This window comes from Streptococcus suis (assembly GCF_017601095.1).
GTDB lineage: Bacteria > Bacillota > Bacilli > Lactobacillales > Streptococcaceae > Streptococcus > Streptococcus suis_Z.
On the sequence record NZ_JAGFUX010000002.1, the window covers coordinates 1 to 57671 of the forward strand.

The following is a 57671-nucleotide window of genomic DNA, read 5'->3' on the forward strand; positions in this document are numbered from 1 at the left end:
TTCCGACCACTCTCTTGATTTTCCTAGTACGGTTTTTATTTTATCCAAAGGATAGGGAGGACGGTCTGCTGGAGCGGTAATGATAGCCACTACTGGAACATCTTTTTTTACAGCTTGCTTGCCAACTGAAACTTGCACCCAATCTCCCTTATTTATGGTTTGGTCAGGACAATAGTAGGTATAGGGTTTGCCGTCAACTGAAAATTGTACCTGGCAAAACCGCAACATTTTATTCGGTTTCCATAAGAGAGCCGGCTCCAGAGGTCGTTTTTCAAAGTAATCCAGCTCGTCATCATACCACCATTCATCCGTCAACCAGAGATTACAATAGGGACAACAATAGTCATCATAGTCTGATAAATAACATGTATTTCTAACGCAAGCTGGACAAGGCTTCCCCTCCTCATTGATAAATCCATCTAATTCAACACCATTGATATAGAGACCATAGTCATCCTCCGGTTCATATACATGCGTTTCAACAGAATGCGGTACACAACTCAACCAGTCATCCAAAGGCAAAGAAAGAATACTATAAATCTTGACCTCACTCCATCTTTCTTTGAGAGATTGACCATCATAGATTTTTGCCTCAAAAAGTTCCTTGGCAGTCTTAAATCTTCCACCATCTGGTAGATCTGACAAACCTGCCCAGTAGGGGGCTTCATTCCCTGAATATCCAATATATCGAAGAGTATCCTGATTATCTGTCTCAAAACGAAAAGCAGTCTCATCAACATTCATCCCCGCCTCAAATTCTTGCAAGAAATAATCATACTGCAAACGAGTAATGGCTGGATGCCTTTCTGTAGTCGGTTTATGGGGAATTCCCAACTTAAAACTTTCTGCTGAGAAGGAAAAATAGCCATTCACAAGCTGAAATTGACAAGTAGTGCCATTATATAAAACTTCATAAATCCACCACCTGGAAAGCCCCTCCATGTCTTGCATTCTAAAATCTGACACTCCATGACACTCCAAATCCCAAACCAAGGCTGGCTCATTGGAATGACTTTCTGCTAAACAATCCTCCTCAATAGTTAAGCGTAGGCTAGCTGACTGACTATCATAGGAAAAGGAGCCAATCAAATAATCATGAAACTGTCCAACAGATAAGAAATAATCAGCCAATTTCCCAGGATCGGTAATGTAGCCTATTCTTTTTGTCCACATGATATTCTCCTCTCACAAATCACTCCTCATAATATCTCGGTAGGTCCAGCAAGGTAGCCCTGTCGAGCCAGTTAATCTTATTCTCCAATAGATAATACCAGACAATATGATCTGAGTCGACCAGTGCTTCTTCAAACTCATATCTAGCCTCTGCCCATCTTCCAAAGTCATCACCTAACAAACAAATCGCTTCTTTGACACCATGATTCCAATAAAAGCGAGAAACATAGATACAATTTTCTTCAACCGCGTACCACTCTAGGTTATGGTCCATCTGAATTGCCGCTTTAATAGCAGCAATGGGATAGGACCACTTGGTCGCAAATGTGACAACCATCAAACCATCTAAACGCATCTGGTAGGTGAAACCATAACCATAATAGATGTATTCACCAAAAAGTTCTCCATACTTGCCAATGTTTTTAACACCCATCAGTTTGTTAAAACTAATATACGGTGGACCAATCCTTTTTTCGTCTATCGGGTAGTAATCTAAAAAGTAGGTTTCAAAAAAATCTTTGGAACAAATGACCTGCTGATACACATAGTTTGCCATAAAACCCAACCTTTCCTTACTGATTTTAGTATAACATTTTATATGAAAAAAGATTGCCAATATAACAATTTTTTTCATACAGTTATTCAATCGCAACAAACAAAATCGGATCAGAAATACAAAAAATTTACCTTATTCTTGATTTTAAAGAATAAGTCAACTAAAAAAATCTCTTTTAATTTTTGTGCATACCTTGTATAAAATAGTTGCAACATCGGAAGGCAGAACCAATGAATAACAGTATTAAGCAAGTTTGTATAGAAGATTCGAATGTAGAAACTAGCATTCTCAAAGCTGAGCCAACTTTTGAATTTGACAAAGAATTAGAAAGTGCTATGGACCAATACAATGGATTATTGAAAGAATTGGTGGATAAATGATTTTTCTACCTAAGCGCATTTGACATATTCTCAGCTAATTCTTGAAATAAAGTCTATAGTGAAAAAGTGGTTTTTCTTGAGTGATAGGAAATCTGATAGTTATGCCCTCCAACGGAAACACATAAACTTAAAACAGCAGGAAATCCAACTTGTACAAGCTTTAGATAGGTACAAAACACCGAAATCCACAAAGGGTAATAAGAAGACCACTTTTGGAATTCCTACCGAACTAACTGATTTGTTGATTGCTTGGAAGAAACAACAAAAAAAGGAGATGACTCATGCAACACCTCACAAATTACGCCACACTGGAGCAACACTAGCTAAACAAGCAGGAACATCACTCGAAGCTATTTCTGAAGCTCTAACACATAGTGATACTATCACAACAAAAACCTATGTAAACACCTCAAACGTTGTTCCTCTATCTGCTGGTACTCTCGCCTATCAACATATTCAAAATAAATAGGGTAAATTTAGGGCAACTTTTAGGGCAAACTTTCGTAAAAAGCATAGAAAAAAGCACCCGTGAGGTATACTCTTGAGTGCTTTGAAACGTTGATATATCGCGGTATACTAACGTTTACTAAATTGACTTGCTTTACGTGCTTTCTTAAGACCTGGTTTCTTACGTTCAACCATACGAGCGTCACGTGTAAGAAGGCCTGCGCGTTTCAATGAATCGCGGAAGTCTGGGTCTACTTGAAGCAATGCACGCGCGATACCGTGACGGATCGCACCTGATTGACCACCGTAACCACCACCGTTCACGTTAACGAAAACGTCGTATGAACCTTGTGTTGAAGTTACTGCGAATGGTTGGTTGATAACCAAACGAAGGTCAGCGTGTGGGATGTACTCTTCTACATCTTTTTTGTTAACTGTGATTTTACCAGTACCTGGGACCAAACGTACGCGTGCAACCGCGTTTTTACGACGACCAGTACCTGTGTATTGTGCTTGTGCCATTTAGATTACGTCCTTTCCCTTAGATAAGACCTGAAATATCAAGTACTTCTGGTTGTTGTGCAGCGTGAGTGTGCTCAGCACCTACAAACACTTTCAATTTCATGCCTTGTGCACGACCAAGTGTGTTGTGTGGAAGCATACCTTTAACTGATTTTTCAATCAAACGAACAGCGTTTTTAGAACGCAATTCACCAGCTGAGATTGATTTCAATCCGCCTGGGTGGTTTGAGTGAGTGTAGTAAATCTTATCAGTTGCTTTTTTACCAGTCAATTTCACTTTCTCAGCGTTGATAACGATAACGAAGTCACCAGTATCAGTGTGAGGTGTGAAAGTTGGTTTGTTTTTACCGCGAAGAACGCTAGCAACTACTGCTGAAAGGCGTCCAAGAGGTACATCAGTAGCGTCTACTACATACCATTTACGTTCAACTTGGCCTGGTTTAGCCATAAATGTTGTTTTGTTCATGATTTCTCCTATACGAATCGTTTTTGTTTACTGGGCGGATGTTCCGGTCCGCGGGTATTTGGAAGGTTCCGGGGCCTTTCAAATGGGGTAAACAATACCGTCTACCATTCTATCAAATCTACTAGTCTCCGTCAAGCCATTTTACTTTACTTTTTTTATTTTTTGAAAGATAGCAGAGCTGCTGAGAATGAAAGCCTTATCATAACCTTATCTCCTCACTGACTGCCCCATTTTAAAATAAGTATGCCGCTTGCCTCTGACCGCCAAGGACAGGGCCAAGATATTTTCAGGATCTGGCATCCGACCGTAGCCCCCATCACCAATATGGTGGATGTCCGAACCAACCCGCTTGTTGCTGAGCCCAAACTCCCGCACTGTTTGGCTGTCCGCACTCTCTTGACTGGTTCCAATGGTCGAAATGACTAAAGCCCCACGCGCCTTGACCTGACTAATGATTGGAGCCACAATCTCCTCACGCACACCCGGAACCGTTCCAACTGCAGGTATGAGGACCCCGTCAGCCCCCAGCTCCACAAAATCCAGCAGGGCTTGACGATCCACGACAGACTCGCCCAGACCTGCACCGTGCATTTTTCCCGCAAAGATCAGGCCCTCAAAGTGTTCTTTGGCAAGGCCAATAGCAGAGCGGATTGCAGCCATAGACACACCCGTAGCAGGATTACCTGTCAGCATGATGAAGTCTACACCAAGAACTTGGGCCTGTCGCAGACTTTCTGGACTGACCTGACGACCAGGTTTAAGAAAAACCTGCTGGTCTTGGACTTCCTGACTGGTATCCACAGGCTCCAAGTTAATCCCAACCAATCGACCTGTCAACCGCTTGATTTCAGCGATGGGATTGTCACAGTCGTAAAAACCAACAATCTCCGGATGAAAGACATCCAATTCATTGAGCACCAAGAGGTCGCAACCAAAGGCAGCCATCATCTCCGCATTGGTCACCCCCGCAATCAAGGGAGCCGCTGTAACCACCGTTTCTCCCATGATAATCCGACCTTCACTGGACAAAATGGACTGCTTGAGCTCCTCCTTGGTCGCTCCCAGCAAGTCACTAGCATAACAAGACAACAAGCGTTTCATAATAACCTCCAAATTGATATCGTTTTTGTAACCGCTTTCTGTTTCAGTAAAAAGAAAAGAGATTATCTCTCTTCTTTATTGATAGATAGGATAGCTAGCACCCCTGTACCTGTATGGGTGGCAATGATCGGCCCCAACTCAGTCAAGAGAACATCGGTCACACGGCTATCTTCCAACAAAGTCGCTTTAATGGCTGCCGCCGCTTCCAAATCACCTGTATAGGCCACCATGACCGTGGAATGATCCAAACCATCCAAGGTCAGGTTCAACATTTCCTTTATCCCTTTTTTACGGCCACGGATTTTGGCAATGGCTTCTAACTTCCCTTCCGCATTGAGAGAAAGAAGAGGTTTGATATTGACCAATCCTCCAATGAGAGCTGCTGCCTTAGACAGGCGTCCACCACGCACCAAATGGTTAAGGTCATCGACTAGAAGGTAGGTCCGTAGGCGTGGGACCAATTCTTCAATGAGTGCCTTGGTCTCAGCCAAAGACTTGCCCGCAGCTCGTGCTTGAGCCGCCTGCATAACCAAGTACCCTTCACCAATGGCCGCAGCCTTGGTATCTACAATTTTAATGACAGCATCAGGATAAGCATCCAAAACCATATCGCGTGCAATGACTCCACTCTGATAGGTCCCTGAAAGTGCTGCTGAGAAAGCGAGGTAAAGTACCTCTTTACCTTCCTTGGCTGCCGACTCGAATATTTCTTCAAACTGACCAACATTGACCTGACTGGTTGTCGGCTGGCCCCCTGTTGCCATTTTCTCCAACAATTCCCCAGAAGTCAAGCGGTTTTCCCCAACGGTTTCATAGGTCACACCGTCAAGGTTTATGGTCAAACCAAGCACGGTTACATCATTTTCTTGGACCCAGCTGATTGGCAAATCCGATGTCGAATCGGTTACGATTGTAAATGTCACTCTTTCATTTCCTCCATCATTTCTTTTAAGGCTTGAAAATTCCCATCTGACCAGGGATTGAGGCGCGGGGTGTAAAGCTCTACCTGGTCCACAAACTTGTCCAAGTCCTTCTTGATAACCCTGGTTCTCTCCTCTAACTCACGCGCCGAAACCCGTAAAGCACCTTGGGAGAAGACCACCCACTGTTCATTTAGGTCGCTAGTTGCGACGGAAACCTGCTTGTGACGGTCACTATTGAGCTGGGCGCTGAGCCGCTCGATATAGCTATCTGCCGTCTCTTCCTCCTCTGTAAAAATAACCGACACCTTGAATTCGTCATACTGCTGGCGAAGGCCAGGCACATGGTGGGCATCAAAGACACAAATGACCTCAATCTGTTCAAAGGCTGCGTAGTGAGACAGGGTTCGAAGCAAGGTCGTTCTGGCCGCATCCAAGTCTCCCTTTTTAAAATCCTGCTTGGTCGATTGCCAAAAGGCAATCATATTGTAGCCATCTACGATGAGAACTTTCTCTTTCATTTAGATTTTCTTCCGAAATACTTCGTACATCAGCACAGCAGCTGCCACACTGGCATTGAGGGATTGGACATGGCCCTTCATGGGAATAGTAATCATCTCATCCACCTGCTTTTTAATATTGCTCGAAATCCCTTTGCCTTCATTGCCGATAATCAGGGCCAGCTTACCAGCCGTATTCCACTTGTGACTTGGAGTTCCGTTCATATCGGTACCGAAGACCCAGAAGCCTGCCTCCTTGAGCTTATCAAGGGTTTGACTAAGATTGGTCACTCGGGCGATTGGGACATGGGCCACTGCACCTGTTGAGGTCTTAGCCACAACAGGCGTCACGCCAACTGCTCGGTGTTTGGGAATGATGATGCCAGCTACCTGAGTGGCGTCTGCGGTCCGTAAAATCGAGCCGAAGTTGTGAGGGTCTGTCAGACCGTCCAAGATGAGAATGAGGGGATTATCTTCCTGCTCTGCCTTTTCCAAAATCACCGAAAGGTCCGCATAGGCGAACTCAGAGACCCGCAGGACAAAGCCTTGGTGAACCGCACCTTCTGTCATGTCGGACAGGGTTTTCTTGGGCGTCCAAGAGATTGATACCTTCTTCTCTGCCGCTAGAGCCTTGATTTTTTCTACATTCTTTCCGCGTAAATCATCCTGGATGTAGAGCTTGTTGCCGGTGTTGGCCTCCAAACTCTCCACCACAGCATGTACGCCATATACCATATCATTTTGTTCCATAAGAGTATTATAGCATAGGTTACTTGAAAAATGGCACTCACTGTGTCCCAGCTGAAATACTTGACCACATTACCAATATATGTTATCCTTATGCCTATTACTTGTCCGTACAAGTGGACCAAAAGGAGAACGTATGACACTTATTTTTGGAATTGTGGCAGGTCTGATTGCCTTTGCTATCGGTGGTTTGTGGTATGGTTTGATTTTCCGCGATGCTTGGATCAAGGCTTCAGGCATTGACATGGCTAAGGTAGAAGCAGATCGTCAGGCTGGAAAAAATGGCCAGAAGGAAATGGTGATTTCCCTTGTCATTGAAGTGCTGACTGCCATCATTACTATTTTCTTCATCAAGACCCTCGGTGTTTCACCACTTCACGCAGCTGGTGGTATGGGCGTGATCGCGGTCCTTGCCTCATTGAAAAACTACGTCTTTGAGCAACGCCCTATCAACCTCATCCTGATCAACGAAAGCTACAAACTAGTCTGCTACTTAGTAGTCGGAATCATTGCCTTGTTTGTATAAATCAACAGTCAGGGGAGTGACTGTTGATTCTTTATGGTACAATAAAAGGAAGACTAAGACCAAAGGAGCCAACATGTCCCTCTCCCTCCGCACGATCAAACTCATCTTAGCAACCGTGCTGGCTATTTACCTAGCGACAGCGCTGGGCTTGTCCTATGCGACGGCAGCTGGCATCATCGCCATTCTCAGCGTCCTCGATACCCGCAAGTCCAGCTTCAAAATGGCCCGCAACCGTCTCTTCTCCACCCTCCTGGCCCTGACCATATCCGTCCTGACCTTCGCCCTCTTTGGCTTTGGCATCTGGACCCTCGGCATCTACCTGGCACTCTACGTCCCTCTGGCCTACCGATTCAACTGGGAGGCTGGCATCGCCCCCTCGACTGTCCTCGTCACCCACCTCTTGCTGGAGCAGAATATTTCGCTGATATTTTTGGGAAATGAGCTGACGCTTTTTCTGATTGGGGCAGGACTAGCACTTTTGTTTAACCTCTATATGCCCTCACAAGAAAAGCAAATCGAGGCCTACCACGACCAAGTCGAAGACCTGCTCAAGCAGATTCTGCTTCGCTTTGAAGCCTTTCTGCTTAATGGAGACGGACGAAACAAGGCAGAATTGATTACGCAGCTGGATAAGACCTTGGGTGAGGCCCTGAAAGTCGTCTATCTGGACCGCCACAACCAGCTCTTCCAGCAAACCAACTACCAGGTCCATTACTTTGAAATGCGGGCTGCACAAAACAAAATCCTGCGGACCATGGCAGGAAATATCAACAAATGTTTACTGGAAGGCAGAGAAAATGTCATCCTGTCCAGCCTCTTCGAGCGAGCAGCCCAGCAACTGAGCCGAGAAAACTCCGCCAAGGAACTGCTCCTGGACATCGAGCTCTTCCATGCCACCTTCCGCGAGCGACCTCTGCCACAAACCAGGGAAGAATTTGAAACCCGTGCCACCCTCTTCCAACTCCTACACGACATGGAAGCCTTTATTCGCCTCAAGGTTGATTTTTATGAAGTTTATAAAGATGAAGAACCGTCAGTTTAAGCCGACGGTTCTTCTATTTTTCCATGAAATTCATCTGATACTTGGTTGTGCAAATGCAAGAAAGACAGACCCATCATGGCTGCATTCCCTGCGACAGCAAGGATAAAATCTTCTTTTGAGGAGACCGTTCCCAACCAAACAGCCAGGATTAAAGTGAGATTGTAAATCAAAATAGAGAAAGCTGTCCAGCGAATTTTTCTCAGTAGCGACTTCATAAGGGGACCTCCTGTAAGAATATTTTTCTATTTATTATATAGAATTCAAGAAGCAATAACAAGTACTTATGCGTTCTCAACCTAAAAAACCGCCAGATTTTCATCTAGCGGTCAGGTGTTTTATGAACGATTTTAGAAAGGTTAGACAATCGCCTTGCTTGTTTCATCATCGAAGAAATGAGCTTTGTTGAGATTGAAGGTCAAGCGAACTTTATCGCCTGGGTTGTGGTAGTCACGTGCATCGACACGAGACACAAACTCTGTGCTACCTACTTTAGAGTAAAGCATGGTTTCTGCACCGAGAAGCTCAGATACCACCACTTCTGCTTCTACGATAGAAGAAGGGTACGTGTCCAATTCCAACTGAGAAGCCTTGATGTCTTCTGGACGAATACCAAGGGTAAATGATTTGCCATTGTAGCCTTTTTCTTCCAAGTGCTTGCGGCGACCTTCTGGAAGTTCCACTTTGAAACCATCTCCAACAAGAACGCCATCTTGAAGCGTAACTGTGAAGAAGTTCATAGCTGGGCTACCGATGAAGCTAGCAACAAACTTGTTGACTGGGCGGTTATAGAGCTCTTCTGGGCTACCGATTTGCTCAATACGACCGATTGTACCTGTACCTGCTGGGTTTTTAGTTGCAGACATGATAACGATACGGTCAGCCAAAGTCATGGCTTCTGTTTGGTCGTGGGTTACGTAGATAGTTGTCGCACCGATACGGCGGTGAATTTTAGCAATCTCTGTACGCATGGATACACGGAGTTTAGCATCCAAGTTTGACAAGGGCTCATCCATCAAGAATACTTTGGCATCACGGACGATAGCACGACCCATGGCAACACGTTGGCGTTGTCCACCTGAAAGGTCAGCTGGTTTGCGTTCCAAGAATTCTGTCAATCCCAGGATTTGTGCCGCTTCTTCCACACGTTTTTTGATTTCGTCCTTGCTGTACTTACGCAATTTCAAACCAAAGGCCATGTTGTCAAATACAGTCATGTGTGGGTAGAGGGCATAGTTCTGGAATACCATGGCAATATCGCGGTCTTTTGGAGCCACATCATTCATGAGAACGCCGTCGATGTATGCTTCCCCTTCTGTGATGTCTTCCAAACCAGCAATCATACGAAGAGTTGTTGATTTACCACATCCTGAAGGACCTACGAATACGATAAATTCCTTGTCCTTGATGTCCAAGTTGAAGTCTTCAACTGAATAGTGCTCGCTGTTTGGATATTTTTTGTAGATATTTTTAAGATTAAGTTGAACCATGTCCAATCCTCGCTTTCATTGATAGATTTATTGTAAATGAAAACGCTTTATTTTCCCATGTCAAGTTGACCAAAAGAAAAAAGATATTCTGTGCAGGTTGCACAAAATATCAAAATTGTCTATCTAATAATACCTGATAACAAAAACTCAGGTCAGTCAGGTCTTTGAGCTGGAGTCCCGTCAAATCCTGCCACTTTTCCAAACGATATTGGAGGGTATTGCGGTGGATATAGAGGACTTGAGCTGCCTTGGTAACCACAGCTCCTTCTGCCCATAGGGCTAAAATGATAGCCTGCATATCTTGCTGATCAATCAGCTCCAGCATACTGGCTTTAACCAGACCAAGCTTCAAGCCTGCTCTGCCTTGTCCCCAAAGAAAAAGTTGACTAAAGGAGAGGACGGTCGATTGGTGGTAGTGGGCCCGCCAACGTGCAAAGAGGGCTGCTTCTGCTTGATAGAGTCGAGGCCAGTGGTCTGCGACGTATTTGGGCCAGACCTGCCCAACCAAGAGGGTCAACCGCAAGCCAAAGTCAAACTCCAAAGCCGATAGGGTGTCCTGTAAAACCGTCTGATGATCCATCCAAGTGCCCTGCTCCAATACAATGAGATAATCTTGGGGCGTCAGCTGTACCTGGGCCACCTGGCTGGGCAAGAGGTCGGTCATCATGGCCTGCCAGGCATCCAGCTGGGCTTCTTTTTGCGACCAAAGGTGGATATGGATAAATTGAATAGCCTCAACTGTCTGAGGAATCCTTCCCTGTTCGTGTAGGTAGGACTGCCAAGGGCTTATGTGAGCCTGTCTTTGCGGTTGTGACAGCAAGGATAGGAGATAGCGTTCGCGGTCGGTCAAATCTGACGCTACGAACTGCAAAAATTGACCATTTTCCAAGGGCAGCGAGAGTTCGCCTGCCTCCTGCGACAAGCTCGCCTGCGGAAACCAGCTTACAAGTTCCTTTTCGTCCATCTTATCCCCTTTCTATTTTGTCAATGCACCAGCCCACCAACTCCTCCAAGCGTTCGATCTGCTCAGTCATGTGCAGATAACCCAAGACCGCCTCAAAGCCTGTAGACATCCGATAGGTGACTACGTCCGCATTCTTGGCCTTGGTGTGGCTATGGCTATTCCTTCCCCGTTTGTAGATTTCTTCCTCTTTTTCGGTCAATAGCTGAGCTTCTAAGAGAGCAGAGATCAGGCTTGCCTGAGCCTTGGCCGAAACATACTTGTTGGCCTCACCGTGCAGTTTGTTGGGTTTGGTCAGCCCCTTGAAAATCAAGTGCCGCCTGATATACATTGAATAAACTGCATCCCCTTCAAACGCCAGGGCAATGCCGTTGATGAGATTGACATCTACTGCCTTAGTCACGTGTCCACCTCACACCATCCTTGGTATCCAAGAGTTTGATGCCCTGGGCTGCCAATTCATCACGAATACGGTCAGCCGTCGCAAAATCCCGATTGGCACGCGCTGCTTGGCGTTCTGCTATCAAGGCCTCAATCTCGCTGTCCAAGACTTCTTCTTCAAAGACAATACCGAAGACGGCAAGCATTTTGCCAAAGGCTTCTTTTACAGTTTCATCGTAATTGCCTGAGTTGATCCACTTGGCAAAGTCAAAGATAGCCGTAATGCCGTTTGCTGCGTTGAAATCATCATCCATTGCCGCTTCAAAGGCTGCCAAGTGTTTGCCCAAACCTGCTTGGTCTGCCAAGTCAGACACTGGTTGGGTGTAGGTATTTTTCAGGTATTTGAGATTAAGTTCCGCATCTGAAATCGCCTTTTCTGTATAGTTAAGCGGACGGCGGTAGTGCTGGGTAGCTAGGAAAAATCGCAAGATTTGTCCGTCAATTTGTTCCAACATGTCATGGGCTGTCAGGAAATTGCCCAAGGACTTGGACATCTTCTCATCATTGATGTTGAGCATGGCATTGTGCATCCAGTAGTTGGCAAAGGTTTGACCTGTCTTGCACTCAGACTGGGCGATTTCATTGGTATGGTGAGGGAATTCCAAGTCCGCTCCACCACCGTGAATATCAATGGTATCTCCCAAAATCTCTGTCGCCATGACCGAGCACTCGATATGCCAGCCTGGACGACCTAGCCCCCAAGGGCTTTCCCAAGATACTTCACCCGGTTTAGCAGATTTCCAAAGAGCAAAATCAAAAGGATGTTCTTTGAGTTGACCTTCTCCCTCAACTCGACCAGAAGCACCAGCTTCTAAGTCAGACAGGGTTTTGTTGGCCAAACGAGCATAGTTGGCTGCCTTTTCCACACGGAAATAGACATCGCCAGAAGCTTCATAGGCGTAACCCTTGTCAATCAAGACCCGTACAAAATCAATAATCTCATCCATATAGTCGATAACACGAGGATTTTTGCTAGCAGGTTTGACACCCAACTTTGCCACATCTTCCTTAAAGGCAGCAATAAATTTATCAGAAAGTTCCTTGGTTGTCATGCCAGCTTCATTAGCGGCCTTGATAATCTTGTCATCCACATCTGTAAAGTTGGAGATGTAGGTCACATCAAAGCCACGATATTCAAAATAGCGGCGGATGGTATCAAAAGCCACAACACTCCGAGCATTTCCGATATGGATATAGTTGTAAACCGTTGGACCGCAGACATACATCTTGACCCTCCCCTCTTCCAAGGGCACAAAGTCACGCAAACTGCGAGTCATGGTATCGTAAATTTTAATCATGCGTACTCCTACTTTTTCTTCCGCTGGATCCACAGCATCACCAGTCGGATCACCCAAAAGATTGCCAAGGCAGCCCAGATATGACCGAGCCCATAGGACCCCTGACTATAATTTAAAACAGCCAACACAATGGCCAAAATCAGATTGACTGGATAGAGCCAGTCGCTTCCTTTAAATGTTTTCATTTGTTACTCCTTTTGCAATCGCCATGGCCACTTCAAAGAAGGTCATACTGTCAGCCGTCCGTTCTGCCCGACGGGCATCCCATTCATTCTTGTGGTGGTCCACATAGTCTGCCGTGTAGAAAAACTGATAGACCTTGGCCTGACGAAAGTTTGCCCAGGCCATGATAGCAGAAGCTTCCATATCGACCACCATGGCACCAGCGGCTAGGCGACGCTTGACCTTGGCAGCGGTTTCCCGAAAGAAAGCGTCCGTGGTCCAGGTCTTGGCCCGCACGTGCTCAATCCCTGCTTGGTCCAAGGCCTTTTCCATGGTTAATAGAGAAGCAGGGTCATAGCTGATTTCCTCGCTGGCAGGAGCGTAGTGGTAACTAGTTCCCTCGTCCCGAAGAGCAGAGCTAGGAAGGATAATCTTATCCGCAGCAAGCGACTTATCCAGCACACCGCAGGAACCAAGAACGATAAAATTCTCAAAACCACAGGCTTTCAGCTCTTCCAGATGACCAACTGCCATTGGAGCACCGATTACTGCCAACATGACCGCAACCTGCAGTCCATCTCTTTCCAAAATATACCAAGGATGACAACCATTTAGGGTCTGTAAATGACCACCCTCTCTGCTCTCAGCTAGCTGACTTACTCGGTCCACGATTTCCCCATTGAAGGAGAAAATCATGGTCTCACATACCTCACCGCCACCACGGATAGCCTTATCCGTCGGTTCAATGACTGCAGAGGTGTTTTCAAATTCTTCTAGTAGCATAAACCGTCCTTTCTTCCTACAAATGCGACGAACGGTGGCTGGCTTCTCGTAATTCCGCAAGCTTAGTCGTGTAGTGTTCACGACCACCTTCCATGTCATGAATGACCTTTTCATCTTTTTGACCGTGTACACGGACGATTTTAGCCGGCATACCGACCACTGTCATATCTGCTGGAACATCGGCTAGGACAACGGCAGCTGCACCCACTTTAGCATTTTCTCCAATCTCAATGGGACCAATGACTTGAGCGTGGGCAGAGACAAGGGCACCCTTTCGCACAGTCGGATGGCGTTTGCCTGTATCCTTTCCTGTACCACCAAGCGTCACCCCGTGGTAAAGCATGACACCTGATTCAATAATGGCGGTTTCTCCGATAACCAAACCAGCTCCATGGTCAATGAAGACTCCCGAAGCAATCTCGGCACCTGGATGAATTTCGATATTGGTCCAAAAACGCCAAAATTGGCTGTGCATCCGAGCTAGTAATTTAAAACCTTTTTTCCACATCCAGTGGGACAAACGGTGGGCAGCCAAGGCCTTGACACCTGGGTAGGTCAAAAGAACTTCCAAGGTCGTCCGTGCTGCCGGATCTTTTTCTTTTACAATCTCAATGGTGTCCTTCCACCAACCCATAGTCACTCCTTCTAGCGAGAAGACAAGCCCGCTACCGAACTTGTCTACTCAGCTTATTTCTTTTCAACCTTGTGGAATTTGAATTCACCAAAGTTGTTGTCTTTTTTCTCTTTGTTGTCTTTATGACGGCGTGGTCTGTCAGAACGCTCGCGTTTTTCTGGTTCCACATAACCTTCTGGTTTTGGAAGAAGAGCCTTCATAGAAGCATCAACACGACCTTTATCGTCAATCTTGATAACTTTGACATCGACAATATCGCCAATTTCAACCAAATCTTCTGGTTTATTAACACGGGTCCAAGCCATTTCAGAAACGTGAACCAGAGCATCTGTCTTGTCAAAGAGGTTGACAAAGGCACCGAATTTCTCCAAACGAACCACTTTTGCCTGATAAACTTCGTCCACTTTTGCTTCACGAACAAGACCTGCGATGATTTCTTTGGTCCGTTCAATCGCATCGCGATCTGGTGAGAAGATAGCTACAAGACCGTCTTCGTCGATATCGATTTTCACGCCAGTTTCTGCAATAATCTTATCGATGGTTTCGCCACCCTTACCGATGACAATCTTGATTTTATCCACATCAATCTTGATAGTGTCAATCTTCGGTGCAGTCGGTGCCAAGTCAGGACGAACTTCTGGGATAGTTGCTTCAATGACATCGAGGATTTCAAAACGAGCTTTCTTAGCTTGTGCCAAGGCTTCTTCCAAGATTTGCGGTGTGATACCGTCAATCTTGATGTCCATTTGAAGAGCTGTGATACCATCACGGGTACCAGCCACCTTGAAGTCCATGTCGCCAAAGTGGTCCTCAAGACCTTGAATATCGGTCAAGACGGTGTAGTTGGTACCGTCTGAAATCAGACCCATGGCAATCCCTGCAACTGGTGCCTTTATTGGCACACCACCTGCCATGAGGGCAAGGGTACCAGCTGTGATAGAAGCCTGTGAGGAAGAACCGTTTGACTCCAAGACTTCTGCTACCAAGCGGATCGCGTAAGGGAAATCATCTAGGCTTGGCAAGACTTGCTCAAGGGCACGCTCACCAAGGGCTCCGTGACCAATTTCACGACGACCAGGTGCTCCATAACGACCTGTTGATCCCACTGAGTATTGTGGGAAGTTGTAGTGGTGCAAGAAGCGTTTCTTGTACTCATCATCCAAACCGTCGATGATTTGGGTTTCCCCCATTGGGGCCAAGGTCAAGACAGAAAGAGCTTGGGTTTGACCACGAGTAAAGAGACCTGAACCGTGAACGTTTGGCAAGAAATCTACTTCTGCGTCTAGCGGACGAATCTCATCCACACGGCGTCCATCTGGGCGGACCTTGTCTTCTGTAATCAAACGACGAACTTCTGCGTGCTCCATGAGTTCCAAGATTTCATGAACGTCACGCATGATGCGGTCAAATTCTTCGTGTTCAGCGTATTTTTCTTGGTAGGCTGCGATGACCGTTTCACGCACCGCATTGGTCGCATCTTCACGGGCCAACTTTTCTTCAACCTGCACCGCTTTTTTCAAATCGTCATTGTAAGCTGCAACAATCTCAGCCTGCAATTCCGGATCAACTTGAAGAAGCTCCACATCTGCTTTTTCCTTGCCGACTGCTGCTACGATTTGATTTTGGAAGTCAAGGAGTTCTTGAATGGCCGCATGACCTTTCAAGAGGGCTTCCAACATGATGTCCTCTGACAATTCTTTGGCACCAGACTCAACCATGTTGATGGCGTCCTTGTTACCAGCCACTGTCAAATCAAGGAGGGACTCTTCCATCTGAGCCTTGTCAGGATTGATGATGAGTTCTCCATTGACATAACCAACCTGCACACCTGCGATTGGGCCGTTGAATGGGATGTCTGAGATTGCCAATGCCAATGAAGAACCAAACATAGCTGCCATTGGAGCAGAAGCATCTGGATCGTAAGAAAGCACTGTGTTGATGACTTGGACTTCGTTGCGGAAGCCTTCCGCAAACATTGGACGGATCGGACGGTCAATCAAACGAGCTGTCAAGGTCGCATCGGTTGATGGACGGCCTTCACGTTTCATCCAGCCACCTGGGAATTTCCCAGCAGCGTACATTTTCTCTTCATAGTTGACTTGAAGGGGGAAGAAGTCTCCCGTCGCCATTTTTTTGGACATAACCGCCGCAGTCAAGACTGTGGAGTCACCATAGCGAACAACAACCGCACCGTTGGCTTGTTTGGCAACCTGACCTGTCTCAACGACCAATTTCTTGCCAGCAAAAACCGTTTCAAATACTTGTTTTGACATGAATGTTCTCCTAATTGTTAATTTACGTGTTTTCTACAAAGTTCAACCCAATAGAATTACTGGATTCAGCTTTGCACAAAACCACGTATCCAGTCTATTTTACCATATTATTTCCTTTTTTTCCCATAGAAATCCTCTTCAACGAAAAAATAAAGAAGACCAGACTAGGGTCTGATCTTCTTGCTTCGGGAAGAGATTTGAGGCTGTCCCCTTATTCTTCTCTACGTTTTGCACGCGCAACCAAGCCAAGTGTCGCAAGGACACTGAGTCCTGTTAAGAGATAGGACTGGTCTTGACTGCCTGTTTCTGGCAACTGTGCTTGGGAAACAGGTGCTTTAACTTCTTGAACGGTAGCTGATTGGCTAGCAGCTTGTGGGGCTAGCGGTTTTCTACCAACTTCTAAGATTTCATCCTGTGCTTCTTCCAGTACCAAGGTGTGGATGATACGTTGGGAAAGAACAAGCCCATTCTCAGTGACTACCTGAACAAAGACACGCTCTCTACCTGCTTTTCCTGCCTGTACCAGGCGGGTCACTCCGACTGGTAAGTCAGGATTGTCAAGCACTTGACGACCATAGCCTCGCTCCCTTTCGAGAATATCCAGGCGCGGTTTTTCATGTGTCAGAGATAGGAGACCACTTTCAGGCTTCACAGTCCATACCCACTCATCTGAACCTGGTTGACTTGTCTCACCACCTGTCGATGGCTGGTCTGGCTGACTTGTTTCACCACCTGTCGATGGTTGGTCTGGCTGGCTGGTCTCGCCGCCCGGTGTTGGCTGGTCTGGCTGACTTGTCTCACCGCCTGTCGATGGCTGGTCTGGTTGACTTGTCTCACCACCTGTCGATGGTTGGTCTGGCTGACTTGTTTCACCACCTGTCGATGGTTGGTCTGGCTGGCTGGTCTCGCCGCCTGGTGTTGGTTGATCTTCAATTGGAGTTTCTTGAACAATATCCGCACGATAAGTAGATAACTCATAGAACTCTGGACGCCCACCAGTCCATGACAGCTCAAGATCCAGCAAGTGAGCCACATCTTGTCCCAGAACAAAGGTTTGCAGACTGTTGGTTACAGAACCCAACGCTACCCATTCAGGTTCAGCCCCTTGACCTTGGCGAATCACACGAGCTCGTAACTGGACACTGGATCCTGCCGGAAGACTAGAAATCAATTTCACATGGTTGACCTCTGTCTTTTCAGACAGATGATAAACAAGGTGTCCCTGATCCTTAGCCGGTTTGTAAGAGCTGAGTACCTTGCGGTCCACTAAGTTGGTGTAGAGATTTTTGGCTGCTTCACCACCATCTCCCGTCACAGTTGGGTCATTGATGGTTTGGACAAATTCACCATCGTTGATGACCATTTCTGTAAAGCCTACGAAGCGGTAATCGTAGTTGGCGGTGAAATAAATGCGGAGGTACTTGGCATTGACTGGTGTATCCAGGCTACCTTCGATATAGCGATTACCTGGCAGGTTGGAATCATGTGTCCAACCGTCTCCCAGAGAATCATCCCTCGAAGCATTGGCCTGACCATCTCCGACTGTCACAATATCTACCCAATCCTGACCGTTTTGGCTGACTTGAATCTTGCCATCACGGAGGTAGTTCTTGGTGCCATCTTGGATATAGGCACGGATCTTACGAATTGGTCGTTGCACACCTAGTTCTAGGACAATTTCACCACCCTGGCGTGGAACATCTGCGAATTCGACAAAGTTATTGTAGACTCCATCAAAGAGTTGACCTAGGTTCTTGATCCGACGAACATCATTGTTGCCATAAACTTGGTTAATGCCCAAGGTAGTTGATTTCAACTTATCTGGGTGGATTTCCTTAGTTTCAACCAACAATTCTGAACTACCAAGATTTTGACTGGTCTGCCCCTTGTTGATCAGTCGGATATAGCGTGCCAAAGGTTGCTCGGACAACTGATCAAGCTGGTACCATTCAGCTGCGTTTGGTGAATAAACCAAATCCAATTGACTACCTGTTGCTTGCAAGGATTCCAACTCGTGGAGACGGTCTAACTTGATACCAACAAAGTCGCCTGGCGCTAGCTGAGTAGTTGCAGGCAATGGTAGACGGTAGGAACCAAGTGTCTCAAAGACTGGACTATTTTCCAGACTGGCGATACTTGTTTCAACCATGTCTCTGCGGCCCTCATTGGTCTCTACTGAGAAGTCCTTGATACGCCACCATTTTGGCAGGTTTTCCGTGTTGCGCACACGGATGTATTGGGCTTCAAATTCTTGACTGACTTCTTTCAGCTGCTCACCAGAAAGGGAAGTAAGATTGGTCCAGTCGGTTCCGTTGACAGAGTATTCCAAGACACCTTTGTTGAGTTTATCCCCTGTTCCCTGTGCCAAACGGACCTTGCTGATTGGTTTCACTTGACCAAGGTCAAGCTGTACCCAAGCCTCGGCAGGTGTGGTATCTCGTTGAGAACCAGCAGTATCAGCATTGGCAAACATTGCTTCTGTCGCATCATTGCCATCTTTGATTTGTGCTTCACTGGTTTGTCCCTTGTAAACCAAATTAGTACTGTGGGTAATGGCCACACTTGTCTGACGACTTGCTTCTAATGGCTTGTTGACAGCAATATCACGAATACCAAACCAAGTATTGGCCTTATCGCTTGTCGCAATCATCCGCACCGCTTTGGCCTTCAGGCTCAAATTTGAGAAGGTCAAGAGAGCTTCACTACCTATGTAAGTATGACCTGGGATTGGCAGCCATTCTCCGTCTTCTGTCTGGTATTGGATAGTTGCGGCTGAGAAGGTGTCACGCAGGTTGCTGACAGCTCCCATGGCAAAGGTCAAGCTGTCCAAATCAATGGTCTTGTTGAATTCCAAGCCAACATAGTCACCTGTCGATATGGTGTTTGGATTCTTGAAGAGGAGCTGGGTCGATAGGTTGCCATCTAGGATGTTAGCTACACTTCCTTCTGCTCCTGTTCGGTTGGTAATCAAGCGACTATTGATGCGGTCTGGGTAGAGTTCCGATTCCACTTGACCTGCAAGGAATTCCAAGAGGTGCAAGATAAATGGTCGGATATGCTGCACACCCAGCTCTGCTTTTTCATATTGGCTCACATACCAGAATTTATACCCTTTCGACTGCTCATAGAGTTTTAATCCTTGGTAGTAATTGTTCCAAAGCTGGTCTGCCTGATCACTTCCTACAAACTCGGTCGCTGTCAAAAGGAACTCTAGGGCATCCATCTGGTCAATGGTATTGTCTAGCCAGTAATGAATCTGATTACGCATCAACTCATTGCCAGACTCCTTGTAAAGTTGAGCTGCTGCTTTCAACTTGGCAAATTCTGCCCGCAATTGACGCCGGTCTTCTGTCAAATCCTCTCCCGCTTCCAACTTGGTACGGAAGGCTGTCAGTTTCGGTGCCAATTCAAGAGATTCTTCCAATTTTACTACACGACCATCCATATTTTGGTTAATCATGTGTTTACCCAGTTCTCTAAAGGCAAGGGAGGTCTCAGAATCGGTAAAGCGGCCTGTTTCAACAAAATTGAAGGCAATATCATTGACACGTTTAGCAGCCTCTTCTGACTCCCAAATATTCCATGTGTATTCTGCAGCAGAGAAGAGGGCAATCTTAGAAGGCTCTGATTGCTGCATAGGGTTGAGCATGATACCGCCAATTAGGCTAGCATCGACATTTGGTTGTAGGAATTTTTCACCGCCACCAAGAATCAAGTGCTCTTTGGAGTTATCTGTACATGGCCAGTTGATCCAGAGTTGGACAGGGCGATAGGTCTTGCCACCCTGACTCAAATTGGTGCTCAAGGTTGTCAGGAACTGGTTGGACACTTGTCCCCAGATACGGCCACCTGTCACTGTCAGGCTAGCACTTTCAGGAAGATTTTCATTGAGCGAACGCAATTCTGCCTCGTCTCCGTCACCCCAGTACTCATGCGGCACAAAGATCATCTCCTTGCGCAAACCAGAATACTGAGCCTGCTGGCTTTCCAACCATTGGGTCAAATCTGCCATGAGGCGGTTGTAGCTTGCAAATCCACCTGCTGGATGACGGGCATCGTCTGCCAGGATACCGAATTCTCTCACTCCAACGCCCATCAATTGGGTAAATTTCCGCTTGATAACTTCGAGATCTTCACGATAGTGGTTGTCGTCACCAAAGCGTACGCTATTATGCATGAATGGATGGAGGGTCCAGACATAGCGGGTCTTGTTTTGGTTCCCCACACGCGCCATCTGACGAATTTCTTCTAGCTTGTCTTCTGGATAGAGTTCACGCCAGCGACTGTTGTGGTATTCATCATCTTTTGGTGCAAAGAAATACTGGGTCAGCTTGAGGTCACCACCGTAGCGCATCAATTCCATGCGATCAGCTGTACTCCAAGGGTTGCCATAGTAACCTTCGATGAAACCACGGTTTTTAATATCTGCAAAGTCTTCTACATCTACTTCACGCAGAACTGGAGCCGGACTGTCATTGAGCATGTGCTTCAAGGTTGTCAAACCAAAGAAGACTGCATCTGTGTCCTTACCAATGACTGAAATAGCATTGTCTTTGACCACCAAACGATAGGCATCAATCTTATCAAAGAGCTGGGCAGTACGTCCTGCATTAGCCTGATGGCTTTGGGCCAAACCAGCCTGACCATGAATGCCAATGTAGATATTGGTTGCACCTTCCACCGCACTTGTGCTGGTTGCATACGAAATCTGGTGGGCCTGCAAGGTATCTTTGAGACGATTACGGGTATAAATATCCACTCCTTGACCAATGACCAGGTTGACACGGCCGTTTAGGGCTACTAGTCCATCACCATAGGTCACCGTTTGAGGGGTAGGAAAGACTTGATAATTCTTATTGAGATAGTCCTCGCTCGCCAAGGCTGCCGCGATCACTTCTGCACTAGCTGGGCGAGTCGCGTCGAACCAATCCGCAGTCTCAACCGTTCCATCAGAGACCGTTTCAGTCTGACCTGCTCGAATGGTAAAGTTAAGGGAGACAACTCCAGTATAGCGACCCAAACCGGTCACTCGGACACTTGCCTGACTGCTTGTGCCAACTTGGCCGATATTGTCACTATAATCGAGACGGTAGTCTTGATTTTCAACCAGATTCACTCCGTTGACTCTTACTGTTGGCTTCGGTGTCAAGGCTTGACCTGTATAGGCATATTCTTGACTTGCTAGTCGGACATGGTCACTTGTCAGAGCAACAGCCTCCACTTGACCCAAGTATTCGCTGACACGAATCTCGCTGACTGACATGAAGCGATTGCGACCACTATTTCCTAAGGTACTAACCGCCTGGAGTTTGATGTATTGACCATTAACCGGTTCAAAAACTACCTCTTGCCAGTCCAGACTTGATTCATCAAATCGACCTGTCTTAACTGATGTCCAAGTTCGATTATCTGAACTTACCAAAATTTCATACTCAGCTACCTTGCCGTTTGGACTTCCATCCTGACGATGGCGGTAAGCCAGACCATTGAGCTGGCGAACTCGGCCTGTATCAACCGTTAACCACAGGTTACTGATATCTGTTCCTGACCAGGCAGAGTGCCAATGGCTGTTCAAGTTAAAGTCTTTGGCATTGTCCACCGCTTCGCTGGCTCTATTTTCCACAGAACCCGCAGCAAGGGTCATCTCCGACCGCTCTATATAGTTGCGGCCTTCTGTTGTCGGACTATCTGGCACAAAGGTCAGAGTATAGGTTTCTGACTGGCTACCGTCCTCAGAAGAGGTAACGATTTTCACCGTATTATCAGCTGTTCGCAGAACGGTCACTCCGACATTATTAGCAGTATTACGAGCTGTGATATCCCCACGACCTGATACTGTCATATTGTTGGTGATGGAGGCACCGCGGAGGACTTGGTTACCGATTTGAATCTCATTGATGCTGGCATCACTCGACTTGACGAATGCCTCAAGGGCCGTCTTCAATTCCAACTCAACAATACCGACAGACGGTTTGCGACCAGACAGAACCTCGTCAGAATTTTCAACTGTCACCTTAAAGATTTCAGCTGAAACTGGCCGATCCAAGCGATAGGTTACCTTTGTCAAGCCGTTGACTGGTTTTGTCTCTGTCACGCGATGAGCGGCAACTGTCGCTTCTGCGCTAGAACTTGTCTGATAAGAGAAGGTCACTGACTTAGGCTGACGAAGAGACCAGTTGTCTCGGTGGTAGTAGATGGATACTTCTGCGATGTTTTGCGCAGTATCATATACAAAGCTAAGCGTCGCTGTTTTGTGGTCTGCTTGGGCGGCACTATAATTGGACCAGATGGTTTCGTTTGCTCCACCATCGTTATTGGCAGAAGCCTGCAAACCACCGTCAACAATAGCCATCAGGGTATCTGACTGAAGATTTTGCGGAATATCCTGCTCGATACGGGTTGCTTTTGGTGCAACATTACCACCGATAGTAACCGCACGGTTGCCCACACGCACCTTGGCAGTTACCGGTAGTTGGTCGCCCAAAACATTTGCAACTCCACTCACCTCGATGACACCTTCTGTTCGCAATTGGTCGTCACTTGGGTGGGTCCAAGTCACTGGGAATTGCGATGAGAGCAAGGTACCATCTGCCAAGAAGGCTTCGACCGTTTGTGGTAAAACCAGAGGTGAGCCGATTTCAACCGCGGTGGCTACATTTTTAATTGCCGCAACCTGATCGATGACAGATATCAGCAAAGAAACATCCAAATCCAGGTCTGCAACACGAGCACGAGCTGTCACTGTGTCTTCTGTTACCAATTTCTCTCGAATAGCAGCCTTATCAAAGCTGACAGCCTTCTCGACCTCGCTACCATCTTGGAAGCGAACTGTCACGCTTGTTGGCAGATTCACTTCTGCCCCACGTTTGATATAAATATTTTTAGATAATTTGTATTCCTTAGCCTTGTTTGCCGTTTGGTCTGCCTGACCTGTCACTTCAAATGCGACCGTTGAAGCAGTCAAACCATCTGCACTCGCGGTCACGGAAACCGTACCGCTCGCACCCGTCATCTGGACAATAGCCAAGACCTTACCAGCAAATGCCTTGCGGTTATCTGCCTGATAACTTTGATGATCCATAGCATTTCCGTTATCCATGGCTACCAACTTAGCTGGTCCGCTGACAGAAATGGATACAGGGTTAGCAGCATTGACAACGAGGTTGTTATTGGCATCAACAACATCAATCTCAATATAAGCGAGAGAATGGTCTGTTACAGCTTGATCCACCTTGGCAACCTTGGCAAGGAGCTTGCTGGCTGCACCAAAGGTTGAATGCTGACTGCTACCGACAGTCTGTTCAATCACATTTCCCTGAGCATCATAGGCAATGGCCTTGATGGTGCCTGGCTGGTAGTCAACCTGCCAGGTCAGATAAAGATTCTTATGAGGGGTGCTACTCTTGTCTGCACCGTTGTAAATTTTGTACTTGTAACCAGCATCTGTCGTAACTTCTGTGAATTCCTTGGTTCCTAAATCACGCTGACTTCCGTCTGGGGCAACATGAACCAACTGCACCTTAGCTGCATTGGAATAGACGACGACTTCAACACGGTTATTGCTATCTTTTTGTAAAACTGCATCATTCCAAGCAGGAAGGACATGGAGCGTCGTGTTGTCTTGTTTCCATTGGCTCCGGTAGAAATAATAGGAATCTTTAGGGAAGCCCGCCGTATCGACAATACCAAAATAAGAACTCTTTGGTGCTGGCCAACCATGTTGGGTACCTGGACCTACTCCATTCCACGGAGTTGGTTCCCCAAGGTAGTCAAAACCAGTCCATACAAACTCACCGGCGACAAAATCCCGTGTGATAACATCATACCAAGCCTGACTAGCTGTGTGCCCCCAGTTAACATGACTCTGGTCATAGGCCGTCCGCTGCTTGTCTGAACGACTGGCATTGCCTTTGATATTGTAGACCCCACGGCTATTGACAGATGAAGCTGTTTCTGAACCATAGATAATCCAGTTAGGGTGGCTAGCTCTACTCTCGTCATACTTTCTACCATCAGCATAGTTATAACCGACAATACCACGCACCGTTGCATTGTTTAGGGCATCGCCCATACCAACCGCGATCTGATCACCATGCTTGAGTTTGTTGTCACCGATAGTGGCAGGACGGGTTGGGTCAACCTCATTGATCCAGCCAATCAGACGATTGATGACCGATACATAATTGCTGGCACTACCGCTAATCCCTTCAAGCACTTCGTTTCCTGTTGACCACATAATGATGGACGGATCGTTGATACCACTCTTGACCATCTGTTTCACATGGAATTCCGACCATTGCTGGTCTTGGGCACGGGCACCGACTAGGTTTTCTGCTGTTGTGCCAATTGTACGATTGAAGAATCGAGAATAGTCATTAACGTTGGAGTTTTTTGGCCGTTCCCAGGTATCAAACGCCTCATCAATCAAGAGCATACCCATGCGATTGGCAATGTCTTTCATGGCACGAGCGGCTGGGTTATGGGTTACCCGAACCGCATTGACACCCATCCCTTTGAGAATTTCAAACTGGCGTTCAATGGCATCGTAATAGGCACGAGCTCCTAAACCGCCCTGGTCATGGTGCATGGAGACCCCTTGTAACTTGAGTTTCTCACCATTTAACTTAAAGCCAGAAACATTGTCGAATTCAATATAACGGAAACCTGTCTCCTGATCCCGACTCTGTACTACTGTTGCACCATCAAGGATTTCCGTCCGTACGATATAAAGATGTGGGTTGCTGACAGACCAAAGTTTGAGGTTGTTAATATCAAACTCCGTACGAATCTTGCTACTGTTTTGGCTAGAAATAGTCGTTAGACTGCTGGTTTTCTCAGCAACCTTTGTTCCGACCTGGCCATCCGCCAATCGTTCAAAGAGGCTGGTTCTCACGATAACAGCCGCAGACTGACTACCAGCATTTTCTAAAGCGGTGACAACTTCTACCCGACTAGCTGTCCCCTGACCAGTCTTCGACTCCTTGAGGTTGGGACTGGTCACAACCACTCCGTATTCCGCCAAATGAACCTTAGGTGTCATGTTGAGATGGACAGAACGATAGATCCCGCTTCCTGAATACCAACGAGAACTTGGAACAGGGTTAACAACCTTGACAGCAATGATATTTTCTTCATTTGCCCGAACATGGCCTGTCAAATCAAAGGTAAATGGACTGTATCCATTTGGATGCACTCCCAAGGAAGTCCCGTTAATGAAGACCTCGGTCTCCATGTAGGCACCATCAAACTGCAATTCAACACGACCTGCCGCAACCTCTTCTGATACGGTAAATGCCTTGCGGTACCATCCAGTCCCGCCTGGCTTGTAGCCACTCTCAGCCTCACCTGATTGGGTATAGTCCTGAATCAAACTAAAGTCGTGGGGCAAATCCAAAACCTGCCAACTCGAATCATCAAACTGCTTGGCAGATGCACCAGCAGTCTCACCCAAGCTAAATTTCCAGGCTTGGTCGAAATTGACCTGTTGGTCCACCTGGCTATAATGATGGATGGTCGTCCAACTAGCTGGCGCCACAACCTGATCTTGGGATTGTGCTGTTGCCTCCCGACTCTCACCACCCTTACTCTCATTCGCTTGAGGAAGAACCGCTGCAGGTGCCAACATAGGCTCTGCAGCCACCGCCTCAAGTTCTGCTGACTCTGTCACAGATTCTGAGCCATCTTGTCCGACCTCTTCCCCTTCGGATAGAACTGCGGGTGTTTCTTCCACAGCTTCTTCCTCTGGAATGACCGACAATTCTGTCTCATCGGTCACCAATTCTAAGGATGGGTCACTCGCCTCTACTGTATTGGCCTGAACCATTTGACTGCCGAACAACATACAACCCACAACAACAGAAGCTGTACCAACACTTAGCCTCCGAATTGAGTAGCTGTATCGCTTGTCAAACAAGTCTTTTGAACTACGTTTCATCTAGTCCTCCTTTACTATTTTTCGCTTATGTAAGCGCTTATATATTGTATCAAGCATATTATAACGTTTTATTTTATCTTTTTCAATATATTAACCTATTGAAAAAGAGTTTTCGCCAAATAGTGAAACAAAAAAAGCCTGATGGACAGGCTAGTATAAATTGGACTTTGTCTAAAAGACGTATAAAAGGTAAATTGGAACACAAAAAAACTGAAAACAGATTCTATCTGAATAGTTGACACGAACTGCCTTCACTTCATCTCCAACCTCCAACAGTCTATCCCAAGACTGTGTTGACACGAACTACGTTCGCTTCATCTCCAACCTCCAACAGTCTATCCCCAGACTGTTGGAGCGAGCTAAAATCCTATTAAAAAAGATAGATTGCCTTGCAACAAGTCGCTGTGACAATCTCCTTTTCGCTTTTGAGTTTCAAGGCTCAAACCTTTTACAGTCCACTGGACTGTGAAACTCATACGGATTTTTTGCGTTCTCGTATCTTGAGCAGTCGAACACAGCTTAAAAACTTGGAAAAAAGAGAAAACGGAAAAACAAAAAAAGCCTGAAAAACAGGCTCTTTCTGAATTGAACTCGAACGAAAATCCTATTAAAAAAGATAGATCGCCTTGCAACAAGTCGCTGTAACAATCTCCTATTCGCTTTTGAGTTTAAAGGCTCAAACTTTTCACAGTTTATTGGACTGTGAAACTAATACAGATTTTTTGCGTTCTCGTATCTTGAGCAGTCGAACACAGCCTAAAAACTCGGAAAAAGAGAAACAAAAAAAGCCTGATAAACAGGCTCTTGCTGAATTGAACTTCGGCTAGAAGCTGTGCGAAATAGATAAATTTTCTGACAAGTAAACTTGTTGCAAAAATTTCCTAATTTCGCTGTGCTTCTCACGCCTCCGTATCTTATATTAACGACGGAGTCCGAGTGAGTGAATCAATTCACGGTAACGGTTTACGTCTGTGCGGCGTAGGTATGCCAACAAGTTACGACGGCGACCGATTTTTTTCATCAAACCACGGTAAGTTGCGTGGTCTTTTTTGTGTTGTTTGATGTGGTCGTTAAGGTGGTTGATTTCCCAAGTAAGTACTGCTACTTGTACTTCAACTGAACCTGTGTCGCCTTCATGACGAGCATATTGTGCCATGATTTCATTTTTTTTCTCTTTTGAGATTGCCATGATATGTTCTCCTTTGTATTTGAGCCTAATCCGAGTGACAGGTTGGCGACCCGTAACCAAGAAAAAGCTAGATGTGTCCTTTTGGACCTTAACCATTCTATCAAGGAATGGCTCTTTTGTCAACTAATTTGAGAAATAGCAGAGTAGCTCTGCTAGTTTTCCAAAAGACCTGCTTGTACCCTTGTGATAAGGGCTTTTTTCCAGTCCTCCACCGCATCCAGATGCAGGGCAAAATCAAAGTCCTTGAGGTTGACTTGGACCTGTAAGCTGCCTTGCTGATAATGGGCCATAAAAATAATCTGATCTAACCCTTGACCCAGATACCAGTATACTCCATCTACAGTTGGGTTATCTATCACATCTGCCTGTAGAAGTGCCGCCACTTTCTCCAGACTAGCTTTGCTAGTGTCAAAAATCCTTCCATATTCATGTTCTGCCGTCAAGTCAGTCTCATACCAAATGTGAAGGGTGTTGCTGTAAACTTCTTTAGCTAATTCTTTCATGTTTGCTCCTTTTCACCCCTACTATATCATAATTCACCAAAAAGCCAGCTAGAGCTGACTTTCTGCTATTTTTAAACTTACTCAGCCTTTTCTGCTTTTGGCAAGATAAGATTGAGAACGATGCCGACAATGGCTGAGAGGGCTGTTCCTGAGAGTGTGATAGCACCAATGTTGAGTACTGCGCCACCAAGTCCCAATACCAGCATAGAACTTGCAATAATCAGGTTGCGGACTTGACCGAAATCAACACGGCTCTCAATCAAAACTTTCAAACCGTTTGAGGCGATAACACCGTAGAGCAAGACAGACATGCCTCCAAGTACGGCACTTGGAATAGTTGAGATAAGGGCTGTAAATTTACCCAAGAATGAGAAGGCAATGGCAATCAGGGCTGCGTTGCGGATAACGGACACTGATGCGATACGGGTCATACCGATAACCCCTGTATTTTCACCATAAGTCGTGTTAGCAGGTCCACCGATAAAGGCAGATACGGCAGTCGCCACACCGTCACCAATCAAGGTACGGCTGAGACCTGGATCTTTCAAGAACTGGCGGCCACAGATTTGGCTGAGAACCGTGTGGTCTCCGATATGTTCTGCGATGGTCACCACTGCGATTGGCAAGATGGCAATCATTTCTGGACCAAAGTAGAAATTGTAGGATTTGAAAGTACCTGTTTCAAATGGTAGGTAGAAACCTGGCAATTCAAACCAAGCTGCTTCCAGAACAGGTGTAAAGTCAACTAGTCCGAGGAAGATGGCAATCACGTAACCACCGACAATGGCAATCAAGAAGGGAACAATCTTGGCGAAGCCTTTCCCTTTGGTATTGACAAAAGCAGCAATCAAGAAGGTTGCGATCGCCACTACGACGTTTTTCCAGTCGCCGTCTGCGACAAAGCCTGCTGAAGTCACAGCAGAGTTGGCGAGACCCAGACCGATAACGATAATCATAGGTCCGATAACAACTGGTGGCAAGAGACTGTCAATCCACTTAGTGCCGATAACTTTAACAAGTGCAGCAATCAGCACATAAATCAAACCAACGAAGAGAATGCCTGTCTGAGCTGCCGACACATCACCGCCCATTTCCTTGATGGCAAGGGCCATAGCTGAGATGTAGGCAAAGGATGAACCCAAGTAAACCGGCACCTTGAACTGGGTTGCTACTTGGTAAATCAAGGTTCCGACACCTGATGCAAAGAGAGCCACGGAAACTGGCATACCGAGAATCAGTGGCACCAAGATTGTCGCTCCGAACATAGCGAACACGTGCTGGAAACTCAACAAAATCCCTTGCAAGGGTGCTGGTTTCTCATGGACATCAAACAAAAGATTGGCTTTTGTACTCATAAATCTCCCATTCTGGGCACACAAAAAGACCCAGACTTTCTAAATATACATAGTCATAGGCCCTTAATTGATTTTCCTCTTGTCTTTCTCACCTCACGGGATGAGTTTAAAAACCTACGCTTTTGGTATTGTAACATAAGCACTTACTTTTGGCAAGGAATTTTCGAGACTTTTTAGCGTTGCTCGGGAAAATAGCAGAGCAGTAAACTTAGCTATCACCTGCATCTCTTATCCGTTTCTTAATCTTCTGACTAAACTCAATCATCCTCCGCTTTTCTTCTGGCCAGATCTTGGTCACACGGTCCACGGCAATAATAAACACAATGACCACCGCATAGTCTTTGGCACTATCAATCACACCTAGGTTTTCCAAAATAGTCAAGAGCAGGTAAAAGCTGAACAAGATGGTCCGTTTGGGCAGAGCCATCAGGAATTCAACTCCAGCCTTGTAGCCCAGATAAATCTGCCGATTGAGCCCTCTGGCTTTTTCCAAACGACGATTGAGAAAGGCACGAATGCGGCTATAAAACCAATCGGATGTAAAAACAAGGACTGAATGGCGATGGCGATTAGAGATAAATTGTTAGCATGTTTCTCCGTCATACCAGACACTCTGGCAAAAATGTAAGTCCAATCCCCATTATCAATCCACATCCAAATTGAAAGATAAACAACAGCACCTGCCACTACAATCAAGGGAAGGGCACGAAGGTATTTAAGCATGAATAACTACTCCACTATCTTTTTTTCTATTATCAACCGAGAAAATAAACAAGTCAAGAAAAAAGAAGGAGACATCCCCTCTTAAAACTTCCCTAGATTGGTCAAGTCTTTTTTGTCTGGCATGACTTCCTTGTTGTCCCAGTGCTCAACAATCTTACCATCTTTGAGGCGGTAGATGTCAAAGTGGGCGTAGTCCTGACCTGCAATCCAGACCTTAGAATAAGCCACCACATAGTCACCCTGTCCCATCACCTTGAAGACAAAGTCGTAGTTGACTTGATTGTCGACAAGATAGTCCTTATAGGCCGCACCGCCTTGGGCAATCTCTTGGTTGTGCTGAATAAGATCAGCTGCCACATAATCGTCAAACTTCTCGATTTCCCCATTTTGAAGGACATCAACCAAGAAACGACGGACGATTTTCTTGTTATCCTCGGTCTTGCCTAGGTCCGTCAGCTCAAAGCCTGCGTAAATCGGGTCTGTTTGGCCAATGGTTTTTGGATAGGCATCGATGACATCCCAATGCTCGACGATACGGCCATTTTCATCTGAACGGAAGATGTCCGCCGTCACCCACTCAGCCTCACCTTCATTGAGTTTCTGGTGGACATGGACGAAGACAAAATTTCCGTCTTCAATGGCACGAACAATATTTATTTCCCGCTTGGGATTGCGTTTGAAAAAATCCTCAAAGAAAGCCGCAAAGCCCTCTTTCTCATCAGGTACACCTGTACTATGCTGGGTGTAAGTAGCACCCATGTAGTGCTCATGGACTTCCTTGATTTCCCCGTCGCGAATGCCACGGAGGTAGAGATTTTTAGCATTTTCTAGTTGATGTGACATGATTTTCTCCTATTTTAGTAAATTTTCCTGCTCCAAGTATTCCCTCGCCACTTGCTCTGCCGACTTGCCTTCCACATCGACCGCATAGTTCATCTGAGTCATTTCCTCGGTCGATATTTTGTCCGCCAACACCCCTAGGACTTGCTCCAACTCGGGATATTTCTCTAAGGTTTCTTTGGACAATAGCGGAGCGGCCTGGTAGGGTGGGAAGAGCTGTTTGTCGTCTTCTAGGATTTTCAGCTTGTAAGTGACCACCTTGCTATCTGTCGAGAAGGCTTCGACAATTTGCACATCTCCGTTTTTAATGGCTTCATAGCGAAGAGCAGGCTCCATGGTTTTGACATTGAGGTTTAGTCCATAAAGATTGGTCAATCCGACATTACCATCCTCACGGTCGTTAAACTCTAATGAGAAACCTGCAACAGCTGTCTGCTGCACTTTTGCCAAATCCGAAATCTTTTCAATTCCATTTTTTTGAGCATAATCTTCCGTTACCGCCAAGGCATAGGTATTCTGGAAAGCCATTGGTGGTAAATACAACAGACCATCCTGCTCCAAAATCGCTTCCTTGGCGTAAGTGTAAACCTCCTCAGGGTTATTGGACAGATTAGACGGCGGATTGGTCAAAAGGGTGGTCGTAATGGTACCAGAGTACTCTGGATAAATATTAATCGAGCCTGATTTGAGGGCTTCATAGAGGAAGCTGGTCTTGCCAAAGTTTGGCTCCAGCTCCACCTCGATATCCGTCTGGTCTTCAATCAAGAGTTTATACATATTGATGAGAATTTCAGGCTCTGCCCCTAGTTTCCCAGCGATGACTAGCTTTTTCGATGACGATTGATTGAACGGCACATAGCTGGCTCCGACAGCCAAGAGAGTCACCAAGAGAGCCACTAAAATGGTACGAGGCTTCTTGTCCTGCAAGAACTTGATGACCGAGCCAAAGAGGACTGCCAAAACTGCCGACGACACCGCCCCAATCAAAATCAGGGCCGAGTCATTGCGGTCAATTCCAAGAAGGATAAAGGAGCCCAAACCACCTGCACCGACCAAGGCAGCAAGCGTTGCCGTTCCAATAATCATAATGGACGCCGTCCGAATGCCAGACATGAGAATGGGCATGGCCAGAGCCAACTGAAACTTACGCAGTTTTTCCAGCTTGGTCATTCCAAAGGCTGTCGCAGCCTCTTCCAGAGAGGGATCGATTTCCGAAAGTCCGGTCAACGTCCCCTGCAAAATGGGGAAAATGGCATAAATGACCAGAGCCACCACCGCAGGCAGCGTTCCGATACCCATAAAGGGAATGAAAAGTCCCAGCAGTGCCAAGGAGGGAATAGTCTGAAATACCCCTGTCACCTGCAAGCTCCACTCGGTCAGCTTTTTCTTGTTGGACAAGACCAAGCCCAGTGGCACCGCAATAGCAATGGCGATAATTAAGGCCAGAAGTGAAATCCGCAGGTGCTCAAAGAGGGCTGTCAGCCAGTCAGCCTTGCGTTCGATAAAAGTTGCAATCAACTGATCCATTAGGCACCTCCCCTATTTTTCATAAATTCGATGACAAAGTCGTTGGCCGGTTGGTTACGAAGTTCATCAGGCGTACCCAATTGAACCACTTCTCCTGCCCTCATCAAGCAGATACGGTCTGCCAGCTTAACCGCTTCATCCATATCATGCGTGACGAAAACCGTTGTCATCTTGAATTCCTCATGCAAGTCCTTGATCAAGTCCTGCAACTGCCCTTTACTAATAGGGTCTAGGGCTGAGAAAGGCTCATCCATCAGCAAGACCTTGGGATTGGCAATGATCGCTCGCAGAATCCCAATCCGCTGTTTTTCTCCACCAGACAAGTCCTTGGGTAGACGCCCCAGATAACTATCTGGATCCAGACCTACCTTGGTCAAGAGTTGTCTGGATTTTTTCAAGGTTTCTTCCTTGTTCAAGCCCTTCATCTCAGGAATAAGAGCGACATTTTCAGCCACTGTCATATTTGGAAATAAAGCAATCTGTTGTAGGACGTAGCCAGTTTCCAAGCGTAACTCACGCAGGTCAAAGTCTTTCAGCCGCTTGCCCTGAATCCGAATATCTCCGTCTGTCTGCTCAATCAGGCGGTTGATCAACTTCAGCGTGGTTGTTTTTCCGCTACCGCTTGGTCCAATCAAAACAAAGAATTCTCCCTCTTGAATGTCAAAAGTCAAGTTCTTCAAGATTGGTCCGTTGACCTGATAGGTCAAGGACACATTTTGGTACTCAATCATCATTTTCTCCTCCTAAAATTTCCGTCAAGGCCTGCCCATAGCGACCAAAGAGGTCTAGTAACTGCTCCTGTTCTTCCAAGCTGAACTGGGACAGGGCTGTTTTTTCCGCCTCTTCCAAGGGGTCCAAAATCCGACTGGCATAGACACGGCCAACCTCGGTCAACTTGACCTTCTTATGCCGTTTGTCTGCTGGATTTTCCTCAAAAAAGACATAGCCCTTATCAAGAAATTTCTTGATAGTAGCATTGACCACCTGCTTACTAGAGTATGTCTTCTTACTGACCAAATTCTGTGTCACACCTCCGGGATAATAATAAAGCCACATAAGGATCGATAGGCACTTGCCGTTTAGCCCCTGTCGCCTTGCATAACCCTCGTAGAGCCCGACCTGCTGGTCAAAGATACGGGCCAAGTCCTTACTCCGCTGTCTCAATTCTGTCATCGTCTTCCTCCCTATTGAGTACAATCACCTTGCCAAAAGCCTCCGCCCCCTCTAAATAGCGGTGAGCCTCCTGTATGGTATCCAAACTAAAAATCTTCTCAGGACCAACTGGCACCTGATAACGAGCTAGGTAGTCAAACATCTCCTGCAACTTGTCCTGATTGACATTGCCCGAATAAAACGTAGTCAAATAGACATTCTGCCGCAACTGCTCAATGGGGTCAAAGTCCTCCAGATACCATTTGCCACCTAGCTGACCAGTCGAGCAGATGATACCACCCTCCTCCAGATGAGCCAGGGAATCCGCTAGAGTAGCAGGACCAACCAGCTCAAGAATCTTGCTGAAGGTCAAATCCGTCTGCAAACGCCCCTCTTTTTCAAGTATGACTTGGCTGAAACCAGAGGCAAGCAGCTGATCTGTCTTTTCTAGCTTGCGGACAGAAGCGTAGATAGGCAGGTCTGGAAACTGGCTCCGCACTAATTTGACAAAGGCCTGTCCAACCCCGCTAGCCCCCGCACGCACCAAGATCCGATCTGACGCTTCCAGCTTGAGATTTTTCATGGAACCGTAGGCAGTGTAGTAGGTTTCAGGGACACTAGCTAGCTCCGCCCAACCCAAATCAGTCTGGACAGGGTAGAGGATTTGATTGGGCACCAGGGCGTACTCTGCATAGCCACCGTCAAAGGCTCGACCCAGCTCGCCCATGATAGATACAACCTTTTGCCCGACTGGTAACCTGTCTGGCTCTGTCGTTTCCTCGACCACTCCCACCAATTCAATCCCCAAAATCCGTGGAAAGACCACGCTTGGTGACAGACCCTGTCTAGTAAAAATCTCCGAATGATTGATACCAAAGCCTTTGATTTTTACCAAGGACCAACCTGTTTTCACCTGCGGTTTGGCAATTTCTTTTACTTCCAAAACCTCTGGCCCACCAGCTTTTGAAACCACAACAGCCTTCATAGGAACTTCCTTTCATTAGTCAAACTTTTTTACTATTATAACAGAAAAAGAAGGATAGTCAATATTTTTGACTATCTACTTCCTAGCAATTCTTGATAAATTTCCCTATCCTCATCTTTGAAGACATTGAAAATGACCTGTAATTGCGGGTGGTCGTGAACAAACGCTCTCACAGTTTTGATTGCAATCTCCGCAGCAAGCTTTTGCGGAAAACGAAACTCACCCGTACTAATGCAACAAAAGGCGATGCTGGTCAGCCCATTTGCCACAGCCACTTCCAAGCTTTTTTGATAAGAAGAAGCGAGCAAGGCTTCATCTTGAGAACGGACCTCCTCCTGAATAATCGGCCCAACTGTGTGTATGACATAGTTGGCTGGCAGATTGTAAGCATGCGTTATTTTTGCTTGGCCTGTTGCTTCCAAGTGCCTCTGAGCCTTCATGAGTTGGTAGCAAGCCAACCGCAGCTGAAGCCCAGCCTGCGAATGAATCGCATTATCAATACAACGATGATGAGGTACAAAGCACCCCAAGAGCTGACTGTTGGCCGCGTTGACAATCGCATCAACTTTTAGGCTAGTAATGTCGCCCTGCCAGAGATAAATCTGCGGCTCCACTTCCTGTAAGTCGGAAAGGCCTGTCACCCTTTTCTGAGCTAAAGTTTCCTGTAAATAGTCATCTTGCAGGCTCCAAAACTCCGCCGGTATGACCTTGGGCTCCCAAAGGTTCATCAAGGCTCGCAAGACCCATTCCTGCTCTTCCTGAGTCTGAGGCAGGTCCAGGTCAGGTGCAAGATAGCTAATCAATTTTTCTAGTCTTTCCATGCACTGATAACCTCCTGCATATCTTGGTTAATGGTAATAATGCCCTCACGTTCTAGGTCTTCCAGATTGAGTCGAATCAGACTAGCAGCTGGCAGAGCCTCATTTAAACGTTCAAAGGGGAATTTGATAATAGTTGGCGTGTTGAAGCCCACACCCAGTTCCAAAAAGACAATGTTCTTGTCAGCATTGCCCTGCAAAAAATCCAGATAAGCCTTTTCTTGCCTATGCCAATCAGCATCTTCGACAAAACGATGGTCAATTCTCAAGCGGCTCATCATGTCTGCCCCACACTTAGGACATTTGGGGATATCGTCAGTTCTAACCTCCAAACCCTGACGGTTGGCAAGCAGGATTTCCAAGGCTGTTTGGTTATTATAAACGCCATCATGACAAGGCACCGAGCATTGAAACTCACCGTAATTTCCCTGAACTTCAAAGAGTTTTTCTTTGTCAAATCCCGCCTTTTCAAACTGACTATCTACGTTGGTGGTAATAACAAAATAATTCTTATCTCCCACTACTTCATACAAATCCTGATAGAGTGGCAAGCTGTCTGTCTGATAGCGATTGAGGTAGAGGTGCTGGCTCCAGTAGCCCCACTTCTTCTCCTCAGTCGCAAAGGGATAAAATCCAGCGGAATACATATCTGTCAGCCCATAGGCCTTGATAAATGGTGCAAAATGTTCCTCAAAACGTTGGCCTGAGTAGGTCAAGCCCGCAGCACTGGACAGCCCAGCACCCGCTCCAATCACAATCGCATCCGCTTCTGCAAGCAATTTCTTAGCTTGGGTCATTTTTCTATCTTCTATCATAGTAGCCCTCTTTCTCTATTATTTTCTTGCATTTTTTCAGCTCTGCCCTTATACTAACACTAACAGTATCTTTTTGAAAGTATGCACCTTAAAGTATGGTAGTTACCTCAAGGTAAGAAATGTACATTTTCAACTACTAACCGACTTATATTTTTTGAAAAATTTTTGGAGAAAGCTATGACCAGTAAAAAATTACCATTAGACTTGCCAGCTTGCCCTATTGAAACAACCTTGCTACTGATTAGTAGCAAGTGGAACATTCTCATCCTACGCGATCTGATGGAGGGCACCAAACGCTTTAGCGAGTTACAACGTTCCATTGGCTCCATTAGCCAGAAGGTCCTGACCAGCAACCTGCGAGACCTTGAAGCAAAAGGCATTGTGAAACGCAAGGTTTTTCCAGAAGTCCCGCCCCGCGTAGAATATTCTCTGACAGAACTGGGGCACTCTTTGAAACCCATCCTTGATTCTATGTGGGACTGGGGAGAATGGTACAAAACACAACAAGCATAATAAACAAGAACTCCGACTAGATGCTCTAATCGGAGTTCTCTTACATATACCCATAAAATTCCCTGCGGACCACTGCCGAATGTACCCAGTTAATCAAGGTGGTGAAATCGAAGACTGGTAGGCCTGTTGCTCGATGAAGGGCTGCTGCGTAGGGAGGAAGATCGCTACATTCCAGCAAAATCGCCCCAATTTCTGGATGATTGGCACCTAGTTCCTGCACAACTGCGATCAGGTCTGCCTTCAAGCGACCATTGTCCAGATAGGGCTTGTTGTAGCGGATAGGAGCAAAACTCTCCAAGCTACCAATTTCCTTGACAATACAGTCTTCAATGGAGGCATTGGCCTTAGCGAAAAAGTCGGCATTGGCCCCTTCTCCGTCTGCTACCAGAACCGCAATCTTCTGGTCTGGCTTGAGCCCTATTTTAATCAAGGGAATCTGAAGAACGCTGGACAGATAGACAGGAACCGCAACCGCATCCCGCACCTGCTCCTGAAAATGATTGAAATAGCCACAGGCACCGACAATAGCCCGCACACCCTTTTTCTCCAGCTTCTTAGCCGCCTCAATGACCATATCCAACAATTTCTCCTCACCATTGAAGAGGTCTTCTATTTCCAAAACAATGTCCTCATAGACGACCGGGAAGGAGAAGGTGGTCGCATTGGCAACATTGCCCGGCAACTTGACATAGTTAAAATCAATGGTAATAATTCCAATGGAAAAACCTGCCACAGAAGCATCCTGTACCTGATAAAACTGGTCCAGCTGCCCTGCATTCTCAATACCGGCTCTGAAATGTGTCATTTATACCTCCCGCTCTCGAAAGAGTCCTGTTTCCAAGTAAGCCAAGGTCTCTTCCTTACTCAAATGGGCCAAATCCAAGTCTTCCAAGGTCAAGCCTTCTTCGAAAAATTTACGACCTGTCATGACGGAGCCCAAGACAATCATACTATCAATAACCGGCGTGGCCACCCCGTATTTCTTACCTAATTCATGATATATGTGGCAACCAACAGGAACATCCTCTGTCACGTAGCGGTCCTGAATGGTAAAGGGGCCTGTCCCATATGCCATCGGAAACTGCTGGTCAAAGGGAACAATGCAGTCATCTCCCATATACTCTGGACCCAAAATACTGGTCCGCGACAAAAAGTTCTCCTTGGGATAACGGAGCAAATCAACACCAATTGCCTCTGCCAGTTGCACTTGCTCCAGATAAAAGGCGTATTGCACTTCCGCCACGGATTCACTATAAGCGTGTGAATAGATTGAGTACTGGAGCGGATCATTGCCACCGAAAATTCGACCAAAATTCTCCATCACACTAGCTCCCAAAATCGTACCAGGACAATGCAGGACTGGATTGACATTACTAAAACCAACATCTAAGACCGTCTGTCCGCCTGTCACACCGTCCCCTTCCGTAATAGCATCAAAGGCTCCAATCGCCCGTGAACTTTCTAGGAAGATGTCTTGGTCGGTCAAGGGCAGAGCTGCACCCCGAAGCGTAATGGCCCGATATTTTAACTCGATTTTTGGCGTCATGACCCCGCCCTCCCTGACAATCCGAGCTCCGTAAGGGGCACTGGTCCAGCCACCGACAATAACCTGCTTCTGACACCCCAACTCTCTCATCTTCTTACGAAGTTTCAAACTGCCAAAATTATCCGGAATGATATGAACAATCATTCCATCTTCCAACACAGGTACCAAGGCTTCAAAAAATTGGTCATGGGCAATGGACGGCACCGCCACAATGACGATCTTAGCTCCCGCAACAGCTTCTTCAATACGGTCTGTCACCAGGTCAAAAAAGGCACGGCCGCTACGTTCAAAACCATAGAGACTATTTTGTCCACCTGTGAGGGTAATCCCTGTTTTTTCTATATTCTTTAGTGTATCTTTTGCAAATTTTGGCAATTCAAATAAATGCACCCGATTCCCAGCCAATTTAGAATCCGCTCCAACCGCTTTTCCAACCGCACCCGCTCCCAGAATTGCTATCGGTGCTTGTTTCCATTCTTCTACTGACATAAATTCCTCCAAAAGTCGTTTCTTCCTAGTATAACAAAACCACACTCACTCGGCCAATAGCAATAAATTATGACTATCTATAAGAATAGGCTATCACGAGGATAGCCTATTTCATCTTATTTTTCTTTCAAAACAACATTAAGTAAGAGAGCTGCCAAGGTTCCTGTTGAAATACCAGATGAGAAGACCATTTGAAGAGCTGATGGCAGATGACTCAATAATTCTGGACGAACGGTCACTCCAATCCCCAGCGCAAAGGCAATAGAGATTATCAGGAGCTCACGGTCCCCAATTTTAATCGTTGCAAGAGTCTTAATCCCTTGAGCAGCAACCAAACCGAACATGATAATTCCAACACCACCAAGAACAGGTTGGGGCATGATGGAAATCAAGGCAGATAATTTTGGAAAGACACCAAGTAGGGTCAAGATAATACCGGCTAGAATCATAACATGACGACTAGCAACTTTTGTTAAAGTAATGAGGCCAACGTTTTGTGAGAAGGCTGTATTTGGACCCGCACCAAAAACACCAGCAATCAAGGAACCAACACCATCGGCTAGAACACCATTTGCTGCCCGCTCAGAAGAAATCTTTTGATTTGAGGCTTCTCCAATGGCCATCATAATCCCTACCGTACCAATCAAGGATACAACATAAGCAGGAATAAAGGCTAGAATAGAAGATAGGTCAAACTTAACACCGTAATGGAAAATTTTAGGAAGAGCAAACCAGGCTGCCTCTCCAACCGCAGCCATATCCACCTTACCAAGTAAGATACAGAGGACATAACCAAAAACCATCCCAAAGAAGACAGAGGCTGTTTTTAGCATGCCTTTACCATAATGATTTAAGGCCAAAGTAAAGACCAAGACGATAAAGGCAATGCTGATATTTTCAACAGAAGCATAGTCTGTTGCGCCAACTCCACCAGCTGCCCAGTCCATACTGACTGGCATGAGGGTAATACCAATGAGGGATACAACAGTTCCTGTAATCAAAGGCGGAAAGAAGCGCATCAAGGGTTTGACAAAACGACTGAGAGCAATCTCTACAAATGAACCAGCAATGGTTGCACCTACGATACCAGCAATTCCCAACTGACTACCAACGCTGATAGCTGGATTGGCAAAGGTAAAGTCCGTCCCCATCATACCAGAGACACGCGAACCTACTGGGCCTATACCTTTCGATTGTAAAATGGTAGCAATACCGGCAACAAAGATTGAGGCTGATACCATAATTGAAGTATCTTCGACTGACAATCCTAAGGCACTTGCAACGACTAGAGGCACTGCGATGATCCCTGCAAAAGCGGCTAAAATATGCTGAAATGCAAGCAAAACAGCCATCCCTTTTGGTGGTTGTTGATCAATTCCGTAAAGCATCTCCGAAGAATGTTCATTTGTTGTTTTCTGAGACATGATTTCTCCTTTGTGTTCAATTCTTATCCCCAGTTTAACAAAAAGAAAACTCTAAATCAATACAATCCAGAAAAAAAACTAACGAATGTTCGTTTTTTGTTACAAATCTATGGATTTTAATATCATTTTATAAATATACTATTCTTTTTCCGATAATTCATGATTTTTATGCTATACTGATAATAAGAAAATTCTGGAGGAAAATTTTAAATGAAAGCATTGGAAGAACGCATTCGCAAGGATGGAAATGTAATTGAGCCATCCATATTAAAAGTGGATTCCTTTCTGACCCATCAGGTTGATTTCGGCTTAATGAAGGAAATGGGTCAAGTCTTGGCAGATGCCTATCGCTCCAAGGACATTACAAAGGTCGTCACCATTGAAGCTTCAGGTATTGCTCCAGCTGTTTATGTTGCTGAAAGTTTAGAAGTTCCGATGATTTTTGCCAAAAAGCATAAAAATATCACCATGACAGAAGGGATTTTGACTGCTGAAGTCTATTCATTTACCAAGCAAGTCACCAGCACGGTCTCCATCGCTAGCAAGTTTTTGTCATCTGAGGACCGTGTTCTAATCGTTGATGACTTTTTGGCCAATGGACAAGCAGCAAAAGGCTTGATTGACATTATCCAACGGGCCGGGGCGCAAGTGGCTGGGGTCGGTATCATCATCGAAAAATCCTTCCAAGATGGCCGCCAGCTCTTGCTTGATGCTGGTGTACCTGTTACTTCTCTCGCTCGTATTGAAAAATTCCAAGATGGACAGGTTGTTTTCGCACCTGCTGATATTTAAAAGGACTTGCTTCCAATCGGGAGCAAGTCTCTTCTATTTATCTATAATTCCACACCAAAGACTTCTAATTGCTTTAATTCGGTAGCAGTCAACCTGCGGTATTCTCCAAGAGCGAGCGCTGGATCTAACTCAAGTGGCCCCATGGTCAATCGTTGCAAGTCTGTCACCGTCTTGCCACAGGCCTGCACCATGCGTTTGACCTGGTGAAATTTCCCTTCTCGGATAGTGATGTCAACGAGTGAGGTCTGTTTGTCTTCATCCATCTCCAAGATGGTCAACTGGGCTGGTTGACAGGTAAAGTCTTTCAGCTCAATTCCTGCCGCAAATCGCTCCACATCCTCTTGGGTCATGATCCCGTCAACCTGTGCACGGTAGCGTTTATCAACATGTTTTTTCGGAGAAAGCATGGCATGGGCCAGCTGACCGTTGTTGGTCAAGAGCAAGAGACCGTGGGTATCAATATCCAAGCGTCCAACTGGAAAAATTTCCTTATGGCGAGCTGTATCATCTAGCAGGTCCAAGACAGTCCGATGACGGTCATCCTCGGTGGCTGATATGACACCCTTGGGTTTATTCAACAGATAGTAAACAAAGGTCTCATGGCTCAAAACCTGACCTGCTACAGCAATCTGGTCTTGTTTTTCGTTAATTTGCTGTTTGGGTGAGGTTTCTACTTGGCCGTTGACTGTGACTTGCTTGTTTTTCAGGAGTTTCTTAACTTCTGTCCGACTGCCAACACCGCAATCCACTAAAAATTTATCTAATCGCATACGACTTTCTTTTCCATTTTGATATATTCCGCTTGCTTTTCTCTTTCTGTAAATCCAAGAGTTCGAAAAAGGGGTTGAGCTACTGGATCAGAAGAAGCAACTGTCAGTTTGATACTAGCTGGCTGAATATGCCCTACTAAATAGTCTTCAATAGCCTGATAGAAAGCTCTGCCATTTCCCTGACCCATCAAAGAAGGTTTCATCCCCAAACGAATGTCAACTGTCTCGTCATCTTGGTCCATACAGAAATAGCCCATGAGGGCGGCATTGCGGATGACTGCAAAAAAGCGGTCCCCACGCGCCTCTGGTGAAATCATCTCAGCATAAGTCTCGGGGTTTTCACTAATCGTATAGGCATCCAAAGGTGGTTGATAGCGCCATTGGTTAGCAATTTCCAATGCCAGATCCTGGGGCAGAGGCATGATGTAAAAATAATCCATCTTCCGAAAATTTTTAGACAAGTTTTTAATCCTGCGTTTTTGGGTGGCGTAATTATCTGTCTGATAGACATAATCCACATAGCCCAACTGATAGGAGGGAATCATGTCCTTAAAAATCAACTGAACATCCTCGGGAAAACGTAGTATTAATTCATTTAAGCGGTTGTTTTCTAACATAAGAATATTATACCAAAAGGGAGCGGAGATCCGCTCCTACTTCTTCAGTTGTTTATAAATCAAGCCTGAGCTGATCAAGGCACAGCCAATAGCGTATATCCCAAAGGCTCCTGTTGGGGTAGGATTGAGCCTTTCCAGATAAGTCGGCAAGATAGCAGATGTCGCACCGCCGATATTGCAGCCCATGAGGACAATGGTCATAACAGCATTGAGCAAGGCCTTGGGTGCACGGTCTGTTACCTGACTAAAGACAATGGTTAGAATGATGCTGTAGAAAAATCCTGACACCATACCACCGAGCCCCAGCATCCAGAGATTATCCGCAAAGGCAATGCCGACAACCGCGAGTCCAAAGACCACGTAGGAAACTGCCAAAAGCCAGCCCTTCAACCGACCAACTAAGCTACTAAAGAGGGTCCCTGCCACAATCCCCATGACCTGCATGAGACTGAGAATGAGACTGGCTTGCTGAGCAGTACCGATGCCCTTGGCTAAAACAATCTGAGGAATACGAATGGTCAGAAAGGTATTGACGTTGATAACAAAGAAGGCTAAGAATGCCAGATAAATTCCCATCTTCCACATGGTCTTGTCCAGTTTAACCTTGGGCGCGTTCGCCTCAACTTTTACCTCCATACGAGCAAGTAATTCTTCCTTGGGCACAAAGAGGACAAAAAGAACCAAGATAACCAAGGCAAAAAGATAGACCAAGAAGGCAGGCTGCCAACCAAATTGGGTCAACCAACCAACAAGGAGAGTCAGCCCTGCGCTTCCCACTACCTCTGCTGAACCACGCAAGCCCATCATTTTGACCCGTTCCTGACCGGTGAAAAAATTACCGATGATATTAATAGCACGCGCATTGATCAAGCCAATCCCTAAACCAAGCAAGATACGAGCCAGCAAAATCAGAGGATAGGCAGTTAGAAACACCGGTAAAGCACCTCCAATTGCCATTAACAAGAGCCCTGCAATGATAATGTTGCGTTCCGATAAGAAACGGACAACCAAACCATTCATCAAGAGGGCTACCATAATGGCAAATGACGTCACCGTAATTAAGTTTTCTACCTGACCAGCCGCTATTCCTTCCTGAGCAAAATGCTCAATCATCTGCGGAATGGCTGGCGAGACAGCAAATGTCGAGACCAGCATGGTGGATAAGGCCAGCAAACTGGCTTTTTCTAAAATTCTTTTCATTTTTCTCCCTTTCAACGTTCGTCTTTTACTAGTATAGCAGATTTGAGACAGAATAGATAGGTGACTGAGACTTTTATTCTCCTAGATTTCATGCTATACTTAATCTATCGATACCCAAAGGAGAGAATCATGTCTGTTATTGAACGATTGACAAAAGCTGCCCATTTGATTGACATGGATGACATCATCCGTGAAGGGCACCCAACCCTACGCCAAGTCGCTGAAGAAGTTGTATTTCCCCTATCTGATCAGGAAATTATTTTAGGCGAAAAAATGATGCAATTCCTCAAACATTCGCAGGATCCAGTCATGGCTGAGAAAATGAAACTCCGTGGCGGAGTTGGTCTAGCAGCGCCTCAGATTGATGTTTCCAAACGCATCATTGCTGTCTTAGTCCCAAATCCAGAAGATGAGGAAGGCAATCCACCTGCCCAAGCCTACTCCCTCCAAGAGGTCATGTACAACCCTAAAATCGTGGCACATTCTGTCCAAGAAGCTGCTATGGAAGGGGGCGAGGGATGTCTATCCGTTGACCGCGAAGTCCAAGGTTACGTAGTCCGACACGCGCGCGTGACTGTTGATTATATGGACAAAAACGGAGAAAAACACCGTACCAAACTCAAAGGCTTTAATGCCATCGTGGTCCAACACGAAATCGACCACCTCAACGGTGTCATGTTCTACGACCGCATCGACCCAGAACACCCATTTGCCGTTAAAGAAGGCATGTTGGTGATTGAATAAGAAGGAATTATAATAGAGGAAGAATAGGATAACCATGAAGAAAAATACATTATTGGCAAAAATTGCTAAATCTACTGTCATTGCTACACTAGCTCTATCAAGCCTACCTGTTGGCTTGCCTTTTACCAATGCAAGCACTGTCTATGCTAACACAAGCGCTTCAGCAGTTAATGTACCAACTGAAGTATATGTCTTTTCTGGAACAACCCTCACAAAGCCTATTGCTATCTCAGGTATCAATGGATTAAAATCAGCGCACTTTATCCAAACAGGAAATAGCACCATCCAAAACCTAGGTCAACTCACTATTTCTTCCAACAAAATCCAAGGCTCTATTTCTGGTGTTGGTTCCTATCGTCGTCGCTTGGCAATCAATGGTACTGTGGTAAAAACAGCAAATGGCTTACGAGCAACCAGTTTCAAGACCAGTCCAGTGATGACCTTCCATGTTCTCGACGCAAAAGTACTTGGTTCCGTTGAAAAGACAGCTGGACAAACACTGACTGCAAAAGAAATCTTAGACCAGGTTCAAGTAATTGAAAAAAGCGGTCTAAACCTCTCTTCTATCGTGACCAAAGAAGTCATCAGTCCCCTACCAACCAGCGGTTCTGGCAACCAAGTTCAAGTACGTTTGACTACTGTATCTGGTCAGGTAAAAAACCTCTCTGTAACTGTTAACTTCTCGAAAGCAGCTACCCAACAGCCTGTTACACAACCGCCTGTGAACCAGCCTCCTGTCAATCAAGCACCTGTTATGTTAAATGGCTTTGCGATTGCATATCCTGCTGGAACCACTACTGCAGGAACAACACTTCCTAAGTCCTATTCTTCTTTCTTCACTGTTCGTAACATCAATCGTATCACCGAGCATGAAAGACAAATGATTGAAAACGTCCTAAACTATAACATGTCATCATCCGGCCGCCCTGTAAAAATCGTACTTGGCAGCAATGGCATTTACAAGGCCTACAAGCAGGACGGGACAATTATTGAGGAACAAAATATCCGCCTCTTTATCAAGCAAGACACGGATGGCGACCAGGTTCCAGACTACATGGAAATCGAGAGAGGCACAAACCCTCACGATGCCAAATCTTATCCAAAATGGGAAATGTTAGCCATTATCAACTAAGAACTTCTTCTGCTAAGCAGCACGAACCCATAACACAAAAATACCGACCAGGTCCCAGAAGGAAAGGTCGGTATTTTTCATATGTTTCTAATACTCAATGAAAATCAAAAGTAGCCTAGGAAACGAAGCCGAAGATAGAACTCCGCTCCTCTCCTGTTTCAAGGGAGCAGGCTGAGGCTGAACAAAAAGTCCAGCCTCTCTTCTCAGAGTTCGTGTCAACATCTCAGCGCAGTGGTTGATTGGCAGATTTGTTCGTGTTTCACACTCCAAATCTGACCTAATCAACTATGCGGGGGTGGGAAGACGAACTCTTTTCAGACTGGTCGAGTTCTTTCCCACTCCCACTCATCTAGGCAAGTTGACAACGGGTCTTTTTGATTTTCGAAGAGTATAACTCTATATTTACATGCCCCTGCTCACTCAGCCTCCCTTTTATAAACATAGCAAAGCTAACTGCCTAAAGATTTCCTGCCCATACAAAATCAGGTCTTGAAAGAGGAGGTAGTCCAGTAAGGCCAACAATCCAATTAGCAAGATAAAAACGACCAAGCGATTGGAAAACCGAACTTGCAAGAGATGATTGAAACTAACCAATCCAATTTCCAAAACAAGCAAGCCAAGCACCATCCACAAGAGATAAGAAGCATTGGGCAGGAACCAAGCCCAGAGTTCTTGTCCCCTCAGGAGTTCAAGAAAAATACCCCTCTCCGAATGGGAAAGCAAGATAAGGCCATCTCCCAGATAACCGATTCCTCCGACTAGACTATTGACTAGGAAAAGACTAGCTAGAAAGAGCATTGTAAAACCTAGTGCCTGGCCCAGTCCCAGCAACCACTTGGTGAATAGAACCTGACGCAAATCCACTGGCTGGGTCTGATAAAGACGCCAGTTTTTTCCAGCAACTTCCACCGCCTTGCCCCGACTGCCAATCCAAACCGCCAGCAAGAGCACCCACAAATAGGCCGGACCATCAAAAAGAGAGCGCAGGCTGCCGATACCTGACAGATCTCTGGAGCGGTCCCAAGATGGATCGTCTACTGGAACCAAGGCATCATTGGTATCAAAATGATTTTCCAAGCTGGTCAAAATGACATCCTTGCCCCGCTTAGTTGCTGGCACCCCAGCCTCCATCAGCTGCTGCCAAAAATACTGACTGACCTGATTGCGGGTCTGGTAACGGCGAAGATTATCCACCGTCTGGCTGGCCCCAATATCACCATTGGCAAAAGCCTTCTCCTCCCTGGTCCAGAGATAGACCTGCTCTGCCTCCAGCAAAGCAAGGTGACTAGCCGGCAGAGCCTGAGGATTGTCCTGATAAACCTGCCACTGCTTGACATAGAGGTCTTTATAGACACGATATTCTTGCAAGAGACCAAGCCTCAGCTCCAACTCCTCCTGATAGCTCACGTCCTCTTTGACCAACTGCCTCAGACGGTTGATTTCCGACTGCAAAACCTCCACATATGCCCCATCCTGCTCATAGGACTGGGCAACCAACTCCATCGAAACCCTCTCCTCCTGGGCAACCTCTTGCTTTTGTAGGCCTGTTACTAGGGAAAATAGCAGAGCTAGGAACAAGTTTACTAAGACGAGCCCTTTCCAAGTCTTGAGCCGACTAAGGATGAGAACATCAAACGACCAAACCTTGTCTAAAGAGCCTGTGTCTAACTCCTTTTGATGACCAACTGTCAAGACCAGCCTTTTCTTTTCTGTCAGCACATAATAGGCAACGAAAAGCCCAATGGTCAGCAGGAGGAAGCCATCCACCTGTAAAAAGACCTGTGAAAATGTAGCTGTGTCTAAAAAACTCGGAAAGGCAAGCAAGGGAAATACTTGACCTGACCAACCAGCTACTGCACCTGCCTGATAGGAAAGAACCAAAGCCAAGAGTAATCCAATCACCACAAAAATCAGCCGACTGGCTAACAAGTGGTCCAAAAATCCAAATAGCAGGCGAATAGCTAGGAGTAAGATTAGCCAAAAGCCAAGCAAGATAAGCCCGTAAAGCCAAGAGCCGATCAACTGACTCTGACCCAACATCTCAACAGGAGCTTGAAAACTAGACACAGCCAACTGACCTGTCAGCCCATCATAGACCAGGATAAAGAGCAACCCCAGCCCAACTGCAAAGAGTAGCGATAGCATGGAGGCAGCCAAACGCCTGATCCCCTGCAAACTCAGACTATCCCACTGCCGCAACTGCCAAACTTGATGAGCCAGTGTCTTTTCCGCCAGCTGATTGGCAAGCAGAAAACCAAACACTAAAAATACAGGAAGAAAACCAAACAAACTTTCTAAGTAGGCTTGAACAATACGCCCTGTTGACCAAGCCTTGTTTTCAGGACCATCAGGCAGTTGATACTCAATCAGCCAGTCATTCCATCTGGCCAAACGTTCGACTTCCGTTTGTGTCAAGGAATTCCGAGTTTGAAAAAGCTGTCGATTGCGGCTGATAAAATAGTCCAGGTCTTGATACATGAGCTTTCGATAGTTGGGGATAGCTTCAAACTTCCCCTCATCTAAGGCCTGACCGACACTTTCTATATCGGATTTCAAGCCCAGCATCCGCGGTGCTTCTTCTGAATCCTCATCTATTTTTACATCAGCTAGTACACTGGCCAATTCACTCAGTTCTTCTTTATAGGTTTCCACATAGGTCGCTTGATGGGCTTGCCTTTGCGAGATGGGAAGGTAGGCCAGACCTAGAAAACCCAGCACGAGCAAGCAGTAGAGAGGCGACCAGAGAATTTTCTTGATTTCAAAGTTCAGCCTCATGTCCCCTCACCACCTTCCTCCACGTAGAGATCACGGTAGAGGGACTCCATATAGTCGCTGGCTTTTGTAAGGCCCGCCACCTGCTGGATTGGAATACAATCCAAACAATCCAGTAAATCTCTCTCAGGCAAGAAGATTTCCACCAGACCCTGCTCTGCCTTTTTCCACAAGAGTTGAGGATAATCCCGTAAAAATTCCTGAACCTGCTTGGAGTTTTCCACAGCAAGATGGTAATCATAATCCGCTGTCAACTCCACTTCTGTGGCAATCAACTTGCTAGCCTTGAGGAAATAAACCTGATTAGTCAGTTTCTCAATCTCCGACAAATGGTGGGAAGAAAGCAAAATGGCAACCCCTTCTGCTTGTAAGTTTAGAAGAAATTCCCGCTGCTGAATAATATTGGTCGGGTCCAAACCGATATGGGGCTCATCCAGCAACAAGAGCTTGGGCTTGGGAAGGATAGCCATGGCAAAGAGCAACTTCTGCTTCATACCCATGGAATAGCCAGCCACTCGCTTTTTGACATAGTAGCCCATCCCCAATTCTTCCACCAGCCCATCCACTTCCTTTTTCCCCAGCTTGTGGGTGGCAGCCACATAAGTCAGATGGTCGTAACCCGTCAACTGTGGATAAAGGGCTTGGGCGTCCAACATGACAGACATATCTTGAAAAATCGCTCGGTCACTATTGGGACGACCATTGATGGTTACTGACCCACGGTCAGCGATTTCTGTGTTGCTGATAATATTCAACAGAGTGGATTTCCCCACACCATTGGGACCGACTAGGGCAACCAAGTCCCCCGCTTGTAGCTCAAAGGACACATAGGACAAGACCTGGTGGGCACCGTATCGCTTGCAGATATCAACTACTTTTAGCATAGAAACTCCTTTCTTTGGGAAATGGCAGAGCAGAGAACACTGTTTAACTATATATATTTTAGCCTTTTAAAAAATGCAATTCAAGAATCTTTACAAAAAGAAAATAGTAAAAACGACCCCCAGGATCGTTTCCAAATCATTCTTTTCCACAGCCATGCACAAGCGTACTGCAAGCTAGCTACTACGAAAGAATGTGTAGACAAAAAATGTCAAACTAAGGCCCCAGAGACAGTAACTTAGCCACTTAAAGGCTCCTCTTTTCTCCAAGCTATACTGCCACATACAAAGCCACCCTAGGAAAAAACTCCCTAAACTAACAATTGCCATACTCTGCTCCGTGTTTTGTTGTATATTATTATATTGATTATATCATATTTTTTCCCAGAGAAAAGAAAAACTTGTCCACATGGGGACAAGTTTTAAGAATTTTTTCGACCAAAGAGAGCCACTAACAATACCGCACCAAAGACTGACGGTACTAGGGCCATACCAGCAAACTGTGGTCCCCAGTCGCCAAAGAGCAACTGCCCAATCCATGAACCTGCAAGACCAAGGATAATATTTCCCAGACAGCCACGACGGTCATCTGATGAGGTCAAAGCCCCAGCAATTAAGCCTATAATGGCACCCGCTATAATACTTGATAACATCTTATATTCCTCCTTATTTACAAAATGGGAGTGGGAAAGAACTCGACTAGGTCAAAAAGAGTTCGTCTTCCCACCCCCGCACAGTTGATTAGGCCAGATTTGGAGTGCAAAACACGAACAAATCTGCCAATCAACCACTGCGCTGAGATGTTGATACGAACTCTGAGAAGTGATCCTGGGCTTTTTGCTCAGTTTCATTCAAATATCATTAAATCGCCCACTCACCGTCACGGAAGATTGGCACACGGGTACCGTCTTCACGGATACCGTCAATGTTCATCTTGTTAGAACCAATCATAAAGTCCACATGGACATCTGAACGGTTAAGGCCTGCTTCTTTGAGCTCTTCTTGGCTCATTTCAGTACCACCTTCGATAGAGAAAGCATAGGCAGAACCGATAGCCAAGTGGTTTGAGGCATTTTCATCAAAAAGCGTGTTGAAGAAGGTCACCCCTGATTGAGAGATTGGGCTCTTGTCTGGCACAAGGGCAACTTCGCCAAGACCACGCGCTCCAGCATTGTCAAAGACCAATTTCTTCATAACTTCATCGCCTTTTTCAGCAGTTACATCCACGATTTCACCATCTTTAAAGGTTACCTTGATGCCTTCGATGATGTTACCGTTGTAGCTGAGTGGTTTTGTGGATGTGACATAGCCGTCTGCCACACGGTAGTCAGGTGCTGTGAAGACCTCTTCTGTTGGCATGTTGGCGATAAACTTCTCACCTTGGGCATTGATCGAGCCAGCTGCTTCCCACAAGTGGTTTTTCGGCATACCGAGAACTAGGTCAGTTCCTGGTGCTGTATAGTGCAATTTGACAAACTGCTCGTCGTTAAGGACCTTAGCTTTAGCCACCAAGCGTGCCTCGTGCTCTTCCCAAGCCTTGATTGGATCTTCTTCGTAGACACGGCAGGTCTTGAAGATTTGGTCCCAGAGGAGGCCCACTGCCTCTTCGTCAGATGCTGCATTTGGGAAGACTTTTTTAGCCCATTCCAAACCAGAGGCTGCAGCCAGTGTCCAGCTGATTTTGTTGGCTTGCGTTGCTTGACGCATTGGGTTCAAGGCCTGGCTAAGAGCACGAGCGTTGCGAGATAATTTCTCTGGATCAACGCCATCGTAAGCACCTGGGTCATCAGACAAGACTACCAAACGGCTGGCCTTACGCTCCAAGAGGTAGTTCATTTCTGTAATGCGTTGTGGGTGAACTTGTTCCAAGAGTTCCACATCGACATTAACCAAACGCTCACGCGCAATCACATCGTCCAACCAGTTGACCAAGACTTCAGCCGCACCGTGTGCATAGGCTTCTTTGACAATCAAACGTGCCAATTCAGCCTGCTCCACACCGATAGTCAACTGTACCGTATGACCAGGTTGGACATTGATACCTGTTGAAACCAAGAGTTTAGCATATTTAGCGAGATTTTCTTTAAAATTTGGTAATACCATATTTTTCTCCTTTGAAATGTAATACTAGATTATTGTATCATATTTTGAAGCTGGGCTGACAAAAAAACTTCCTGCTGATACAGGAAGTTGAAAAGGTTAGCTCTGGGAGATAGTTGAAGCTTGGAGATGAAACGAACGAAGTTCATATCAGCAAGCCGTAGACATAACCCTGCTCCTCTCTTGTTTTAAGGGAACAGGCTGTAAAACTCCACTGGTGCTTTACACTCACCAAGGTAAGCTGACAACGGATATTTCCAATTTTCGCAGGGTAAAGTTTTCAGTTTGCTTTTAGTACTAGGCAACAAGCTGCAGGCATAACTGGAGTTAGGCAAGGCGAGTTAACGACGTAATAAAACAAACTGTAAACTTTATTAGTTACCAAAAACCTTTACACGGTCAGAATCCGCCATATAGTCTTTATCCGCTGCTGGAGCTGCAATGCTACCGAATGGTGCTTGGGCACGGAGTTTCCAGTTAGCTGGGATACCGTATTTTTCAGCAACTTGTGCATCAACCAATGGGTTGTAGTGTTGTACGTTCATGCCGATATTTTTCTCAGCGAAAGCCAACCATACTGCGTACAAGTTGATACCGTGAGCTTGTTCAGACCAGATTGGGAAGTTTTCAGCGTAAAGTGGGAAGCTTTCTTGCAAGCCTTTCACTACATCTTGGTCTTCGAAGAACAAGATAGTGCCGGCACCAGCTGCAAAGCTAGCCAAGCGACCTTTTGTGCCTTCAAACGCTTCTGCAGGCGTTACTTTTTCCAATTCGCTGTAGGCAATTTCGTTCCAGAAAGCTTCTGACTCCGCACCAAAAAGTACAACTGCGCGGCTTGACTGTGAGTTGAAAGCTGATGGAGATTCTTTCATGGCTTTCTCAACAAGTGCTACCACTTCTTCATTAGATACTGGTAAGTCTTTACCAAGTGCGTAGATTGTGCGACGTTTTTCTTGTAGGTTTGCAAAGTTTGACATATCGTTTCCTCTTTTCTATTTATTACTACTTAGTAACATTTATCACTATGTAGAGATTATACACCTGCATAGAAGAAAAGTCAAGAGTCTTGACTTATTTTTTATAAAAAATCACTGCTTCCAAAAGAAACAGTGATCAAACTTAAAACAATTCATCAAATAGACTGAGTTGGTTATCCTCTGGTAGTTTACCGAGGATACCCATCTCATCCATTTTTTCAACAAGTGTGCTGGATAGACCGCCTCGCTTACGGAGTTCTGTTTTGGAGAGAAATTCACCCTCAGCACGCGCTGTTACAAGCTGCTTAGCAACGTTTTCCCCAAGGCCATCCATAGCAATAAATGGTGGGATGAGGGTGTCGTCTTCAATCAAGAAGTCCGTCGCATGGGACTTGTAGAGGTCCAATTTACCAAACTTAAAGCCACGTTCCAGCATCTCATTTACCAATTCAAGTGTGGTATAGAGATCCTGCTCAACGTTTGACGCTTCATTATTTTTCTTCTTGAGGGCAATCTCTTCCATCTTGGCCTTGACTCGATCCAGACCACCGGACATGGTTGCTAAATCAAAGGCCTTGGCCCGAATAGAGAAATAAGCACAGTAGTAGTAGATTGGATAGTGAACCTTGAAATAGGCAACCCGCAGGGCCATCATAACGTAGGCAGCCGCGTGGGCTTTAGGGAACATGTACTTGATCTTTCCACAGGATTCGATATACCAGTCTGGCACCTTGTTATCCTTCATATGTTGGATATAGCTGTTTCGCTCTTCCTCAGAAATCTTTAGCCACATGCCCTTCCGCACCCGCTCCATGATGTTAAAGGCCATCTTAGGCGGTAAACCTGCGTGCATGAGATAAACCATGATGTCATCTCGACAACCGATAACGGTGGATAGGTCGGCAATTCCTGCCTTGATCAAGTCCTGCGCATTGCCCAACCACACATCTGTACCATGGGATAGACCAGACAGCTGCAAGAGTTCCGCAAAGGTGGTCGGCTTGGTTTCCTCCACCATTCCACGAACAAAGTTGGTTCCAAATTCAGGAATACCTAGCATACCTGTCGGCGTCCCAATCTGTTCTGGTGTAACTCCTAGTATTTCCGTGCCAGAGAAGAGGGCCATTACTCCCTTGTCGTCAGCAGGAATGGTCTGCGGATCGATACCTGACAAGTCCTGCAACTTCCGAACCATGGTCGGATCATCGTGTCCCAGGACATCAAGTTTCAAGACGTTTTCATCAATATCGTGGAAGTTAAAGTGGGTGGTCTGCCAGTTGGCCGTCACATCATCGGCAGGATATTGGACAGGCGTAAAGTCATAGACATCCATGTAGTCAGGGAATACGATAATTCCCCCCGGGTGCTGACCAGTCGTCCGTTTGACACCAGCCGCTCCAGCAGCCAAGCGTTCCACTTCAACATCACGGTAGAATTTGCCGTAATCCCGCTCATACCCCCTTACAAAACCATAGGCAGTCTTGGCCGCCACCGTACCAACCGTTCCTGCACGAAAGGCATTTTCTTCACCAAAAATATCCCGTACATCCAAGTGAGCAGAGGGTTGGTCATCCCCTGAGAAGTTCAAGTCAATATCGGGAACCTTGTCCCCATCGAAGCCAAGAAAGGTTTCAAAGGGAATGTCCTGACCATCTTTTTTATACTTGGTGCCGCATTCTTCACAGTCCTTGTCTGGTAGGTCAAAACCTGAACCGTAGGAGCCGTCTGTGATAAATTCACTGTGTTGACAATTTGGACAGACATAGTGAGGAGGCATAGGGTTTACTTCCGTAATCCCAATCATGGTGGCCACGAAACTTGAACCGACAGACCCCCGTGAACCAACCAGATAGCCTCGTTCATTTGACCGTTGCACCAACATCTGCGACGCCAGGTAAATCACAGCGAAGCCATTACCCAGAATGGACGTTAATTCCTTTTCGATCCGGAGGTCGATGATGTCTGGCAGAGGATTGCCATAAATCTCGAAAGCCTTCTGGTAGGTCAACTCCGCCACTGTCTCTTCTGCCTTTTCGATATAAGGTGTGTAGAGATCGGTCTTGACCACCTGAACATCTTCAAACCAATCGAGCATGGCATTGGGATTGGTAATAACAATCTCACGCGCCAGACTTTCGCCCAAGAAGGCAAACTCATCCAACATCTCGCTAGTTGTTCTAAAGTGAGCCTTAGGTAGTGGAGCTGGTTGGGCATTCTCACCATTTCCGATAGTCCAGTTAATCGGTGCCCCCTGTCCCAAGGCCCGCACAATAATTTCACGGTAGATTTCTTCTTCTGGGTCAATATAATGAACATTTCCTGTCGCCAGAACAGGCAGACCAGCTTTTCGACCTACTTCAATCAACTGCTTAATGGTCTCTTCAATTTCTGCCATGTTTTTGAACTGCTCACGCGCAATCATTGGCGCATAAAGGGCAGGTGGCATGACCTCGATAAAGTCATAGTAGGCAGCAACCTTTACTGCATCATCCATCCCTTTGGATAGGAGGGTATCAAAGACTTCCCCCTCCTGACAGGCCGTTCCTAGCAAGAGACCTTCTCGGTGTTCATTTAAGAGCGTTCTGGGAATCCGTGGCACCCCTTCAAAATACTTGGTATTTGAAAGAGAAACCAGTTTAAAGATATTTTTCAAGCCGACCTGATTGGTGACATAAAGCGTCGCATGTTTTACCCTAGCTTTTTTATAGGAATCTTCCGCAATCAAGCGGCTGTTCAACTCCTGAAGCTGGGTCAAACCGTGTTTTTCCTTGGCTTCTTTTAGAAAAATGAAGAGCAGGCGGCCTGTCGCCTCCGCATCGTAGTTAGCCATGTGGTGGTGCTCAAGAGCAACCCCAAACCGCTTGGTCAAAGGCCCCAAACCATGCTGCTTGTATTCTGGATAGAGATTTCGGGCAAATTCCAAGGTATCGATAACTGGCTGGCTAATGGTCGCAAGACCTGCTCGCTCGTAGTTGACATCCATGAAACCAACGTCAAAGCTGGCATTGTGGGCAACCAAAATCGCATCCTGGCAAAAATCTTGAAATTCACGCAAGACTTGTTCCAAGGGCTTGGAACCACGAACATGCTCATCTGTAATCCCTGTCAAATCCGTCGTAAATTGGCTGAGCGGATGACCCGGGTCAATAAATTCATCAAATTCTGCAATGATATTGCCCTTGTGCATCTTAGAGGCCGCTATCTGAATCAAGGCATTGTTGACCGCAGAGAGACCGGTTGTTTCCACGTCAAAGACCACGTAGGTTGCATCAGACAGATCCATTTCTTGCTCGTTATAAACAATTGGAACCGAATCCTCTACGATGTTGGCTTCCATACCAAAAATTGCCTTAATCCCTGCCTTGCGGGCTGCATGGTAACCATGAGGAAAGGATTGAACATTGCCATGGTCAGTAATGGCCACTGCCTTGTGTCCCCAAGCCGCAGCACGTGCCACCAAATCCTCAACCGCAGGTAGAGCATCCATAGTGGACATGTTGGTATGGGCGTGAAACTCGACACGCTTCTCCCCTTCTGGCATCAGGTCCTTGCGAATCTCTCGCTTGACCTCTTGAACCTCTTGGACATTCATGGTCAAATCGCGCGTGAAATTGTTCATTTCTACATTTCCACGCACCCGCAACCAGGCTCCTTTTTTGACCATGCTGAACTTTTGCGCTTCCTCCTCATTCTTAGCCCATTTTTGTAGGGTGAAAGAAGACGAATAGTCCGTCATCTTGAAATTAATGATGATCCGCCCCGTCCGCGTCGTCTTCTGCTCAGACTCAAAAACCAGTCCCTCAAAGACGATACGGTTTTCTTCTGTATCCACGTCAATCATCTGGGTCACTTCAGCCTTGTCTAGGCTGACCTTGGCAGGACGATTTTTCTTAAACTCTGGGACAAATGGCTGAGCTGCCTCTGGAGGAGGAGCCATTTGTGCCAGTTGCTCCATAGCCACCAGGTTATCTTGATTGGCCTGCTGATAGATTTCCTCATTTTGCGCATGAAAATCTGCTACCATACTTGCAGTCATATCCTGACAAACTTCAATATCTACCTTGAGATTGGCAAAGCCAAAACGTGCATATTGCTCCACCAAATTTGGCAGGTGGTTCTTCCGAAAATGAGGAGTATCTATGGTTTCTGGCCCCTTTATCCAGAGCACGCCTTCCTGGTACTCCACTTCCAAATCCTGGAAGAGGGACTTGAACCCTGCACTTTGACACAACTCTTCTTTAAAAGCTAGCTTATAGTAAGCCTCGACTAGATCCGCATCAAATTCTATTTCATCCGTCACAATAGCAAAGCGAGCCCGATTCCCTGTCTTTTCAAACTCTGTCAACAAACGCGCCTGAAATAGCTGGTAATCAACCGCAGACAGCGGAGCCTGGAAACGAAAGAGGAAGTCCCAAACCTTGCTGAGTTTGTGGACACGGACAGACTCAATTTTAGCTACCGAAAAAACCGCTGACTGTTTGAGTTCAGCAGGCAAGCCAATTTGCTCCATTAAGAGTTGAAATGTATCTGACATAGTTTTTCCTTTGAAATATAGTACCCCTATTTTACCATATTCTATCTCTTTATTCGAGAAGAAAAAGACCCGCTAGGCGAGTCTTACTGTTTATGGACGTACTAAGATTTGAAGAGTTTCAAGAAGTTGATCAACATGAACTTCAACCGTATCACCTGTTCCCTTGATTTTCACTTCCACAATGCCATCAGCTGCTTTTTTACCAACAGTCACACGAATTGGCAAGCCAATCAAGTCACTATCAGAGAATTTCACACCGACACGCTCATTGCGATCATCTGTCAAGACTTCATAACCAGCACCGACCAAGCTGGCTTCGATTGACTGAGTCAATGCCATAGCTTCTTCGTCCTTAACATTGACTGGGATCAAATGTACATCAAACGGTGCCAATTCTTTAGGGAAGTTGATGCCCCAAGCATAACGGTATTCACCTTTTGGTGTCTTATTAACAAAGAGGCGAGCGTGTTGCTCAAGAACGGCTGACAAGAGGCGGCTAACACCAATTCCGTAACATCCCATGATAATCGGCATAGAACGACCATTCTCATCCAAGATGTTGGCATTCATGCTATCTGAATAACGGGTACCCAGTTTGAAGATATGACCAATTTCAATACCGCGGGCAAAGTTGAGAACGCCGTGTCCGTCTGGAGAAGGCTCCCCTTCCTTGACTTCACGAATATCCACATACTCAGTCACTTGGAAATCACGATCTGCATTGGCACCTGTGTAGTGGAAACCATCTTCATTGGCACCGACTACAGCATTTTTCACATCTTGAACCTTGCGGTCAGCGATAATCTTGATATTTTCTGGTAAACCGACTGGACCAAGTGAGCCAAAGCCTGCACCAAAGACTTTTTCTGCATCTGCTGGACTGGCTACCTCAAAGAAATCTGCTGCCAAGTGGTTTTTCA

General features: G+C 46.1%; 47 protein-coding genes and 3 pseudogenes (1 of these 50 running past the window's edge). 8 read left to right on the plus strand and 42 right to left on the minus strand.

The window, feature by feature from the left end; all coding sequences use genetic code 11:
- Both J5566_RS01520 and J5566_RS01525 read right to left on the minus strand, forming a co-directional pair.
- Positions 1 to 1173 (minus strand): annotated as a pseudogene (locus tag J5566_RS01520) (hypothetical protein); the annotation flags it as partial.
- Between the two features lie 19 nt (positions 1174 to 1192).
- The gene (locus J5566_RS01525; RefSeq protein WP_208561789.1) at positions 1193 to 1729 is read right to left on the minus strand and encodes a hypothetical protein; all 537 of its coding nucleotides are present in this window, start codon (positions 1727 to 1729) and stop codon (positions 1193 to 1195) included.
- Positions 1730 to 1959: 230 nt separating this feature from the next.
- Between J5566_RS01525 and J5566_RS10470 the strand changes: the two genes are divergently transcribed.
- Positions 1960 to 2109 carry a hypothetical protein gene (locus J5566_RS10470; protein WP_244228926.1) on the plus strand — a complete coding sequence of 50 codons (150 nt, stop codon included), beginning with the start codon at positions 1960 to 1962 and terminating at the stop codon, positions 2107 to 2109.
- A gap of 70 nt (positions 2110 to 2179) precedes the next feature.
- Positions 2180 to 2578 (plus strand): annotated as a pseudogene (locus tag J5566_RS01535) (tyrosine-type recombinase/integrase); the annotation flags it as partial.
- A gap of 107 nt (positions 2579 to 2685) precedes the next feature.
- Here J5566_RS01535 and rpsI read toward each other — a convergent pair.
- From rpsI to rlmB, 6 genes are all read right to left on the minus strand, one after another.
- Positions 2686 to 3078, minus strand: a complete 393-nt coding sequence (rpsI, locus tag J5566_RS01540; protein ID WP_002942223.1) for a 30S ribosomal protein S9 — start codon at positions 3076 to 3078, stop codon at positions 2686 to 2688.
- Between the two features lie 19 nt (positions 3079 to 3097).
- On the minus strand, positions 3098 to 3544 hold the full coding sequence (gene rplM, locus J5566_RS01545) for a 50S ribosomal protein L13 (RefSeq protein ID WP_002876943.1): 447 nt from the start codon (positions 3542 to 3544) through the stop codon (positions 3098 to 3100).
- A 207-nt stretch (positions 3545 to 3751) separates the two neighbouring features.
- Entirely contained in the window at positions 3752 to 4645 is an 894-nt protein-coding gene (locus J5566_RS01550; RefSeq protein ID WP_208561791.1) for a haloacid dehalogenase-like hydrolase, read from the minus strand.
- A gap of 62 nt (positions 4646 to 4707) precedes the next feature.
- Positions 4708 to 5568 carry a DegV family protein gene (locus J5566_RS01555; protein ID WP_208561792.1) on the minus strand — a complete coding sequence of 287 codons (861 nt, stop codon included), beginning with the start codon at positions 5566 to 5568 and terminating at the stop codon, positions 4708 to 4710.
- Positions 5565 to 6086 carry an NYN domain-containing protein gene (locus J5566_RS01560; protein ID WP_208561793.1) on the minus strand — a complete coding sequence of 174 codons (522 nt, stop codon included), beginning with the start codon at positions 6084 to 6086 and terminating at the stop codon, positions 5565 to 5567. Before J5566_RS01560 ends, J5566_RS01555 begins: the two co-directional genes overlap by 4 nt.
- On the minus strand, positions 6087 to 6815 hold the full coding sequence (gene rlmB / locus J5566_RS01565) for a 23S rRNA (guanosine(2251)-2'-O)-methyltransferase RlmB (RefSeq protein WP_032511689.1): 729 nt from the start codon (positions 6813 to 6815) through the stop codon (positions 6087 to 6089). It abuts the gene before it with no gap.
- Positions 6816 to 6948: 133 nt separating this feature from the next.
- Between rlmB and J5566_RS01570 the strand changes: the two genes are divergently transcribed.
- Both J5566_RS01570 and J5566_RS01575 read left to right on the plus strand, forming a co-directional pair.
- A complete protein-coding gene (locus tag J5566_RS01570) occupies positions 6949 to 7338 on the plus strand; it encodes a DUF1761 domain-containing protein (protein WP_208561794.1) in 390 nt (129 codons plus the stop codon).
- 73 nt (positions 7339 to 7411) lie between these two features.
- The gene (locus tag J5566_RS01575) at positions 7412 to 8380 is read left to right on the plus strand and encodes an aromatic acid exporter family protein (RefSeq protein WP_208561795.1); all 969 of its coding nucleotides are present in this window, start codon (positions 7412 to 7414) and stop codon (positions 8378 to 8380) included.
- Here the strand turns inward: J5566_RS01575 and J5566_RS01580 are convergent.
- From J5566_RS01580 to J5566_RS01680, 21 genes and pseudogenes are all read right to left on the minus strand, one after another.
- On the minus strand, positions 8377 to 8595 hold the full coding sequence (locus J5566_RS01580; RefSeq protein WP_208561796.1) for a hypothetical protein: 219 nt from the start codon (positions 8593 to 8595) through the stop codon (positions 8377 to 8379). The genes J5566_RS01575 and J5566_RS01580 overlap by 4 nt on opposite strands.
- Before the next feature lie 141 nt (positions 8596 to 8736).
- Complete coding sequence (locus J5566_RS01585; RefSeq protein ID WP_012775339.1) at positions 8737 to 9867, minus strand: ABC transporter ATP-binding protein; 1131 nt, start codon at positions 9865 to 9867, stop codon at positions 8737 to 8739.
- 109 nt (positions 9868 to 9976) lie between these two features.
- Positions 9977 to 10831 carry a helix-turn-helix domain-containing protein gene (locus J5566_RS01590; protein ID WP_208561797.1) on the minus strand — a complete coding sequence of 285 codons (855 nt, stop codon included), beginning with the start codon at positions 10829 to 10831 and terminating at the stop codon, positions 9977 to 9979.
- Position 10832: 1 nt separating this feature from the next.
- Positions 10833 to 11231, minus strand: coding sequence for a Mini-ribonuclease 3 (locus J5566_RS01595; protein ID WP_099810349.1), 399 nt, complete (start codon positions 11229 to 11231; stop codon positions 10833 to 10835).
- The gene (cysS, locus tag J5566_RS01600; RefSeq protein ID WP_208561798.1) at positions 11224 to 12567 is read right to left on the minus strand and encodes a cysteine--tRNA ligase; all 1344 of its coding nucleotides are present in this window, start codon (positions 12565 to 12567) and stop codon (positions 11224 to 11226) included. Before cysS ends, J5566_RS01595 begins: the two co-directional genes overlap by 8 nt.
- A gap of 8 nt (positions 12568 to 12575) precedes the next feature.
- Positions 12576 to 12752: a hypothetical protein gene (locus J5566_RS01605; protein ID WP_208561799.1), complete on the minus strand. Its 177-nt coding sequence runs from the start codon at positions 12750 to 12752 to the stop codon at positions 12576 to 12578.
- Positions 12739 to 13512, minus strand: coding sequence for a nucleoside phosphorylase (locus J5566_RS01610; protein ID WP_208561800.1), 774 nt, complete (start codon positions 13510 to 13512; stop codon positions 12739 to 12741). Before J5566_RS01610 ends, J5566_RS01605 begins: the two co-directional genes overlap by 14 nt.
- Before the next feature lie 16 nt (positions 13513 to 13528).
- On the minus strand, positions 13529 to 14146 hold the full coding sequence (gene cysE / locus J5566_RS01615; RefSeq protein ID WP_208561801.1) for a serine O-acetyltransferase: 618 nt from the start codon (positions 14144 to 14146) through the stop codon (positions 13529 to 13531).
- A 53-nt stretch (positions 14147 to 14199) separates the two neighbouring features.
- Positions 14200 to 16419, minus strand: coding sequence for a polyribonucleotide nucleotidyltransferase (gene pnp, locus J5566_RS01620; protein WP_208561802.1), 2220 nt, complete (start codon positions 16417 to 16419; stop codon positions 14200 to 14202).
- 211 nt (positions 16420 to 16630) lie between these two features.
- Entirely contained in the window at positions 16631 to 26353 is a 9723-nt protein-coding gene (locus J5566_RS01625) for a beta-N-acetylglucosaminidase domain-containing protein (protein WP_208561803.1), read from the minus strand.
- Between the two features lie 919 nt (positions 26354 to 27272).
- Positions 27273 to 27542, minus strand: coding sequence for a 30S ribosomal protein S15 (rpsO, locus tag J5566_RS01630; RefSeq protein ID WP_002938849.1), 270 nt, complete (start codon positions 27540 to 27542; stop codon positions 27273 to 27275).
- A gap of 152 nt (positions 27543 to 27694) precedes the next feature.
- Positions 27695 to 28045 carry a hypothetical protein gene (locus J5566_RS01635; protein ID WP_208561804.1) on the minus strand — a complete coding sequence of 117 codons (351 nt, stop codon included), beginning with the start codon at positions 28043 to 28045 and terminating at the stop codon, positions 27695 to 27697.
- Positions 28046 to 28122: 77 nt separating this feature from the next.
- Complete coding sequence (locus J5566_RS01640) at positions 28123 to 29400, minus strand: uracil-xanthine permease family protein (RefSeq protein WP_208561805.1); 1278 nt, start codon at positions 29398 to 29400, stop codon at positions 28123 to 28125.
- Between the two features lie 208 nt (positions 29401 to 29608).
- Positions 29609 to 30123: pseudogene (locus J5566_RS10750) on the minus strand (hypothetical protein).
- A gap of 81 nt (positions 30124 to 30204) precedes the next feature.
- Entirely contained in the window at positions 30205 to 30966 is a 762-nt protein-coding gene (locus J5566_RS01650; RefSeq protein ID WP_208561806.1) for a nuclear transport factor 2 family protein, read from the minus strand.
- A gap of 9 nt (positions 30967 to 30975) precedes the next feature.
- On the minus strand, positions 30976 to 32490 hold the full coding sequence (locus J5566_RS01655) for an ABC transporter permease/substrate-binding protein (RefSeq protein WP_208561807.1): 1515 nt from the start codon (positions 32488 to 32490) through the stop codon (positions 30976 to 30978).
- On the minus strand, positions 32490 to 33221 hold the full coding sequence (locus tag J5566_RS01660; RefSeq protein WP_208561808.1) for an ATP-binding cassette domain-containing protein: 732 nt from the start codon (positions 33219 to 33221) through the stop codon (positions 32490 to 32492). Before J5566_RS01660 ends, J5566_RS01655 begins: the two co-directional genes overlap by 1 nt.
- Complete coding sequence (locus J5566_RS01665) at positions 33214 to 33663, minus strand: MarR family winged helix-turn-helix transcriptional regulator (protein ID WP_125265936.1); 450 nt, start codon at positions 33661 to 33663, stop codon at positions 33214 to 33216. The genes J5566_RS01660 and J5566_RS01665 overlap by 8 nt, the downstream gene beginning before the upstream one ends.
- Positions 33638 to 34627: a zinc-binding dehydrogenase gene (locus tag J5566_RS01670; protein ID WP_208561809.1), complete on the minus strand. Its 990-nt coding sequence runs from the start codon at positions 34625 to 34627 to the stop codon at positions 33638 to 33640. Before J5566_RS01670 ends, J5566_RS01665 begins: the two co-directional genes overlap by 26 nt.
- Positions 34628 to 34698: 71 nt before the next feature.
- Positions 34699 to 35448, minus strand: a complete 750-nt coding sequence (locus tag J5566_RS01675) for a protein-ADP-ribose hydrolase (RefSeq protein ID WP_208561810.1) — start codon at positions 35446 to 35448, stop codon at positions 34699 to 34701.
- On the minus strand, positions 35436 to 36260 hold the full coding sequence (locus J5566_RS01680) for an SIR2 family NAD-dependent protein deacylase (protein WP_208561811.1): 825 nt from the start codon (positions 36258 to 36260) through the stop codon (positions 35436 to 35438). The genes J5566_RS01675 and J5566_RS01680 overlap by 13 nt, the downstream gene beginning before the upstream one ends.
- A gap of 177 nt (positions 36261 to 36437) precedes the next feature.
- Here J5566_RS01680 and J5566_RS01685 point away from each other — a divergent pair, with 177 nt between their 5' ends.
- Positions 36438 to 36773 carry a winged helix-turn-helix transcriptional regulator gene (locus J5566_RS01685; protein ID WP_208561812.1) on the plus strand — a complete coding sequence of 112 codons (336 nt, stop codon included), beginning with the start codon at positions 36438 to 36440 and terminating at the stop codon, positions 36771 to 36773.
- A 40-nt stretch (positions 36774 to 36813) separates the two neighbouring features.
- Here the strand turns inward: J5566_RS01685 and J5566_RS01690 are convergent, their stop codons facing one another.
- From J5566_RS01690 to J5566_RS01700, 3 genes are all read right to left on the minus strand, one after another.
- Entirely contained in the window at positions 36814 to 37578 is a 765-nt protein-coding gene (locus tag J5566_RS01690) for an aspartate/glutamate racemase family protein (RefSeq protein ID WP_208561813.1), read from the minus strand.
- Complete coding sequence (locus J5566_RS01695) at positions 37579 to 38808, minus strand: NAD/NADP octopine/nopaline dehydrogenase family protein (protein WP_208561814.1); 1230 nt, start codon at positions 38806 to 38808, stop codon at positions 37579 to 37581.
- 116 nt (positions 38809 to 38924) lie between these two features.
- Positions 38925 to 40232, minus strand: a complete 1308-nt coding sequence (locus tag J5566_RS01700) for a nucleobase:cation symporter-2 family protein (protein ID WP_208561815.1) — start codon at positions 40230 to 40232, stop codon at positions 38925 to 38927.
- 210 nt (positions 40233 to 40442) lie between these two features.
- On the opposite strand from J5566_RS01700, the gene J5566_RS01705 reads away from it, so the two are divergent.
- Positions 40443 to 41024 (plus strand): xanthine phosphoribosyltransferase, encoded by a 582-nt coding sequence (locus J5566_RS01705; protein WP_208561816.1) that lies wholly within the window; start codon positions 40443 to 40445, stop codon positions 41022 to 41024.
- 41 nt (positions 41025 to 41065) lie between these two features.
- Here J5566_RS01705 and J5566_RS01710 read toward each other — a convergent pair whose 3' ends face one another.
- Genes J5566_RS01710 through J5566_RS01725 form a run of 3 tightly spaced genes read right to left on the minus strand, consistent with a single transcriptional unit; the run spans position 41066 to position 43611 of the window.
- Positions 41066 to 41794 carry a pseudouridine synthase gene (locus J5566_RS01710; RefSeq protein WP_208561817.1) on the minus strand — a complete coding sequence of 243 codons (729 nt, stop codon included), beginning with the start codon at positions 41792 to 41794 and terminating at the stop codon, positions 41066 to 41068.
- Positions 41785 to 42411, minus strand: a complete 627-nt coding sequence (locus J5566_RS01715; protein WP_244228929.1) for a GNAT family N-acetyltransferase — start codon at positions 42409 to 42411, stop codon at positions 41785 to 41787. Before J5566_RS01715 ends, J5566_RS01710 begins: the two co-directional genes overlap by 10 nt.
- A gap of 36 nt (positions 42412 to 42447) precedes the next feature.
- The gene (locus J5566_RS01725; RefSeq protein ID WP_208561818.1) at positions 42448 to 43611 is read right to left on the minus strand and encodes an MFS transporter; all 1164 of its coding nucleotides are present in this window, start codon (positions 43609 to 43611) and stop codon (positions 42448 to 42450) included.
- A gap of 129 nt (positions 43612 to 43740) precedes the next feature.
- On the opposite strand from J5566_RS01725, the gene def reads away from it, so the two are divergent.
- Both def and J5566_RS01735 read left to right on the plus strand, forming a co-directional pair.
- Positions 43741 to 44355, plus strand: coding sequence for a peptide deformylase (def, locus tag J5566_RS01730; RefSeq protein ID WP_208561819.1), 615 nt, complete (start codon positions 43741 to 43743; stop codon positions 44353 to 44355).
- A gap of 34 nt (positions 44356 to 44389) precedes the next feature.
- The gene (locus J5566_RS01735) at positions 44390 to 45487 is read left to right on the plus strand and encodes a hypothetical protein (RefSeq protein WP_208561820.1); all 1098 of its coding nucleotides are present in this window, start codon (positions 44390 to 44392) and stop codon (positions 45485 to 45487) included.
- A 432-nt stretch (positions 45488 to 45919) separates the two neighbouring features.
- Here J5566_RS01735 and J5566_RS01740 read toward each other — a convergent pair whose 3' ends face one another.
- From J5566_RS01740 to J5566_RS01770, 7 genes are all read right to left on the minus strand, one after another.
- A complete protein-coding gene (locus J5566_RS01740) occupies positions 45920 to 48262 on the minus strand; it encodes a hypothetical protein (RefSeq protein ID WP_208561821.1) in 2343 nt (780 codons plus the stop codon).
- Entirely contained in the window at positions 48259 to 49143 is an 885-nt protein-coding gene (locus J5566_RS01745) for an ABC transporter ATP-binding protein (protein ID WP_208561822.1), read from the minus strand. The genes J5566_RS01740 and J5566_RS01745 overlap by 4 nt, the downstream gene beginning before the upstream one ends.
- 419 nt (positions 49144 to 49562) lie before the next feature.
- Entirely contained in the window at positions 49563 to 49793 is a 231-nt protein-coding gene (locus J5566_RS01750; protein ID WP_208561823.1) for a GlsB/YeaQ/YmgE family stress response membrane protein, read from the minus strand.
- 208 nt (positions 49794 to 50001) lie between these two features.
- Complete coding sequence (locus J5566_RS01755; protein ID WP_208561824.1) at positions 50002 to 51243, minus strand: aminopeptidase; 1242 nt, start codon at positions 51241 to 51243, stop codon at positions 50002 to 50004.
- Between the two features lie 371 nt (positions 51244 to 51614).
- A complete protein-coding gene (locus tag J5566_RS01760; protein WP_125184417.1) occupies positions 51615 to 52217 on the minus strand; it encodes a nitroreductase family protein in 603 nt (200 codons plus the stop codon).
- 142 nt (positions 52218 to 52359) lie between these two features.
- Positions 52360 to 56751, minus strand: a complete 4392-nt coding sequence (locus J5566_RS01765) for a PolC-type DNA polymerase III (protein ID WP_208561825.1) — start codon at positions 56749 to 56751, stop codon at positions 52360 to 52362.
- Between the two features lie 90 nt (positions 56752 to 56841).
- A protein-coding gene (locus tag J5566_RS01770) for a proline--tRNA ligase (RefSeq protein WP_208561826.1) crosses the window boundary here: on the minus strand, positions 56842 to 57671 show its end. The gene runs 1027 nt beyond the window's last position; the window shows 830 of its 1857 coding nt (coding positions 1028–1857); its start codon lies beyond the right edge, outside the window; it ends in the stop codon at positions 56842 to 56844.

Bases quoted from the DNA above. Each gene is read 5' to 3' on its own strand.
- J5566_RS01655 (WP_208561807.1), bottom strand. From the start codon at position 32,490: ATGGATCAGTTGATTGCAACTTTTATCGAACGCAAGGCTGACTGGCTG.
- rplM (WP_002876943.1), bottom strand. From the start codon at position 3,544: ATGAACAAAACAACATTTATGGCTAAACCAGGCCAAGTTGAACGTAAA.
- J5566_RS01580 (WP_208561796.1), bottom strand. From the start codon at position 8,595: ATGAAGTCGCTACTGAGAAAAATTCGCTGGACAGCTTTCTCTATTTTG.
- J5566_RS01680 (WP_208561811.1), bottom strand. From the start codon at position 36,260: ATGATAGAAGATAGAAAAATGACCCAAGCTAAGAAATTGCTTGCAGAA.
- rpsO (WP_002938849.1), bottom strand. From the start codon at position 27,542: ATGGCAATCTCAAAAGAGAAAAAAAATGAAATCATGGCACAATATGCT.
- cysS (WP_208561798.1), bottom strand. From the start codon at position 12,567: ATGATTAAAATTTACGATACCATGACTCGCAGTTTGCGTGACTTTGTG.
- rpsI (WP_002942223.1), bottom strand. From the start codon at position 3,078: ATGGCACAAGCACAATACACAGGTACTGGTCGTCGTAAAAACGCGGTT.
- J5566_RS01715 (WP_244228929.1), bottom strand. From the start codon at position 42,411: ATGTTAGAAAACAACCGCTTAAATGAATTAATACTACGTTTTCCCGAG.
- J5566_RS01760 (WP_125184417.1), bottom strand. From the start codon at position 52,217: ATGTCAAACTTTGCAAACCTACAAGAAAAACGTCGCACAATCTACGCA.
- J5566_RS01670 (WP_208561809.1), bottom strand. From the start codon at position 34,627: ATGAAGGCTGTTGTGGTTTCAAAAGCTGGTGGGCCAGAGGTTTTGGAA.
- J5566_RS01610 (WP_208561800.1), bottom strand. From the start codon at position 13,512: ATGCTACTAGAAGAATTTGAAAACACCTCTGCAGTCATTGAACCGACG.
- J5566_RS01640 (WP_208561805.1), bottom strand. From the start codon at position 29,400: ATGAGTACAAAAGCCAATCTTTTGTTTGATGTCCATGAGAAACCAGCA.
- J5566_RS01745 (WP_208561822.1), bottom strand. From the start codon at position 49,143: ATGCTAAAAGTAGTTGATATCTGCAAGCGATACGGTGCCCACCAGGTC.
- J5566_RS01700 (WP_208561815.1), bottom strand. From the start codon at position 40,232: ATGTCTCAGAAAACAACAAATGAACATTCTTCGGAGATGCTTTACGGA.
- J5566_RS01660 (WP_208561808.1), bottom strand. From the start codon at position 33,221: ATGATTGAGTACCAAAATGTGTCCTTGACCTATCAGGTCAACGGACCA.
- J5566_RS01695 (WP_208561814.1), bottom strand. From the start codon at position 38,808: ATGTCAGTAGAAGAATGGAAACAAGCACCGATAGCAATTCTGGGAGCG.
- J5566_RS01625 (WP_208561803.1), bottom strand. From the start codon at position 26,353: ATGAAACGTAGTTCAAAAGACTTGTTTGACAAGCGATACAGCTACTCA.
- pnp (WP_208561802.1), bottom strand. From the start codon at position 16,419: ATGTCAAAACAAGTATTTGAAACGGTTTTTGCTGGCAAGAAATTGGTC.
- J5566_RS01570 (WP_208561794.1), top strand. From the start codon at position 6,949: ATGACACTTATTTTTGGAATTGTGGCAGGTCTGATTGCCTTTGCTATC.
- J5566_RS01605 (WP_208561799.1), bottom strand. From the start codon at position 12,752: ATGAAAACATTTAAAGGAAGCGACTGGCTCTATCCAGTCAATCTGATT.
- cysE (WP_208561801.1), bottom strand. From the start codon at position 14,146: ATGGGTTGGTGGAAGGACACCATTGAGATTGTAAAAGAAAAAGATCCG.
- J5566_RS01550 (WP_208561791.1), bottom strand. From the start codon at position 4,645: ATGAAACGCTTGTTGTCTTGTTATGCTAGTGACTTGCTGGGAGCGACC.
- J5566_RS01635 (WP_208561804.1), bottom strand. From the start codon at position 28,045: ATGAAAGAATTAGCTAAAGAAGTTTACAGCAACACCCTTCACATTTGG.
- J5566_RS01740 (WP_208561821.1), bottom strand. From the start codon at position 48,262: ATGAGGCTGAACTTTGAAATCAAGAAAATTCTCTGGTCGCCTCTCTAC.
- J5566_RS01710 (WP_208561817.1), bottom strand. From the start codon at position 41,794: ATGCGATTAGATAAATTTTTAGTGGATTGCGGTGTTGGCAGTCGGACA.
- rlmB (WP_032511689.1), bottom strand. From the start codon at position 6,815: ATGGAACAAAATGATATGGTATATGGCGTACATGCTGTGGTGGAGAGT.
- J5566_RS10470 (WP_244228926.1), top strand. From the start codon at position 1,960: ATGAATAACAGTATTAAGCAAGTTTGTATAGAAGATTCGAATGTAGAA.
- J5566_RS01685 (WP_208561812.1), top strand. From the start codon at position 36,438: ATGACCAGTAAAAAATTACCATTAGACTTGCCAGCTTGCCCTATTGAA.
- J5566_RS01590 (WP_208561797.1), bottom strand. From the start codon at position 10,831: ATGGACGAAAAGGAACTTGTAAGCTGGTTTCCGCAGGCGAGCTTGTCG.
- J5566_RS01690 (WP_208561813.1), bottom strand. From the start codon at position 37,578: ATGACACATTTCAGAGCCGGTATTGAGAATGCAGGGCAGCTGGACCAG.
- J5566_RS01665 (WP_125265936.1), bottom strand. From the start codon at position 33,663: ATGACAGAATTGAGACAGCGGAGTAAGGACTTGGCCCGTATCTTTGAC.
- J5566_RS01560 (WP_208561793.1), bottom strand. From the start codon at position 6,086: ATGAAAGAGAAAGTTCTCATCGTAGATGGCTACAATATGATTGCCTTT.
- J5566_RS01725 (WP_208561818.1), bottom strand. From the start codon at position 43,611: ATGAAAAGAATTTTAGAAAAAGCCAGTTTGCTGGCCTTATCCACCATG.
- J5566_RS01650 (WP_208561806.1), bottom strand. From the start codon at position 30,966: ATGTCACATCAACTAGAAAATGCTAAAAATCTCTACCTCCGTGGCATT.
- J5566_RS01765 (WP_208561825.1), bottom strand. From the start codon at position 56,751: ATGTCAGATACATTTCAACTCTTAATGGAGCAAATTGGCTTGCCTGCT.
- J5566_RS01675 (WP_208561810.1), bottom strand. From the start codon at position 35,448: ATGGAAAGACTAGAAAAATTGATTAGCTATCTTGCACCTGACCTGGAC.
- J5566_RS01755 (WP_208561824.1), bottom strand. From the start codon at position 51,243: ATGGTATTACCAAATTTTAAAGAAAATCTCGCTAAATATGCTAAACTC.
- J5566_RS01735 (WP_208561820.1), top strand. From the start codon at position 44,390: ATGAAGAAAAATACATTATTGGCAAAAATTGCTAAATCTACTGTCATT.
- J5566_RS01585 (WP_012775339.1), bottom strand. From the start codon at position 9,867: ATGGTTCAACTTAATCTTAAAAATATCTACAAAAAATATCCAAACAGC.
- J5566_RS01525 (WP_208561789.1), bottom strand. From the start codon at position 1,729: ATGGCAAACTATGTGTATCAGCAGGTCATTTGTTCCAAAGATTTTTTT.
- J5566_RS01705 (WP_208561816.1), top strand. From the start codon at position 40,443: ATGAAAGCATTGGAAGAACGCATTCGCAAGGATGGAAATGTAATTGAG.
- J5566_RS01750 (WP_208561823.1), bottom strand. From the start codon at position 49,793: ATGTTATCAAGTATTATAGCGGGTGCCATTATAGGCTTAATTGCTGGG.
- def (WP_208561819.1), top strand. From the start codon at position 43,741: ATGTCTGTTATTGAACGATTGACAAAAGCTGCCCATTTGATTGACATG.
- J5566_RS01575 (WP_208561795.1), top strand. From the start codon at position 7,412: ATGTCCCTCTCCCTCCGCACGATCAAACTCATCTTAGCAACCGTGCTG.